Below are 56627 nucleotides of genomic sequence, written 5' to 3' on the forward strand. Positions count from 1 at the left end.
GTGTGGCCCAGACCTGGCCTCGCCGGTTGGAGAAGCCGGCGGTGCCGGCGGCGACCAGGAGTGAGGAATCGTGGCCGGTGCGGCCGTGCCGGCCGGTGCGGACCCAGGTGCCCTGCTGGACGGCGTGCCGCTGCGGGTGGTTTTCCCGGCACCAGCGCCCGGTGAGGTCAAGCAGTTCCGTGGCATTCCGCGGTACCGGCAGTACTGCGGCGAGTTCCTCGAGCTGGTAGGCGGCCGTGCCGCTGTTGCTCAGGGTGTGCGCCAGCTCCAGGAGGCCGCCGGGGTGCAGGGTGAGCTCGGTGCTGACCTCCAGTCCGGCGTCGGAATCCCGCTGAATGATGAGGACGCCGCGGCCGCCGTCGCGCACGTCGGTTGAAACCACCCGCAGGGCCGGCGAGAAGTCCCGGCCGGGGACCCCGTCGGCGCTCCGGTACCCGCGGAGGCCGGGCCGACCGGCCCAGCCGGAGGAGGCCTGCGGCAGCAGTCCGGCGGTGACGGTGATGTCGAGGGCGGAGTGGGGGACGGGCCCGCGGAGGATCGCCAGATCGGGGAGGTGCTCCCCGAGGTCGGCGCCCCAGTGGACGATCTCGGCCTCGCCGGAGTCGAAGGCCAGCAGGAGGCTGGTGCCGGCAGAACGCAGGTGCACGGGGTGCATGGGATTCGCTTTCAGTAGTGCGGAAGTCAGGTGCTGGTGCGCGGGATCCCGGACAGGGACCCCGCGAACCGGGCGCCGCCGTGGCGGGCGGCTGTGGCTTCAGAGGCTCACTTGTTGAACGGCTTACTTGTTGAACAGCGAGTTGACCTGGTCGTTGGCCTGCGAGAGGGAACTGGCTGGCTGCTTCCCGGAGACCACGGCGTCCATGGCCGGCTTCATGATGCCGTCCACCTTGGCCGCCTTGTCGGCGATCGGGAACAGGAAGGTGGTGCTCTCCTTGACCTGCTGGGTGAAGGGCGTCACGTCCACGCCCTTGGCCTTGAAGGCGGCTTCTGCCTTGTCCGAGGAGGACTTGATCGCGGGGAACACCACGGCCTTGGAGGCTACGACGTCCTGGCAGGCGGCGGAGCCCAGGTACTCGGCGAACTTCACGGCGGCAGCGGGCTTCTTCGTGCCGGCCCACACGGAGTCGGCCAGGCCGTTGAACATGGAGGACCGCTTGCCGTCGGGGCCGGTGGGGGTCGGGGCGATTCCGACGTCGACGCCCTTGTAGCCGGTGTACTGGCCGATCATCCACGACCCGTGGGCGTTGATGACAGACTTCCCGGCGGCGAAGGTGTCCGCCATGCTCGCACCGACGGTGGTTTCCAGTTTGGGCATGTAGCCCTTCTCCGCCAGCCCGGCGAACCAGGCGATGGATTCCTGGAACTTGGGGTCGTCGTAGTTGAAGTGGGTGCCCCACGGGTTCTTGTCCGTGTGGGTCCACCCGGTGGTGCCGGTAAGGTAGCTCCACTCGGTCTGGCCCTGGCCGGAGCCGGAGCTGTTCAGGCCGAGGCCGTAGACCTCAACCTTCGTCTTGTCGAAGCCGGGCTCGTCTCCGCGCTTGCCGTTCTTGTCCACGGTCAGGTGCGCGATCGCCTTTTCATAGGTGCCCCCGTCCTGCGGGTTCCAGGTCAGGGTTTTCATCTGTTCATCGCTGATTCCGGCGCCGGCGGCGAGCTTCTTGTTGTAGAAAAGCGAGATCGTGTCCCAGTCCTTGGGCAGGCCGTAGCGCTTGCCGTCCTCGCCGACCCAGAGATCGGCGAGACCCTTGTTGTACTGGGTGAGGTCGACGTGATCGTTCGCGACGGCGTCGTCCAGGGCCAGCAGCTGGCCGGTCTTGGCGAATTCGGGGTACTTGGCCAGGTGGTCGGTGAAGACGTCCGGGGCGGTGCCGGCGACAAAGCCGTTGGTCAGGGTGCTCCAGTAGTCGTCCCAGCCGCGCTGGGTGATCTTGACGGTGATGTCCGGGTTGGCCGTGTGGAAGTCATCGGCGCACTGCTGGTAGGCCGGGAGCTGGTTGGAGTCCCAGAGCCAGTAGCTGATCTCGCCCTTGGCTTGATCGCCGGAGGCACCTGAGGCCTCTCCGCCGCTTCCGCAGGCGGAGAGGGCGAGGACAGCGGCGGCCGCGGCGGCGAGGGCGCCGACTGCTTTCTTGTTCATGGGGGTCCTTTCGGGACGGTATTTTCGGGAAGGCGCTTTAGGGACGGGCTTTTGGGATGCGGGTGCGGATGGAACGTCCAGCACAGGTTGGGGCGGGTTACTTGATTCCGGAGAATCCGATGGAGTTGACGATCTTCTTGCCGAAGGCGATGAAGAGCAGCAGGACAGGCAGGGCAGAGATGAGGGTCGCGGCCATGAGACCGGACCAGTCCGGCGCACCCTGCGGTGACTGGGATTTGAAGACGCCCAGGCCGACCGTGAGAACGCGGACGTTTTCCTGGTTTCCGACCAGCAGCGGCCAGAAGTACTCGTTCCACTGCCCGATGAAGGTCAGCAGCGCCAGGGTGGCGATCGGGGCGGCGGCGTTGGGCAGCACAATCTGGAAGAAGATGCGCAGGTGCTTGGCGCCGTCGAGCATGGCGGCCTCCTCCACTTCACGGGACATGTTCAGGAAGAACTGCCGCAGGAAGAAGATCGCGAACGGGGTCATGAAGAGGTAGGGCAGCACCATGCCGAGCATCGTGTTCAGCAGGCCGAGGTTCTTGATCAGCAGGAAGTTGGGCAGTGCGGTGAAGATCGGCGGGACCATCATGGTGGCCAGGAAGAGGCTGAACACGGCGTTCCGGCCCCGCCAGCGCAGGCGGGAGAAGGCGTAGGCGGCCATGGCGCTGAAGAAGACGGCACCGGCGGTGGTGATCCCGGCGAAGAGGACGGTGTTGCGCAGGTAGATCCAGAAGTCGATCTTGGCTCCGGAGCCTCCCTCCGCCATGGCTTCCTGGGCGGTCTGGAGGCCGAAGACCCGCTTGTACGCGCCGAGGTTGAAGTCGGCCGGCAGCAAGTTGGACGCGTTGCTGGCCAGTGCGCTGTTGGAGGACAGTGATGTGCGCAGGACCCAGTAGAAGGGCAGTACCGAGACGGCGACGGCAAGGACCACAAGGGCCCAGGCTCCGGCGCGGCGCCAGTTGAAGCGGCGGCGGCCGTTGATGCGCCGTGACTTGGCGGGGATGGCTGACGTGGCAGTAGTCATGCTGGGACTCCTTAGTCCAGGTCCGACTCGTTGCCCTTGAGGAACTTCATCTGGATGAAGGCGACCAGGGCGAGGATGACGAAGAGGATGACAGCGAGGGCCGAGCCATAACCGAAGTCAGACTCCGTGAACGCCCGCTGGTAGATGTAGTACTGCAGGACGCGGCTGGCGTTGATCGGGCCGCCCTGCGTGGTGACGGCGACGGTGTCGAACACCTGGAACGAGCCGATGATGGTGACGACCAGGACCAGCACGACGACGGGCCGGAGCAGCGGCATGGTGATCTTCCAAAAGGTCTGGAAGGGGGAAGCGCCGTCCAGGTTGGCGACCTCATACAGGTGCTGGGGGATGGCCTGGAGACCGGCAAAGATCAGCAGGGCCGTGTAGCCCATGTGCCGCCAGGTGTTGATCAGGGCTTGGGTGGGGATGGCCCATTCCTCGCTGCCGAAGAAGGCGATGCGGGGCAGGCCGATGGCGTCGATGACGTTGTTCACGATGCCGATCTGGTAGTCCAGCAGCCAGAACCACAGGAGGGCGGCGATGACGTTCGCCATCAGGTAGGGCAGCAGCAGGCTGCCGCGGATAAAGGTCGACTTGGCGACCCGGTGCATCAGGAGGGCCAGGCCCAGGGCCAGGACGGTCTGCAGGACGATGTTGATCAGGACGTACTGGGTGGTGACGCCCAGCGCGTTCCAGAACAGCGGGTCCTTGGCGATTGCGGCGTAGTTGGCGCCGCCGATCCACTTCGGCGTTCCGAGGATGTTGTATTCGGTGAAGCTCAGGTAGAGGCCCCGGATGCTCGGCACAAGGTAGAACACCACGAAGCCGAGCATGGCCGGGGCGATGAAGAGAAGGGCGACCCTCAGGTCGCTCCGGGGTCGACGCCGGCGGCGGGGGGCGGCATCGCCTGTTCCCGTGCCGGTCGCCTTGCGGGCCGGGGCGGCTCCGCGGGCAGTTGTGGTGGTCATTTGAGGTTCCTCCGCTGTGAGGTGGATTACAACTGAGGCTTGAATCTACACGAGTAACTTTTGAATGCGCAACAGTTTCTTTCATGTTTCCGGGGTGAAACTTTCCGCTCATCATCAGGTATTGACTCGAGTAGAAACTGATGTGAAACTTGCGTGCATGACGTTCTCACTAGGCATCGTCGGCGCCGGGCAGTTCGCAGGTGCCTTCGCCAAACTCTTCGACGCCCACCCCGCAATTTCAGAAGTCCACGTCACCGACGTCCTGCCGGAACGGGCCGCGGCCCTCCGGGAGCGGCTCGGCCTCGCGGGCACTTATCCCAGTTTCGAGGCCATGCTCGACAGCGGCCTGGACGCCGTGGCGATCTTCACCCAGCGCTGGACGCACGGGCCGCTGGTCTTGCAGGCGCTTCGCGCCGGCAAGCACGTCTATTCGGCCGTGCCGATGGCTGTCAGCGAGGACGAGATCGCCCGGATCATCGAGGCCGTCCGCGAGACGGGCCTGACCTACATGATGGGCGAGACAAGCTACTACAACCCCGCAACGGTGTACGCCCGCAAGCGCCGGGCCGAGGGCGCGTTCGGCCGAATTTTCTATGCCGAGGGCGACTACGTGCACGACATGGACCTGGGCTTTTACGAGGCCTACCAGTACAGCGGCGGGGAGGACTGGAAGCGCACCGCCAGCTACCCGCCTATGCTGTACCCCACCCACTCCACCGGCGGGGTGCTGGGCGCGATCGGCGGCCACGCCGTCAGCGTCAGCTGCATTGGCGTCCCCGACGAGCGCGGCGACGGCGTCTTCGACAAAGACGTCAGCATGTTCGGCAACGATTTCTCCAACGCGACCGCACTGTTCGAACTCTCCAGCGGCGGGTCCATGCGCATCAACGAGATGCGCCGCGTCGGCTACCCCTCCCACCTGCGGGAAAGCCGCTTCCGCTACTTCGGCACCGAAGCCAGCTTCGAGCAGCTGGCCTTGGTCAGCGTGTGGCAGGACAAGGAATCCGTGACCGATGTCAGTGCGGAACTGGCCACACACGCCACGCTCGACGCCGACGATCCGGCGCTGGCCGGCGTCGCACCGGCCCTGCGGGACGCCTTCACCTCCGGGCTGGCCGCCGTGCACGACGCCGGCCGGCTGCCCGCCGAATTCCGCGGGCTGCACAACGGGCACGAGGGCAGCCACCACTTCCTGGTGGACGACTTCGCCACCGCCGTCGATACCGGGACGCTCCCGCCTGTCAACGCCTGGGAGGCAGCCCGTTACACCCTCCCGGGGATAGTGGCGCACGAGTCCGCCCTCCGCGGCGGGGAGCGGCTGCCCGTGCCGGACCACGGCGACGCCCCGGCCCGGCTGCCCACACACGGACCTGTTGGAGAGGCGTCTGACGGGGAAGGCATTGCCGGGGAAGCCCGGCGGTAGCATGGTCACTGTGCCACACTCGCCAGCTTCCGCCAGGCCCACGATCACCCGCAAAGACGTGGCCAGGCTGGCCGGCGTCAGCACCGCCGTCGTCAGCTATGTGGTGAACGGCGGTCCCAAGCGGGTCTCCCCGGTGACGGCCGCGAAGGTGCGCGAGGCCATCAGCGCCCTTGGATACCGGCCGAACGCCGCAGCGCGGGCACTCAAATTGGGCTCCAGCGAGATGCTCGGCATGGTGGTCCCGGACACCACCAACCCCTTCTTCGCCACCCTGGCCCGCGCCGTGGAGGAAGCCGCGGCGGCGCGCGGCTACGCCCTGCTGCTGGCCAACTCGGGCGGATCGGCGGCCAACGAGCGCCGCCAGGTCAGGAACCTCGCCAGCCGCCGCGTGGACGGGGTCTTCCTCTCCAGCGTGCTGTTCGAACCAGACCTGACCGAACTCGAGCATTCCGAGATCCCCGCCGTGCTGCTCAACCACAGCAGCGAGGTGCCGGGCTTCAACTCGGTGGGAGTGGAGCTGCTTGAAGGCTCCCGGCGTGCCGTCGAGCACCTGGTGGGCCACGGCCACCGCAACATCGCGCTGGTCATGGGTATGAACTCCGGCAACGATCTGGATGCCCGCGAGGTCGGGTGGCAGCAGGGCCTCGCGGAAGCCGGACTCCCGGAAGGGCCCATTCTGCGCTGCGACTTCGACCGGCAGGGCGGCTACCGGGCCGGGCAGCGGCTGCTCGCCTCCGCGGACCGGCCCACCGCCGTTTTTGTCAGCTCCGACCTCCAAGCGGTCGGGCTGCTGCGCGCCGTGTCCGAGGCCGGCCTGCGGGTCCCAGAGGATCTGGCGGTCTTCTCCTTCGACGGCTCGGCCGAGGCGGAGTACAGCTGGCCGCCGCTGAGCACGGTCGTGCAGCCAGTCCAGGCCATGGCCGAGGCCGCCGTCGAAGCGCTCATCGACTTCGACGGCGTGTCTCCAACCCGGAACAGGATCTTCCCCGTGGACCTGGTCCTCCGGGCCTCCTGCGGCTGCGTGCCCGTGCCCGCGGCGGCCGCTCCGGGTCTGCCTGCCAGGCCTGCCAGCTAAGGTTCCCGCCCGCACGTCCTCCCGTTCTCCGTACCGTTCCCCGTTCCATATGCCGGGCGCGTTGATGAGCCGCGCCCTGCCGGACCCCAGAGGTCCACATGAATGTCCCCGCATCTGCTGTTGTTTCTGCTGTGCCGGAAGCGGCCGCGTCCCTGCCGCTATCCTCCGACCCGTTCCGGCCCGAGTGGCACTACTCGGCCGGCAAGAACTGGCTCAACGACCCCAACGGGCTGATCCACCTGAACGGCACGTACCACCTCTTCTACCAGCACAACCCCTCCGGAGACGCCTGGGGGAATATGTCCTGGGGTCACTCGACGTCGGCGGATCTCCTGCACTGGGAGGAACAGCCGGTCGCCATTTCCTGCGACGGGAACGAGGCGATATTCTCGGGCTCCGTGGTGTTCGACCCGGACAACACCAGCGGCTTCGGCACCCCCGGGAAGCCGCCGCTGGTGGCGGTCTACACCAGCGCATACACCGACGCTTCGCCGCTGCGCGGGCGGCAGGCCCAGTCTTTGGCCTACAGCCTGGACCGGGGGCAGACTTGGACCAAGTACGTCGGCAACCCCGTCCTGGACCGCACTTCCGCCAACTTCCGCGACCCCAAGGTGTTCCGCTACGACGGCCCCGCGGGAAGCTACTGGGTGATGGCCGCGGTGGAGGCCACGGACTGTGTGGTGGTCCTCTACCGGTCGGCGAACCTGAAGGACTGGGAATACTTGAGCAGCTTTGGCCCCGCGAACGCCACCGGCGGCGACTGGGAATGCCCCGATCTCTTTCCCCTCGCGGTGGACGGCGACCCGGCCGACACCAAATGGGTCCTGGTGGTCAACCTCAATCCGGGCGGCATCGCCGGCGGCTCGGGCGCCCAGTACTTTGTGGGCACGTTCGACGGCGTGCACTTCCGTTCGGAGACCACGGTCACCGAGGGCCTCCAGCCGGACGGAAGCCGGATGCCGGACTATGCCTGGCTCGACCGGGGACGGGACTACTACGCGGCCGTTTCGTTCAATGACGCCCCCGGCGGCCGCCGGATCATGATCGGCTGGATGAACAACTGGGACTACGCGGGCAAGACACCAACCAAGGGCTGGCGCGGCGCCATGTCCCTGGCGCGGGAAGTCACCCTGACACGGCTGCCCTCCGGCGGTGTCGTCCTGCGGCAGGCGGCAGTCGGTCCCTTCGACGGACTGGACGGCGCCCCGGACGTCCGCCGGATCTCCCTGGGGTCCCGGGAACTGCACCCCGGAACCGTGGACCTATTGGCGCCGGATTCGGACGCCGCCGTCGGGGACGCTGTATCGACCGCCGCTTCAGCCGCCGCGCGCATCGACGTCGAGATTGAGCCCGGAACCGCCGCCAGGGTGGGTCTCCTGCTCCGGACGGGCGGCGCCGAGCGGACCGTACTGGCCTACGACACCGCCACGTCCAGGCTGTCCCTGGACCGTCGGGAGTCCGGCGCCGTGGAATTCCACGAGGACTTCGCGTCGGTAGAAGACGTTCACGTGCCTCTCGACGCCGGGCGGCTGCGCCTTCAGGTGCACCTGGACGCCTGCTCGGTGGAGGTCTTCGCCCAGGACGGCCTAGCCGTCCTCACGGACCTCGTCTTCCCGGCGGAATCCAGCACCGGAATGGCGCTGTTCGCGGAGGGCCACGGGGCGAGGGTACGGACGCTGGACATCCGGCGCCGCTAGGCTCGCGTGCCGTTGAACTCTCCGGGGACCGCCGCGGAGATTCCCCACCTTCAACGGCGCGACGCCGCCAAGTGCCGGCGGTTCGGCGCAACACGCCGGCCGGATCCCGCAAACATGGGGAAACCCCGACGCCGTTTGCCCGACACTAAGGCCACAGCCGCCACCGGCATTTTCTGGTAGCCGATTTTCCTCCTGCTCCGGGGTCCGCCGCGATTACGGAAAGGTCAACCGGAGGGAATCCCGCGGGCGTAACCTGTGCGAATCTGCAAGACCGTATTTAATGGAGGTGCGGCACAATGATGGACAAGCAGCCCTTGGAAAATCGGCCCTGGCACAAGGCTCCGGCGGTGGGGGTCGGCGTAGAAGACCGGCAAAGCGCGGTGGCCCGGGAAACTGAGCGCATCATGCGGGAGGCCAAAGGTGACCGGCTGGCGGCCACAAAATCATCCTCGACAAGCTCCTGGAAATGGGCCTGATTACGGAATCCGAACTGCCGGTCCTGGCCGGGATCTGTGACGAAGGATTCGCTGCCACATCCGGGAAGAAGGACGCGTCTGACGCGTACCACGAGGTCCGGAAAACCTACGACGAAATGCTCCTGAAGCCCGGCGCCAGCCCCGTAGCGCTGGCGTTCGCGTCGGCGTCGGCCGGCTCCTACGTGGCCACGGACGGCACCGACAGCGGCGGCGGAACCACCGTGGTCTACAAGAAGTCCGGGGGCAACTGGCAGGAGACGCTCGCGGGGGCCGGAGCCGCGATCGGCGGCATCCTCGGCGGGGCGGCGGGCGCCGGGCTGGGAACGGTCATTGGCGGTGTTGCCGGCAAGATCGTGGACGAGTGCCTGTCCTGACCGCGGGCGTGAGGCTAACCGGCGCCACCGACTGAATGCCCTGACCGGGTCCATGACGCGGAGATTTTCCGACGACACCCAAAGTTTCCACCGATGCCGGAATCCAGGTGTCGGTAGGAATATTGCGCGTCGCAGGGCCGACTGAGCGTCGCCGGGCTGTCCTGACCGGCCGCTCAGTCCCCGTGGACGGCGGCCTGGCGCTCCTCGGAACGGTCCAGGTAGGCCAGCAACAGGTCCCCGGCACGGTCCAGGTCGCCGGCTTCCAGGGCCGCGCAAATTTCCTCGTTGTCCGGTAGGTAACCCCGGTAGAAGTGCGCATCCAGAGTGGCCTTGTGGAAGAAGAGCCGCATCTCGGCCAGGACCTGGGCCATGATCGTGTCCAGCCGGCGGCTCTCTGCCAGGGCCACGATCGCGCCGTGGAAGTGCTGGTTGGCGTTGCCCAAGGCCTCTTCGTCGCCGGCAGCGGCCGCGGCTTTGCCCTCCTCGACGGCCGCGCGGATCGCTGCCACGCGCTCGGGGCTGCCCCCGCCGCGGATTGCGCTCACCTCGACGGCGCGGCGCACCGTGTAGACGTCGTGGATGTCCCCGGCCTCCAGGCTTGCCACGAAGACGCCCCGGTTCGGGTGGCGGACCACCAAGCGCTCGGCCGCCAGTTCAGCGAAAGCCTCGCGGACGGTGTTACGGGAGACGCCCAGATCCTCCGCGATGGTCGATTCCGTGAGCCGGGCTCCCGGCAGAAGCAGCCCCTCCGCCAGTTGCAGGCGCAGTTCAGCCGCTACGCGGTCCGCCACGGACGGCACCGCCACGCGCAGCCGTGCCGCCGCACCCAGGGCAGCCCCTGCCGCGGCCTCGCGCTTCTTATCCGCCGCGGCGCCGGCGCCCGCCCCGCTTCGAGGCGTGGCGGGAAGGACTCGGGATCCTGCTTCGGAGCTGGTCATACTCCAGAATTTACACGATCGTCACATCGTTGGATTGAAGAATCGTTGAACAATCCGAACTTTTGGTGCATCCTAGATAGGGGCCCAATCATGAGATGAGGATCACAATGGGAACGATCGACCTGAACAGCGACGTCGGCGAGTCGTACGGACGCTGGACGCTGGGCGATGATCTGGCGATGTTCCGCTCCGTCTCCAGCGCCAACGTGGCGTGCGGATTCCACGCCGGCGACCCCAGCGTGATCCGCCTGACCTGCCGCGAGGCCGTTGCTGCAGGCGTCATGATCGGAGCGCACGTCGGCTACCGCGACCTCGCAGGTTTCGGCCGCCGATTCCTGGACATCGATCCCGGCGAACTGGCGGACGACGTCGTCTACCAGATCGGCGCGCTGCAGGCCCTGGCAGCGGCAGAAGGCGGCAAGGTGGCCTACGTGAAGCCGCACGGCGGCCTCTACAACGCGATCGTGGCGCACACCGCGCAGGCGCGCGCCGTCGTCGAGGCCGTGAAATCGGTGGACCCGAACCTGCCGATCCTGGGCCTCCCGGGCTCGGAGGTGCTGCGCCTGGCCGAGGCCGCCGGTCTCCGGGCCGTCACCGAAGCCTTCGCCGACCGGGCCTACAACCCGGACGGCACGCTCGTCTCCCGCACGCTCCCCGGTGCGGTCCTGCACGACCACACGGAGGTCACGGAGCATGTCCTCCGGATGGCCACCGATTCCGCCGTCCGCACGATTGACGGCTCCATCCTGAAGATCCGTGCGGAGAGCATCTGCGTGCACGGAGACTCCCCGGGAGCCGTCACCATGGCCGCGGCCGTCCGCGAGGCGCTCAACGCCGCCGGAATCACCACCGCCGCGTTCGTCTAAGACAGCTCCCGGAAGGCAAGGCACCCGTCCGGGACGACGCTCACAGCATCGCAGCACCTCAGCATCACACCGGATCCACCCGGTTCCCCCCGACCCCACACCACGCAACAGGCAGCACCCCGCACACCTGGAGGAAAAATCATGACCACACCGCAGCAGGCCACCCCGGCCGCCAGCAAGAGGAAGCTGCCGCCCGGCGCCATCAAGGCCTACATCGCGAGCCTCACCGGCACGTCGCTGGAATACTACGACTTCGCGATCTACTCGGTGGCGTCGGCACTGATCTTCCCGAAGATCTTCTTTCCCGTGGGCGATGAGCTGGTCGGCCTGCTGCTGTCCTTCTCCACGTTCGCGGTCGGCTACCTCGCCCGCCCCATCGGCGGCGTGATCTTCGGCCGGCTCGGCGACAAGATCGGCCGCAAGCATGTCCTGGTGGTCACCCTCATGCTGATCGGCGTCGCCACCGTACTCATCGGCGTGCTGCCCGGCTACGCGGCCATCGGCGTCGCTGCCCCGGCGATCCTGGTCCTGTTGCGCCTGGCGCAGGGTATCGGCGTCGGCGGCGAATGGGGCGGGGCCGTCCTGCTCTCCAGCGAATTCGGCAATGCCCGGAAGCGCGGCTTCTGGTCCTCGGCCGCCCAGATCGGCCCGCCCGCCGGCAACCTGATGGCCAACGGCGTCCTGGCCCTCCTCGCGGCAACCCTCAGCACCGAGGCCTTCCTCTCCTGGGGCTGGCGCGTGGCCTTCCTCGCCTCCGCCCTCCTAGTGGTCTTCGGCCTCCTGATCCGGCTCAAGCTCGAGGAAACTCCCGTCTTCAAGGCCATCCAGGCCCACGGCGAGGCACCCAAGGCCCCCATCAAGGAGGTCTTCACCAAAGAACCCCGCGCCCTCGTGGCCGCCGCCCTGTCCCGGATCTGCCCCGACGTGCTCTACTCCCTGTTCACGGTGTTCGTGGCCCTCTACGCCACCAAACAGCTGGGCATGACCACCGGCAACGTCCTCGGCGCCATCCTGATCGGCTCCGCCTTCCAGCTGTTCCTGATCCCCGCCGCCGGTGCCCTCACGGACCGCTTCAACCGCCGCCTCGTCTACGGCATCGCGACGGTCGCAACCGCCCTGTACATCCCGCTGTTCTTCCTCATGATCCAGGGCAAGTCCGTGCTCATGCTGACCATCGGCGTCGTGATCGGGCTGGCGCTTCACGCCTTCATGTACGGCCCGCAGGCCGCCTTCATCACCGAGCAGTTCCCGGCCCGCCTGCGCTACGCCGGCAGCTCGCTGGCCTACACCCTTGCCGGTGTGATCGGCGGCGCCGTGGCGCCCCTGATCTTCACCGCACTCTTCGCCGCGACCGGCAACTGGTACCTGATCGCCGGCTACCTGGCCGTTGCCGCCGTTGTAACCGTGATCGGCCTGGCCATCGGCCGGAACCCGCAGACCCAGGAGGAAGAGCGGCTCCTGCAGGCAGCCCACGCCTGAGCGGCGCGGATCCTTTCAGGAAAACGGTGGCGATGATGGAGACAGCAATGGAAACCCTGGCAGTTCAGAACGACGCAGTTCAGCAGGGCACGGTTCACAAGGTCCGCTCCGTGCGGGCGGTGGGCACCCGTGCCGTCCTGGCCGAGCTCTCCGGCACCCAGGACGTCCTTGCCCTGCAGGCACTCCTCCTCGAGACGCCGCTGCCGGGCCAGCAGGACATCCTGGCCGCCGCCGAGACCGTCCTGGTCAAGGCCGATTCCCCGGCCTCGGCCCGGCGGATCGCCGCCCGGCTGCTGCAGCTCGACCTCACCGCCACCGCGCAGCGCGGCGGCGAGCTGGTGGTCATCGACACCGTGTACGACGGCGAGGACCTCGCCGAAGTCGGCCGGCTCACCGGTCTGGGAGCCGAGGGCGTGATCGCCGCCCATTCCGGCCAGGTCTGGACCGTGGCCTTCGCCGGCTTCGCACCCGGCTTCGGCTACATGGTGGGGGAGAACGGGCAGCTGGAAGTGCCCCGCCGCAGCTCGCCCCGCACCGCTGTCCCCGCGGGCTCCGTGGCGCTGGCCGGCAACTATTCGGCCGTGTACCCGCGCCGCTCCCCGGGCGGCTGGCAGCTGATCGGCCGCACCAACGCCCGGATGTGGGACCTGGACCGGGAGCAGCCCGCCCTGGCCGCCCCCGGCCACCGGGTGCAGTTCCGCCCCGTCCGGGATGCAGTCGCGCTTGCAGCAGAGCCGGACGCCGAGCCAGTCGCGGAGCCAGCCGCCGAGTCCGCCGCCGAGTCCGCCGCCGGGCCGGCCCCGGAGCCCGCCATGGAAATTTCCGGATCCGTGCCGGAACCCGCCGTTATGCAGGGCATCACCGCCGGACTCCGGATCGTGTCGCCGGGCCTGCAGAGCCTCGTCCAGGACCTCGGCCGGCACGGCCACTCGGGCCTCGGCGTCTCCGCCGCCGGAGCCCTGGACCGGGCCTCGCTGCGCCGGGCCAACCGCCTCGTCGGGAACGCGCCGTCGGCCGCCGCCATCGAGACCGTCGCCGGCGGCCTCAAAGTCCAGGCCGCCGGGGACCAGGTCCTCGCGGTTGCCGGGGCGCCGTCGGAACTGAGCATCGAGTCGGCGCCGGACGGCGCCGGGGAGACCTGGCACCGCACCGCGCCGATGGCCACCCCCTTCGCGCTGCTCGACGGCGAAACGCTCAGCCTCGGTGCCCCGCAGAGCGGATTCCGCAGCTACCTCGCTGTCCGGGGCGGAGTGGGCGTCTCCCCGGTGCTGGGCAGCCGCTCCACGGACACCATGTCCGGAATCGGCCCCGCACCCCTGACCGCGGGGCAGCTCCTTGCCGCCGGCGGCGAGGCCGAGTCCGGCGTCGTCGGGCACCCCGAGCTGCAGCCGGACTACCCGGGCACCGGGGTGACCGTCCTCGACGTCGTCCCCGGCCCGCGCGCCGACTGGTTCGGCCAGGCCGCTCTGGACTCTTTCACCGGCCAGGAGTGGGAGGTGAAGCCGCAGTCCAACCGCGTCGGCATGCGGCTGGACGGGACGCCGCTGCAGCGCACCCGTCAAGGCGAGCTGCCCAGCGAAGGCACCGTGGCGGGCGCCCTCCAGATCCCGCCGGAGGGGCTGCCCGTTCTGTTCCTCGCCGACCACCCGATCACTGGCGGCTACCCGGTGATCGCCGTGGTGGTCGACTCCCAGTTGGACCTCGCCGCGCAGGTCCCCATCGGCGGGAAGATCCGCTTCCGCTGGGCCGAATCCAGCACCCTCGAACACAACACCACCGAAAAAGAAGTGAGTAACTGATGCGCAAGGTCCTGATCGCCAACCGTGGAGAAATCGCGGTCCGCATAGCCCGGGCCTGCGATGACGCGCAGCTGGCGTCCGTCGCCGTGTACGCCGACATCGACGCCGATGCCCTGCACGTCTCCGCCGCGGATGAGGCCTTCAGCCTGAACGGCAACTCGCCCGCGGACACCTACCTGAACATCCCCAAGCTCCTCGCCGTGGCCGCCGAGTCCGGAGCGGACGCCGTCCACCCCGGCTACGGCTTCCTCTCCGAGAACGCCGACTTCGCCCAGGCCGTCCTGGACGCCGGGCTGACCTGGATCGGCCCCAGCCCGGAGGCGATCCGGCTGCTCGGCAACAAGATCACGGCCCGCGACGCCGCGGTCCGGGCCGGCGCGCCGCTGGTCGCCGGCAGCGACGGTCCCGTGGACACGGCCGCCGAGGCCCGCGCCTTCGCCGAACAGCACGGCCTGCCGATCGCCATCAAGGCCGCCTTCGGCGGCGGCGGACGCGGCATGAAGGTGGTCCGGGTCCTCGACGAGGTCGAGGAAGCCTTCGACTCCGCCGTCCGTGAGGCGATCGCCGCGTTCGGCCGCGGAGAGTGCTTCGTCGAGCGCTACTTGGACCGCCCCCGCCACGTCGAGGCGCAGGTCCTGGCGGACGCGCACGGCAACGTGGTCGTTGTCGGAACCCGCGACTGCTCCCTCCAGCGCCGGCACCAGAAGCTCCTCGAGGAGGCTCCCGCACCGTTCCTCAGCGCGGAGCAGACCACGCTGATCTACGACGCCGCCAAGGCCGTCTGCCGGGAGGCCGGCTACTCCGGCGCCGGCACGGTGGAATTCCTGGTCGCGGCCGACGGAACGGTGGCGTTCCTCGAGGTCAACACGCGCCTTCAGGTGGAGCACCCCATCACCGAGGAAACCACCGGAATCGACCTCGTCCAGGAACAGTTCCGGATCGCCGCGGGGGAGCCGCTGCGCCTGACCGAGGACCCGGCACCGCGCGGCCACGCCTTCGAATTCCGGCTCAACGCCGAGGACGTGGGCCGCGGCTTCCTGCCCTCGCCCGGCACCATCGGCGAGTTCGCCGGCCCCACCGGCCCGGGCATCCGGCTGGACACCGGGGTCCGCTCCGGCTCCTTCGTGGCGCCGCAGTTCGACTCCCTGCTCGCAAAGCTGATCGTCACGGGAGCGGACCGCCAGCAGGCTCTGCGCCGCGCCCGCCGCGCCCTCGCCGAGATGCGCATCACCGGCGTCGCCACCGTGCTGCCCTTTCACCGGGCCGTGCTCGCGTCCCCGGACTTCACCTCCGAGGACGAGCTGGGCATCCACACCCGCTGGATCGAAACCGACTTCGCGGACAGTGTCTCCATCTCGGCCGATCCCGATTACAACACCACCGCGCCCGACGGCGAACGCCGCACCATCACCGTCGAGGTGGACGGCCGCCGTCTGGCCGTCGGGCTTCCGGCCGACCTCTTGGACGGCTGGGCACGCTCCGGAGGCCCGGCACCTGCCGGTTTGGCGGTAGTGTCCGACGGCGGTAAGGCCGCCGCTGCCGACCCGGGGGAACTGCGTGCCGACATGGCCGGCACCGTGGTGAAGTGGCTGGTCGAACCGGGCGCCGAGGTTGCGACCGGGGACCCGGTGGTTGTTCTTGAAGCCATGAAGATGGAAACCCAGGTTTCCGCGCACCGGGACGGGACCGTCACCGACGTCCGCACCGAAGCCGGTGGAGTGGTCACGGCCGGAGCGGTCCTGGCGCTGATCGGGTAGTTCGTTTCTTGGATTACAGGGGCCGTTTCCGCCCAGCGGAAACGGCCCCTTGCCCTGCGTGCCGCGGGCGGGCACGCTGGCTGGATGACCAAACTGCAGCCTGCTGCCAACATGTCCGGCCTTGACGTCTCGGCGGGGATCGAGGCGCAGCCGGACGGCGTGATCGCCCTGGACCCGGAGTTGTCGGCCCTTTGGGAGCTAGCGGCGCCGTTCCTGACGGTGCGCGACAACGACGCCCATACGCTCTACGCGGTGGGGCTGGCCCGCGCGCTGCTGGATGGGCACCCGGAAGCGGATGCCGCCGTCGTCCTTCCCGCGATCATGCTGCACGATATCGGCTGGTCGCAGGTGCCGCCGGCGGAAGTCCTCCAGGCGATCGCGCCCGGAGGCGGGAGACCGGACCTGGTGCTGCTGCACGAAAAGGAGGGTGCCCGGCTCGCCGCCGGGATCCTCGCCGCGGCCGGGTACGATGCCGGTAAAGTGCCGGCCATCCTGGACATCATCGACGGCCACGACTCCCGGCGCGAGGCGCTCTCGATCGAGGACGCGATCGTCAAGGACGCGGACAAGACCTGGCGGCTCAGCCCGCACGGCATCGACACCGTGATGGACTGGTTCGGACTCGACCGCGGCCAGGCCATGCGCCTGTGCAGCCAGCGCGTCCACGGACACCTGTTCACGGCAGAGGCGCAGGGCATGGCCCGGGCGTTGTCGGCGCTGGAATCGGTGACGCTGTGGCCGCAGCGTCAGGCGCTGCTAACGGCGCAGCGCGGGCCGGAGGAGGCGAAGATCATCGAGGGTAATCCCGGTGAGGGTCTCCCGGGTTGACCGGAACGGGCCGTCGGGGACATGCGCAAGATGTGGGATGACCAGGACTGTCATGCCGGCGGCCACGGCGCTGGCCGCCCCGGTGTCCGTGTCCTCGATGGCGAGGCAGTCTCGGGGGCGGATTCCCAAGGATGCCGCGGCCGTGAGGTATGCCTCGGGGTGCGGTTTGCCGTGGGTGACGTCATCACCGGCCACGACCTTGAGGAAGGCGTCGGGACCGGCGCTTTGGGCGATGTATCCGGCGACCGGCCGGAACGCCTGGGTGACCAGTGCGCAGGGGATCCGGGCCTGAGCGAGGCGTGCGAGGAGCTCCTGCGCTCCGGGCCGCCAGGGGATCCGGTCGCGGATGGTGTCCAGGACCTGGTGGACGAGCCGGTCGATGAGCTCCGGTCCAGCCAGGGGGACTCCGCGGTTGCGCATCTCGGCCGCGGACACCGGCAGGGGTTTGCCCACGAAGAAGGCGGCATCGGCGTCCCTCCAGGGCACGTGGTATTCGGCGGCGAGATCGGCGCGGGCCTGGATCCAGAACGGCTCCGTGTCCACGAGCGTGCCGTCCATGTCCCAGAGCACCGCTGCGGGGTATCCGGTTCTGTTGTCCTGGATCTCAGGCACTGCTGTCCTTCCGTGGGTGGGTCGCGGTGGGGCTGGCTGGTGGCCCTGTCGGCGCCGGCGCGGTGGTCTAGGGACCGGTGCGCCGGCGCCGACCGGGCGGCGCGGCTAAACGCCTAGCCCGAGCGCCCGCCTGCCGATGGGGTTGAGGTCGTTCTCGGGGAACCGGTTATCCCAGTCGGTTTCGTAGTGCTCCTCGGGAAAGTCCCGCGGTGAGCGTCCGGCTTTGAAGTCCTCTGCCACGACGGCGGCGTACCGGGTGTTCTTCTCGCACTGGGGGGCTGCCGGGATGTACATGACGTTGCCCCATCCTTGTTGGTCCTGCACGGGGGCGACGGCGTGGATCACGTCGCAATGCCACCACACCGAGTCGCCGGCCTGTACGTCGGGGATGGACGAGAGCGCGCGCATCAGCAGAGGGTGCCACTGCTCGCTGATCGGCAGGACGCGCCGTGGGCTGACGCCGCACAACTCGTCCTCCGGCACATCATCCAGCAGCGGACGAAGCAGGATGTAGGCCATCGCTTCGGGGATAGGGACCGTCTGCAGCACGCCCTGATCGTTGTTCATGTCGGACAACGCCGTCCAGCCCTGGAAGGTGCGGAAGGCCGAGCACATCGTGGATCCGCCCTCGTACTCGTCGACTTCGGTGCGGTAGGCGGCATCCCAGGGGTCGTACTTCTCCGGTTCGCCGTCGAACACGAGCCGGAACACCCGCTGGTAGGCCGGCAGGAGCCACCGTTCCAGGGCGCCGGAGTCGGTATGCGGGCCCAGGCCGCTCGAATCGGCGCCCGGCGGGCGGCGGCGGATCCGGTCCGGGTACATCGAGTCCTGGTCAGGGTCGAACCAGGACCGCCCCTCCGATTCGAAAGTCCAGCGGCGGTTCAGGAATGACTGCACGGCCGCCATCCGCGGGTCCTGCCGCGCCTCCATCTGGGGGCGGGACCAATAGATCGGGTAGATCTCCGGGCGGGAGGCGGACAGGGTGCCGAAGAAGTCGTCGCCCGGGCCGCGGTACTTGGCATCGAAGTCATTGCTCTCCACGTAGTCCACGAGCTGCCGGTCCCATCCCAGCGCGGTCTCGCGCGGGAAGTGACCGCGCACGACGGCGCAGCCGCGCCGCTTCAGCGCGGCCAGCTGGGCCTCGCTGACCTGACCGGATTCGATGTCCCTAAAGCTGATAACCGGCCAGACCTCCTCGCCGCGGGCCCGGATGGCCTCGATTTCCTCGACCTGTACCCGGATGCGGTCCTCGAGCCGGCGGAAGACTCCTTCGACATCGCCGATCCGGTCGCGCAGTTCGCGTTTGAGGGCGCGGATCTGGCCCGGGACATCAGCGGGGACCTGAGGGGCTTGGTGGACTGTGTCCTGTTCGCTCATTTTCATCGTTCCTTCTGTCGTCATTCCTAGACTGCGGTTTCTTGCATCGGGCACTTCGATGTAAGGGGGAAGCCTGCCGTCCGAGGGCACTGTCCGTGACACATCCCTGGGAGCTCGTGACCCCGGACTTCGCGAAGGCCTAGCTCGCGGCGGCGGTCACCGGCGCCGGGGAGATCGGCCGGGATCTGAGGGGTGGCGGGCGTCGGTTCCACAGCAATTCCTCCTATAGTAAAGAATCCTAACTAATTCCTTTTTCCAGTGTAGGGCACTCCGTTACGATGGGGAAGACCCCTATCGGAGGACCCCTGCCTTGACCCGTTCCCCGCACTCCCTGGCCCCGGCTGCATCGACGCCGCAGGCATTGGCCACGGTCACTGACCGGCGATTCTTCGAACATCTCCGCCGCAACGGGCCCAGCTCCCGGGCGGCCATCGCAGCGGCCGCCGGATTGTCTAAGCCCACCGCCTCCGAGGCGGCCACCCGGCTGACGGAAGCCGGGCTGATAAGTGAGACGGGCCAGTCGGCCGGGCCGCGCGGCCGCACCGCGGCGATCTACGACATCGCCCCCGGCTACGGACATGCTCTCGCCGTCGCGGTGGCCACCGGCCGCGCCCAGCTCCGCGCCACTGATCTGCGCGGCAGCGTCGTGGGTGATTACCAGGTCTCGTCGGGAACGCCGCAGACCCGGGATCAGCTCGAGTTCGCCCTCTCCGGCCTGTTCGCCGAGTACCGGCGCGATGTTTCCACACCGTGCCTGGCCGCCGGCATCTCCCAGGCCAACCCCGTCGAGGCCGCCGGACAGGCCGTGCTGAGCCTGCCGAACGCGCCCTTCCCCGAAGGGCAGTGGAACCTGAGCGAACGTTTTCTCGGCGACTGCCGGGGGCCGGTCCGGGTTGACAACGACGTCAACTGGGCGGCCCTGGCGGAGCGCGAGTCCGGAGCGATGCGCGGCGTCGAGGACTTCCTGATGGTCTATGTCGGTGCCGGCATCGGTGCGTCCCTCGTCATGGGCGGCGAGGTGCGCCGCGGCTCACACGGCATCGCGGGAGAGATCGCCTATCTGCGGCAGAATGGACGGACGCTGATGGAGCGTCTGCTCGATCTCGGGATCACCACGGCCGGCGGCCTTTCCCTGGACATGGACCGTTACCGCGGCCTCTTCACGGAACACCCTGACGTCGCGGCGGCCGACGACTTCCTCGAACTGCTGGGCGAAGCCATCGGCAACACGGCCACCCTGAGCGACCCCGCGGCCGTCGTGTTGAGCGGGCCGCTGGTGGACTGCCCGGCGTTTGTGGACCGTTTGCGCGTCACCCTGGTGCCGCACCTGCTGGATCCCTCAACACTGGTGACCGTCAGCGATCTCGGCACAGAAGGGCCCCTGGCCGGCGCCTTATTGCACGCCCGTGACGCGGCCGTGGAAGGAATCTGGGCCGAATACCGCCGGTGATCCGTCGGTCCGCCCCGCCAAAAACGCCCGCCCCGGCTACCCTCGGACGGGCGCGGGAGCCGGACCGGCGAACGAGGGCCGGCCCGGACACGCCAACGCCCGAACCAGTTCCTTCAGAGCTGACCCGAGGACATGCAGGACCAGATCATGGGGTCCCTGTCCCTGCCCCTGCCCCTGCCCCGGACTGGATAGCGGCGAGCAGGGCCGTTCCGTCTGGGCTGCCGAAGCCGGTGCAGGGGTCCCAGCCTGGCGCGGCCTTATAGGAGCCGTTGTCGCCGACGACAATGTCGTGGAAGCCCGTGTTGGAGGATGCCATGTGGCTGTAAATGATGGCCTGCATAAGTCCAAACCGGCGGTTGCTCGCCTGCGCCAAACGCGCGACCAAGGCTGCCCAGAGCGGTGCCACGGCGCTGGTGCCTCCAATGACCATGTTTGTGCCGTTGACCCTTACCTTGTATCCGGTCTGCGGGTCCGCGACCCCACTGACATCCGGTACGCCACGGCCCAGAAATTTCTTGACGGGCTTGCCAGGCTTATGATGCTTGGCGTGGGCGACCTGTCCGTTCTGCCAGGTAGGAACAGGGAAAGCGTCGCTGAAGCCGCCGCCGGTTGCCGAGTTTGGTCCGTCATTCCAGACCGTTTCACGGACAATGTTTCCGGTAACCGGATCGGCCTCGAGCCGGGTGCCGCCGCAAGCGAGAACATACGGGCTTGAAGCGGGGAAATCGGCATGGTCCTTTCCGTCACTGGCTCCGTCGGCGCTGCCGTTGTCGCCGGCCGCGGCGGTGACGGTGACGCCGAGGGCTGAGGCATCGGCGAAGGCCTGGTCGAACGCCGTGCGCGCCTGCGCGGTCCAGCCGTCCTCGCTCTGGCCCCAGCTGATGCTGATCGCCGCAGGCGTCGGGTTCGCGTGCGAGGCGTTGATGATCGCATCGAGGAAGCCGGCGTCGTTGTTCGGAGCGAAATAGACCAAGATGTCCGCTTTCGGTGCGAGGGCGCCGACGACCTCGACGTCGAGCATCACTTCGCCGTCCGCCCCGTTCGGATCCATCCCTGGCTGGTTGGCCGCACCGTCGACCCCGACAGCCGTGACGTTTGGCGGCGTGATCCCAAGGCCGTTGAAGTAGACGTTCAGGTCCGACGTCGAGTAGCCCCCGCCGAGTTCGATGATGGCAATGTTCTCCCCGGCGCCATCGGTGCCGGCCGGGAACTTGTAGATCTTTCCCAGCTCCGGCGGGGTGTAGCTGGTGCCCGCCGTGGCCAAGGGGATCGCGCGGAACTGGGCCCGGGCCTGCGGCCGGTCGTCAAGGCCGAGGACAGCGGTGACGATGCCATCCAGCGCCGCTGGGATTCTTAGTCCTCCGGTGCGGTGGCGGTGGATGACCTCGGCGCCATGGGGTCCGGCGCTCGTCACTTCATTCAGACTGGTGCCGAAGATATCGCTGAGCGTCTCAACAGTTCCTGCCAGGCGCAGCCGGCGCGAGGCCGGATCAGCTTCCAGGACTTCCGCCCCGAGCCTCGTGAAAGTGTCCGTGGCGAGTTGCATGTCATCCTGGCCGGCGCCGTGGGTTGCTGCCAGATTTTCGACCGACATGGGTTCCTTGACCGTCTCCGGCATCGGGGCCTTCCGGCGCAGGATCACGGTGACCTCGATCCTGCGGGCCGGATCAACTGGTCCGTGTTCGGCCCGGACTTCGGGTACCCCGTGGCGCTCCGAACCGGGCAGCGGGACGCTGTCCTCAGCGAAAGATGGACGGGTAGCTGGCTTGTCGCTCATGGTGTTCTCCAATCACGTGGACATTCATTCGTAAGGGAGTAGGCAGGATGTTCCTGGACCCGGAGGATCCGAGGTCTTGATCGGCCATAGATACGATCATTCCTACGGCTGTCAGTCACTGGTGGGACAGCCTTCAGCTTTGTCGGGATATTCACTTAGTGGTGTAGCCGGTACTGCCTCAGACTTCAAGACCTCTCTGCTTGGCCGGCCGCTACTTGAGGCGGGCAGCCAGGGCGGACGCCAGCGCCGTGGCGGAAGCGGTGCTGCTGTCGATCCGCCAGTCTGTTTCTTTGTTGAAATCGAACCAGACCACCGCGGTGACGTCGGACTGGGACGCCAGATAGCTGATCAGTGCCGTGTTCCAGTCGGCTTTGGACCCGCCTTGTTCTGCCGACGACGTTTCTGCCACGAGCACTTGTTTTCCCGGCGCGAGGCGACGTAGTTCGGACAGGCCCGGGCCGAAGAGCTCCGAGGGCGAGATCCAGCTGCTCCAGGCCGCCGACGTGAACCAGTTGTATCCGTCGAGCGCCACCGCGTCCACGTACGCGGGGCCCGGATAGAGGCCGTCGAGCGCTGTCGACCCCCAGTACGGGACGTTGGGGTTCCACACCCAGGTGATGTTGGAGGCGCCGGTGGCGGAGACGACGTCGTGAACGTGCCGCCACGCGGCAACGTAATCACCGGGGCCGTTGCCGTTGATTCCCTCCGACCAGGGGTACCAGTTGCCGTTCATCTCGTGCCCGAAGCGCAGCATCACCGGGTGCCACCAGGACGCCAAGGCCACGCCCCACTGCCGCAGGTAGGGATCGAAGTTTCCGGCCGTTATGCGGTCCAGGGCATAGGCCGGCTGTTCGGTTCCGCCGCCCCAGGCCCATGGCTCCCAGGTCAGGAGGGTCACGGCGCCGCGGCTGCGGACGGCATCCAACTCCGCGATGGGCGGAGCCTGATTGAAGTCCTTATAGGACAAAATGACGGACGGTGCCTCGCCGGCGAGGGACGCGGCCTGGTCCAGTTCTGCCGAGGCCAGCGGCCCGCCCGGGGTGCCGACGCCGAAACGCAGCGGCGCGCTGCTGCTGGCCGGCGGCGATGGTTGTGTTACCGGCGTGGCGACGATGGTGAAGGCCGCGGAAGCCTTGACGGTGCCGGATACGGCCTGAATATCAAGGACCGGCTGGGACGTTGGCGGGATCACGACGTCGGCCGTGAAGTATCCCGAGGCACTGACCTTGAAGGCGGCGGAATTGACGCCTGCGCTGAGTGTTCCGGCGTTCTTCTTGGGGAAACCGGTGCCGGTGACGGTGACGATGGTTCCGGGCGGCCCCTTGGTCGGGCTGAGGCTAAGGGACGCGGATGCGGCCTGCGCGGGTACCTCCACGAGTGTCAGGCTAAGGCCAGCAGGGCAAGGATGCAGGCCAGGGTTCATCGGGACTCCTTGACCGGGCCCCGGTAGTGCGGGGCGTCGTGGCGGGACGAGGCTTGCCTACCGGAAGCCGTAACGTCCAGTGTCCGTCAGGAACGTACCGCACCGGGAGCCATCAGGAGCAGCAGATCCCAAGGATTGGCCAAGGATTCCTCTATCGGAGACCCGCCGGATCGAGGACAGTCTTTGGACGAGTTACGAACGCCCGTCCGGGTACCCCGGGCGGGCGTTGCCTCTCCTGCGTATGGAGACCGCCTATAGAAGGCTTGCTCCGATGTCTCGTCCGATCCTGCGGAGCAGGGTGGCGGACAGTCCGGGGTCCTTGGCGGAGTCCTGATTGGTGTAATCGGCCAGCGCGTAGACCCGTGTCACGGCCATTTCGGGCCACCGCGCCTTCGGGAGCAGGGAGCGGCCGGCGACCGCGATGATCGGACGGGCGCCCGACCGCCGGGCGACGGCGGCGGGAAGTTTGCCGGCCAGGGTTTGTTCGTCCAGGCTGCCTTCGCCGGTGATGACGACGTCGCAGCTGTCCTTGCGGGTGTTGAAGTCCAGCAGGTCCAGGAAGTAGTCGGCGCCTGAGACCTGCTTGGCACCGAGCAGCTGGCACGCGTAGCCGAGCCCTCCGGCGCTGCCGGCGCCTTCGTGCCCGACCAGGACGGTCGCATCCGCGAACCCGGCTTCGGCCAGCTTGGCCACGAAGTGCTCCAGACCCTGCTCGAGGATCGCGATGTCCTGTGGTGACGCGCCCTTTTGGGGTCCGAAGACGGCCGGTGCCCCCTGGGTGCCGAGCAGCGGGTTGTGCACGTCGCTGGCGACGATGAGTTCGGTGTCGGCCAGTTCGGGGAGCGCGGTCCGGTGGACGGTGTGGATCTGTGCCAGCGCCCGGCCGTTGCCGTAGAGCTGTCGGCCGTCGGCGTCGCGGAAGCTGTAGCCCAGGGCGGTGAGCATGCCCATGCCGCCGTCGGTGCTGGCGCTGCCGCCCAGGGCCAGGACGATCCTGGCCGGCTTCAGGCTGAGGGCGAACAGAACCGCCTCACCGAAGCCGCGGCTGGAGGCACCCAGCGGATCCAGTGTTCCGTCCGGCAGGAGTCCCAGGCCGCAGGTGTTGGCCACCTCGACAACGGCGGTGAAGCCGTCGAACGCGATGCTGGACCGAATGGGCTGGCCGGTGGGCCCCGCGACGGTGTAGCTGCGCCGGGTGAAGCCGGAGGCGACGGCGGCGTCCACGCTGCCGTCACCCCCGTCCGCCAGGGGAAGCAGTTCACAGTGGACGGATCCGGATCCGGATCCTGCGGACCGAAGGCCCGCTGCCAGGGCATCGGCCACCTCGGCGGCGGTGAGGCTGCCTTTGAATTTGTCCGGGGCGATGAGCGCCCGCACGGTTGTCGGAGCGGTTGGTGTGAGCATGTCAGATGCTTTTCGAGTAGGCGGGGCTGCGGCCGTTCCCGTAGGGCAGGTCGACGTCGTCGCCCGGTTCCGCGTGCGGGTCGGTTAGGTCTGCAGCGATGTCCGTGAACTCATCGGGTGTCGGGTCCTCGCTGGGCATTGGCTCAACGGTGTCCCCGTTGAAGACCCGGCGCACCCGGTCCGCGTCCAGTGTCCGGTCCCACCAGGCGATGAACAAGGTGGCGACGGCGTTGCCGGTGAAGTTCACCAGGGCCCGGCATTCTGACATGAACTTGTCGATGCCGAAGATGAGCATGATGCCGGCGGCCGGGATGGTTCCAAGGGTGGCGAGGGTGGCGGTCAGGGCGATGAACCCGCCCCCGGCGACCCCGGCTGCCCCCTTGGACGTGAGCAGCATGACCGCGATGAGGCCCAGTTGCTGGCCGATGGTCAGGTTCGTGTTGGTGGCCTGTGCGATGTACACGGCGGCCAGCGAAAGGTAGATGGCGGCGCCGTCGAGGTTGAAGCTGTACCCGGTGGGGACTACGAGCCCGACCGTTTCCTTCTTGACCCCGGCGTGCTCGAGTTTGCGCATCAGGCCCGGCAGCGCCGGTTCGGCGGTGGAGGTGCCGAGGATGAGCAGGTATTCCTCTTTGAGGTGGCGGATCATCTTGAAGATGTTCAGCTTCAGGAAGGCCATGACGGATCCGAGGACCACGACGACGAAGAGGATGGAGGTGGCGTAGAACAAGACGATCAGCCCGCCCATGCTGGAGAGGGAGGAGACGCCGTACTTGCCGACGGCGAAGGCCATCGCGCCGAATGCGCCCAAGGGAGCGGCCTTCATGATGAAGCCCAGGATCTTGAACATGACGCCGGTGAGGCGCTGGACCCCGTCCAGGACGGGGGTGCCGACTTTGCCCATGGCGTTCAGGGCGATGCCGAAGATCACGGCGATGAAGATGATCTGGAGGATGTCGCCCTCCACGAAGGGCGCGACGATGCTGGTGGGGATGATGTGGGTCAGGAACTGCCACCATTCCTGGTGGGCGCCGGTTTCGATGAGCTTGGCCGCGGACTCCGTGGTCTTGATGGTGCTGGCGTCGGCGTTGACGCCGTCGCCGAGGCGGAAGACGTTGATGGCGACCAGGCCGAAGAGCAGGGCGAAGATGGTGCCGATCTGGAAGTACGTCAGGGCCTTCAGGCCGGTCATGCCGACCTTTTTCAGGTCCGCGACGCTGGCGATGCCGCCGACGATGGTCAGGAACACGATCGGGCCGATCAGCATTCTCATAGCGTTGACGAACGTGGTGCCGATCGGTTCCAGGGCGATGCACGCGGCCGGGGCGAGCCAGCCGACCAGGATGCCGAGGACGATGCCGGTCAGTACCCAGAAGTACAGCTGCCTGTACCAGCGTGTCTTGGGGGCCGCTTTTTTGGATGCCGCGGCTCTGCCCGCGGTGGTGATGTGTCCCATGATTCCTACCTCATTGTGGAATGTGAGTGGCGTGGTGCTTGAAGAATGAAAAAAGTAGGTCGGGGCGGGCGTCGGCAGTGCGCGGCGCCGCCCGCCCCGGGTCAGGCAAGGCTAGACGGCAGCCAGGGTGTGGGTGAGGGTCTTGATGATGGCGTCGGTGACGTCATCGGTGTTCGCGTCGCCGCCGACGTCGCGCGTCAGGTAACCGGCGGCGGTGGCCTGCTCGATGGCGGCCTCGACCTGGCGGGCTTCCTCGTGCAGGCCGAAGTGGTCCAGCATCAGGGCGGCGCTGGCGATCGCGCCGATCGGGTTGCTGATGCCCTTGCCGGCGATGTCCGGGGCGGAGCCGTGGACGGGTTCGAACATGGACGGGAAGCGGCGTTCCGGGTTCAGGTTGGCGCTGGCTGCCAAGCCGAGGCTTCCGGCCAGGGCCGAGCCGAGGTCCGAGAGGATGTCCGCGTTCAGGTTCGAGGCGACGACGACGGACAGGTCTTCCGGGTGCAGGATGAACTTGGCGCTCATGGCGTCGACCAGGACGCTTTCGGTGGCCACCTCCGGGTAGTCCAGGGCCACGCGCTGGAAGGTTTCGTCCCAGAGGACCATGCCGTACTGCTGGGCGTTGGACTTGGTGACGGAGGAGACTTTTTTCACGGTGCGTGTGCGGGCGAGGTCGAAGGCGAAGCGCATGATCCGCTCGCAGCCCTTTTCGGTGAACAGAGCGGTCTGGAGGGCGACCTCGTTGCCGGGGCCGCGGCCGCTGAGGTTCCGTCCGCCGAGCCCGGCGTATTCGCCTTCGCTGTTTTCGCGAACCACGATCCAGTCGAGTTCGGTGTGGTCGGCCTTGCGCAGCGGGGACTGGATGCCGGGGAGGAACTTCACAGGGCGGATGTTGGCCCACTGGTCGAAGTTCTGTGTGATGTTCAGGCGCAGGCCCCAGAGGCTGATGTGGTCCGGGACGTTTTCCCACCCGACGGCGCCGAAGTAGATTGCGTCGAAGTTCTTCAGGGCCTCAAGGCCCTTCGGGTCCATCATCTGGCCGGTCTTTTCGTAGTAGCCGCAGCCCCACGGGAATTCCGTCCATTCGAAGGCGAACTTCCCGCCGGAATTCTGGGCCAGGGCGTCCAGGACACGGCGGCCGGCGGAGACAACTTCCTTGCCGACGCCATCGGCAGGGATGGAAGCGATGCTGAATTTCTGGGTGGCGCTCACGGGCCTACCTCCTTGTTGAGTGTGTTAGCAGCGTCACACTGCCTGTCCTCTTCAAGTAGACGGTCAGGCGACACTCGCCGTCCAAGACCAAGATCCGATCCGGTAGATAGGCGCAGCCTATTGGTCTGTTCCATCGGCTGCCGAGAGGTCGCCCTTTTGGACGCGCAAAAGGGCGTTATCGGAGAAATCGACGGGCGGGTTACTTGGTGTGGAGGGCTGCGACGTCCAGGAATGCCCTGGCGGCGGGCGTCAGGCCTTCTTTACGGCTCAGAATGGCCACGTCAAGATGGGACACGGGTTCAATCAGGAGGGTCCGCAACCCTGACTTGTGCGCCAGCGGGGCCCACGATGAGGGCATCACGGCGTGGCCCACGCCCGCCAGGACCAGCGGCAGGATCGAGGTCCGGTGGGCAACCTCGACGACGATTTCGGCGTCGACCCCGCGCGCCAGCGCATCGTCGACGAGCCAGCGCATGAGGGAACCGCGCTGGCTCGCGATCAGCCGGTGTCCGCCCAGGTCATCACGCTGGATGGCCGTCCCCGGGGCGAAAGTGTCGGCCTCCGGATTGACGATGAGAATCAGCGGCTGGCGTTCCAGTTCCAGGACTTGGACGCCCGGGACCCGGATGGGCGTGGGCGAGCCGGCAAGGCCGATCTCCGTACTGCCGCTGCGGACGGATTCGATGACTTCTTCCGGCGTAAACGCGGCACTGACGTTGAGCCGGACCGACGGATACGCGCGGGTGAACCCGGCGATCATGGACGTCAGCGGCTCGATGCCGGGCGACGGCATGGTGATAATGTCCAGCCGTCCGCTCCGCACGCCCCGCAGCGCCTGGACCGCGGACTGCGCCGCATCAAGGTCCCGCATCACCAGACGTGCCGGCCCGACGAGTTCCTTGCCCGCCTCACTCAGAACTGCCCGGCGGCCGATCCGGTGGAAGAGCGGCACGCCCAGTTCCTTCTCTAAGGCGGCGATGGTCTGGGAAAGAGACGGCTGGGCGATGAGCAGATGCTCTGCGGCGCGGTTGAATCCGTCGTGGTCAACGACGGCCAAGAAATACTTCAGCTTTCGTGTGTCCACGCCAGCTCCTTCACTCGGCCAGAGGTTTTGAGCAGGTTACACCCGAACCCTCATGGGGCCCTACGGCCCTGTAAGGCGGGACAAGGCCACAACGGCGTAGCGGTCAGTGTCGCCGTGTCCACTTTGGCCGCTGCTGGCGCAAACGGTGTACGGCCTGTACGTGCTGTCTGTGTGCAGGAGGCGCACTGTCGCGCGGGTGGCGGGCTGAGCCTTTTCAACGGTGTCCCTAAAGGCGCGGTAATCGTCCGGATGGATGACGTGGGGGAGGTAGCCGAATCTCGGTGACTGGATGCCGAACCGCTGCCAAGAGCCGGACGTCATGAAGGTCTGCCAGCAGGCGGTGTCGACGGCCATCAGCACCCGCTCCTCGGCGAGTTCGAAGACGGCGCGTAGCAGGCTGCTGGACTGGAAGTCCCCGAAACCAGGCGTGATCGGGGACGGGGTGGCCTCCTGAACCTCACGTGTGATAGCACGCAGCCACTTGCCCTGCCGTTGTTCGTCAGGGATGACCCGACCGGACACCTCGAGGTTCTTGATCCCGGGCAAAGCAGACGAGAATCTGGTGATGATCTTGTACGGCACCAGGTAGCGTTGTGCGTTCATCGAAGTGATGGCCGCGTCGATGGTCACCTTCATCCGGGTTCTGTCCTCAGGGGAGATCAGTTCGCTGACCCATTGGTTCATGTCCCCGGTGGGGCTCTCCCCGGAACGATCGATCTCGTAGATGGCGAAGAGGTCATCATTCCAGGACGTTTCAATGTGCCCGGTGGAGGAGATCGTCCACTCCAGGGCGCCGATCGGCGGGCGCGGTGGCGGGTTGTCTCCCACCGCAGTGTAGACGGCCAGAACTGCAAGAACCGTGTTCGTCATCGGAGAGCTAATCGGCACTGCGAGAACACGGTAATTGATGCCCCGATGCTGGACGGGGTCGTGGATTTGCCGTCCGGTCTCAGCGACGGCTTTGATCCGGTCCATCAGCAGTTCGCGGCCCAGCGGATCGAGGTTCTTGCGGACACTGGACCCTGAGTAGTTCACCGCACCGATGCTCAGGAGACCGGGCTGCTCCTTGTTGAGATAGTCCACCAGGACCCATCGGCCTCGCGTGTCGCCTAACGTGTTCATGACTCCTGCGCCCGTCGCTCATATAGGGTCGTTGCCGCCGCGCATTATGACGCAACCAATTGGCATGACCGGGGGGCCATCTTCCACCATTTGGGGCTTATGTCATATTTTTTGTCAAAACCGTGCCGCCAAGGGTCAAGGATCACGACTTGTGGATTTGAGTTTGCCTGAACCGATTGGCATCATATGTCTACCAAGCCCATCTGGCGGATGCCCGGCAGGCTGTACAAAGTGTCATCTGATCACCATCTTCAGGAGTACAGTCCTTTGCCCGACCCTTTTGCGCATTCCGGCCACACCGCATGGCAGCCCTCATCGCAGGTTTCCGAACCGGCTCCCGGCTTCTTCTTTGTCGAAGGCCCGGCATCCAACTGGATCATCGTCCGGGACGAGTCCGGTTTCATCCTCGTTGACAGCGGCTACCCCGGCGACACGGACTTCGTCCTGAAATCCATCGATTACGCCGGGCTGAAGCCGGCCAAGGCCCGCGCCATCCTCATCACGCATGGTCACGTCGACCACACCGGGTCGGCGGCCCTGTTTTCCCGAACGTTCGGGACCCCGATCCTGTGCAGTCCCGAAGAGCTGGCACACGTCCAGGGACACGAAAAGCACCAGGTCGGCCTGGGACAGGTTGTCCTCCGCGCCTGGCGTCCGCGCGTCCTGCGCTGGATGAGTCACGCGATCCGCGCCGGCGCGCTGAACGCCGATCCAGCCACCGAGGCCCGGGCCTGGACGGCGGAGCAGCTCCGGGAGCTCCCGGGCAGCCCTGAGGCGATTCTGGTTGCCGGCCACACGCCGGGCAACGCCTCCATCTATTTCCGCGGCGCCGGGGTGATCGCCACCGGCGACTCCTTGATCACTGGGCACCCCCTGACTCGGCAAAGAGGCCCGCAGATGCTCCATCCGATGTTCCATACCGAGCCGGGCACCGTGCTGTCCGCGACCCATGTCCTCGACGGCGTAGAAGCGTCGGTCATTCTTCCGGGCCACGGTCCCGCGTTAGCCATGCCCCTCTCCCACGCCTTGGCATCCCTCCGCGCCTGACGCGTCAGTCCGGGCTCGTCCCCGCTGTCGGCCGCGTTCGGCATCGGCTTCACTGCACCACGGCAATCGCGAAGCCACCCCAGGCGCGCTTCTTCGTGGTCTCACGACCGAGCACATGCTGTTCGAAGATCGCCAACCCGCAGGATCGGAGAAGTTCGGACAGGCGCTCCCGCGACGGCGGTGTGCTGTCCACACCGAACTTCAACGGCCCGCCCACTGCTTTGGCCGCCGCCCTCCCGTACCGCCAGTACAGCATGGTTGATTCGAGAGTCTCGGTCGTGAAGTAGTCGAAGGCGAGCAGGCTGCCCCGGGCGCAGCCCGCGACCTTGCTCAGCGTGTCCTCGATCGCTGCCTGCTCGAGGTACATTGATGCTCCTATACACGTCAATGTTCTCTGAGCCAGGTTTCGTAGCGCTGGTGGAAGACATCATCCCGGCTGAGTCCGCGTTCCAGGCGGGACAGGGCGGTGGGCCAGACGTGGAGGGCGTCGGCGGCTTGCTGAAGGGTCAGGTGCTTAGCTGTGCGTGTTGTCCGGAGGGTTCCGGCGTCGGGTGCGGGGCGCGGGTGGCGGAGTTGGTCGTAGATTTCCCGGGCGACGTAGCGTTTGAGGCAACGCATGATTTCTTTGGTGCTTTTGCCCTCCTGACGCCGTCTGGCTACGTAGGCCCTGGTTCTGCTGTCGTAGCGCATCCGCACAAGGACCACGTGGTGGATGGCTTTGTTGGCCTGCCGGTCGCCGGCGCGGCTGAGCCGGTGACGGGACGTCTTTCCCGATGATGCGGGGATCGGTGCGACGCCGACCAGGGCGGCGAACTTCGCCTCTGTGGTGATGCGTTCGGGGTTGTCGCCCGCGGTGACCAGCAGCTGGCTGGCGACGTCGGTGCCGACGCCCTGAAGGTCGCGCAGCATCGGTGCGTGGAAGGCGAGGATGGCGTCGAGTTCGGCATCGATCTGTGCCAGCTCGTGGTGCAGGTGCCGGTAGCGGACGGCGAGCCGTTTCAGCACGGTCGCGGTGCTGGCCAGCGGCTCGGAGACCGGTCCGGCGGGCCGTGTCCTCTCCAGCGCGGCCATCAGGGCCGGGCTCGTCATGGCCCGGTATTTGGCGCGGATGCTCTCCGGCGCGGTCACCAGGATCGCCCTGACCTGGGCCATCACGGCGACCCGGGCGCGCATGGCGGTGGCACGTTCCGCGCGCAGCACCCGCAACGATTCCACCGCCCCGTCGCGGGATTTCGGGGTGGTGGCGGCGCGGCCGGCGAGCACCGATTCGGCGGCCTGGTAGGCATCGAGCGGGTCGGATTTTCCCTGCAGCCGGCGCGCCTGCCGGTTCGGGCGCATCACCTCCACGACGTGAATGCCCTCGCGCACGAGCACGCGTGAGAGTTCGGCACCGTAGCTGCCGGTCCCTTCCACGCCCACGGCGAGGACGGGACCGAATCCGGTGATGAAGTCGATGATCCCCTGGTCGCCGGCACCCGCGGCCGGGAATTCCCTGTCGGCCATGTGCCGGCCGGTATCGGTGATGACGGCGACATGGTGGGTATCGGCGTGGGTGTCGATCCCGGCGATGACTTTCGTTTGTTCGTTTGCCATGATGAAACTGCCCTGACCTTCCGTTGCGTGCGGTGGAACACGAAGGGCACGCCGGCCGGGTGGACAGACAAGACAGTAATGGGACTCTTCGAACAGGCTCCTATGAGGTCATGTCCACCTGGCCGCCGCGTCAACTGCAGGCTGTGGTGCGGCGGACAGATCAATGTCAAGACAAACCCTCACACGGGCGTCAGTCACACTTCGAGCCACGCCGCAACACAGGCCAATTCCATCATTACTGTCACGCCTTCCCAGAGGAACAGCACCGGGCGCCCGGGGTCGAACCCAGCGTCGGCAAGTTTGGCGAGCCAGTCATCCTTCTCGAAGTCAGCAGGTACGAACGTGACCTTGCGTGCGTCGATCCCTGCCTTGTCCAGCATGGCGCGTTTGACCGCCTGTGTCTTCGGGGCATCGACCTCGAAGGAGCTGACGGGCGTGTCCTGCGGGAGTCTGTACGGACGCGTGTCGAAACCGGCGCCGAGGATGACCAGCTGGTCGATCGCGGGAAGGAAGCGGTCCACGGCGCTGTCGAAGAACGTGACCCTGGCCGACGCCTCGGCCTGGGGAGGGATCCTGCCCTCGAAGGGGTAACGGAAGGTCTTCGGGACGTATCCGGTGACGCGGTGCGCCAAGACCGTCGGCCAGAATGCCAGCCGCATGCCCAGCCAGGGCACGCCGGGCAGGACGGGCAACAGCCGGTTCGCGGCCTGGTCTTCGCGCACGCCGAAATTGTGCATCGCCCACCTGGCCGAGAGCGGGGCTTGCGCACTGGTCGACACACCGGACGGTTTCGCGGCCCGGAGCTTGACCACCCAGATCGCATAGCCGAGTAGCGAGACCGGTAGCAGCACAATACTGAGCGCATAGAAGGCGACGGCGGCACCTGTCTGGCGCATTTCCCGTTCCTTTCGACTCATGGTGCTACCGGAGATCATGGAGTCTGCGTAGTCGCTTCTGAGCAGGTCCCGGCGCTGGGCGGATTCATTCCCTCATACTGCTCCCACTCCACTGCGGGCGCCATGCCCGTCCGGCTCCTTTCCAGGGCGCGACCACGCCCGGAGACGCGTTCACGGGGCGGCGAAGATTTCCTTGGCCGCCGTGATGGCGGACATCGCCTTGGGCCAGCCGGCGTAGAAGGCCAGATGGATGATGGCCTCTTTGAGTTCGGTCTCGGTCAGGCCGTTGGACTTGGCCCGGACGAGGTGTCCGCGGAGCTGTTCGGTGCTGCCGCTGGTGATGAGGCTGGCGACCGTGACGAGGCTGCGGTCCCGCGGGGAGAGTTCGATTCGTTCCCAGATATCGCCGAAGAGCACACGGTCTGTGAGGTCAACGAGTTCGGGGGCGAAGTCGCCGATGAGTTGCTGGGCCCGGGTCTGGTTTGAATCGCTCATAATGGAGTCCTTTCGGGAGATGTGAAGAGCAGGTTGGTAGCCGCCGAGCGGAGATGAAGCTGGCGGGCTTGTCCGCTCTGAAGGAGCAGGGTCAGTCGATCCTGCGGCTTCCCAGCCAGCTCACCATGGCGGGGTCGCGGTGGTCGAAGAAGAGGCTGGCGCCGGTGTCCAGGGTGGCGATCTGGCTCATCTGCTCGTCGGTGAGGGTGAAGTCGAAGACATCAAGGTTCTGGGCCATCCGATCGGGACGCACGGACTTGGGGATGACGACGACCTCGCGCTGGATGAGCCAGCGGAGCACGACCTGGGCGACAGACTTGCCGTGGGCCTCGGCGATGGCGCTGAGGACCGGATCGGTGAACAGGTTGTTCTTTCCCTCGGCGAACGGCCCCCAGGATTCGATCTGGACGCCGCGTTCGCGCATCAGCGCCTGATCGGCGGCGCGTTGGTGGAAGGGGTGGGTCTCGATCTGGTTGACGGCCGGGACGATCTCGTTGTGGTCGATGAGATCAACCAGCCGGTCCGGGTGGAAGTTGGACACGCCGATGGCACGGGCCAGGCCTTCCTTGTTGATGTCCTGCATGGCCCGCCACTCGCTGTAGTAGTCCCCGAGCGGCTGGTGGATCAGGTACAGGTCGAGGTAGTCCAGGCCGAGCCGGCGGAGTGAGTTTCCGAAGGCCCGCTTCGTGTCCTCTTGAACGTTGCCGGTCGGGGCGTGCTGGATCCAGAGCTTGGTGGTGACGAAGAGTTCCTCGCGCGCGATTCCGCTCGCCTTGATCGCTGCGCCCACGGCTTCCTCGTTGCCGTAGGAGGCCGCCGTGTCCAGGTGGCGGTAACCGGCCGCGAGGGCGGCTTCGACGGCGGCCTGGGTTTCGCCGTCGGGGATCTGGAAGACTCCGAAGCCCAGGATCGGCATCTGGACGCCGTTGTTGAGGGTCACGGTTTTCATGGGGTTTCCTTTGTTGGGGTGTGGGCTGTTTCGTAGTCCTGGTCGGTGACGGGTTCAAGCCAGGTGGAGCTCTGCCCGTCGTGATGCTCGACCATGGCCAGGTGGCACATCATGTTGTCCCTGGTGGCGCCGTGCCAGTGTTCCTCGCCGGGCGGGGTGTGGACCGTGTCCCCGGGGCGCATGGCGATGACTGTGCCGTCGCGGGTGCCGACGAGCCCGGTCCCGTCGGTGCAGTGCAGGGTCTGGCCGAGGGGGTGGGAGTGCCAGTTTGTGCGGGCGCCCGGGGTAAACCGGACCATTGCAGCCACGAGTCTGGAGGGGGCCTCGCCGTTGTGCAGCGCGTTGACGAAGACGTCTCCGGTAAACCTCGACGTCGGGCCCTTGGCCGCGGGGGTGGGAGGTGTGAGCTTCATCCGGGATTCCTGTATTCCTGTGGTCATGTGTCGTTTGCTTGTGGATCTTCGCTGCCGCATTTGCTGTAGTTGCTCTGCCCGGCGAGAACGGCGCCGAAGACGGCGAGGCAGAAACGGAACTGATTCAAGGGAACCAGCCCTCGCGTGCACGCGGGAGTGTCTGTTGTGCGGTGTACTGTCAGTTCCTGTTAGAGCCACAAAGGGCCTCGTAACGTAGTAGCCATGGACAACAGCAAGGACGTCCGCGAGTTCCTGACGAGCCGGCGGTCACGCATCACGCCGGCCCAGGCCGGGATACCCGCGTACGGCGGGGCCAGAAGGGTGCCCGGGCTCAAACGCGAGGAAGTCGCGATGCTTGCCGGCGTCAGCACGGAGTACTACGCCCGCCTCGAACGGGGAAACCTTCGAGGCGTGTCCGACTCCGTCCTCGAATCCCTCGCACGCACCCTCCAGCTCGACGAGGCTGAGCGAACCCACCTGCTGGACCTGGCCAGGGCCTCCGCGCCATCGGAGGCCCCGGCCGCGCGCCGGCTGCGGACAGAAGTGCGCCCGAGTGTGGAACGGATCCTGGCTGGGATGACGGGGACGCCGGCCTACGTCCGCAACGCCAGGATGGATATCGTGGCCGCGAACAGCCTGTGCTTCACCCTGTACACGGACATCCTTAGCCCTGCGACGCTGCCGCTGAACCTCGCACGGTTCATGTTCCTCGACCCGCGGTCGCAGGACTTCTTCGTTGAATGGGCCACCCTTGCGGATGATCTTGCCGCCGCCCTCCGCACCGAATCCGGACGCAACCCACACGACAGAGCCTTGAGTAACCTCATCGGGGACCTCGCCACTGGAAGCACGGAATTCTCGACACGATGGGCACGGCACAACGTCCGCTTCCACCGCTCAGCCCGCAAGACCCTTCACAACCCGCTCGTTGGAGACATCGAACTTACCGGCGACGCACTCGAGCTCCCCGGCGAGGGCCTGACCCTCATCGCCTACACCGCCGAACCCGGAAGCCATGCCCAGGAGCAGCTCGACTTCCTCACCCGCTGGAGTGCAACCGGAAAACGCCCGATCGAACCGGCCCCAGCCAATCCGCACACCGCAATGACCAGGCCGTCCGAAGGGGACTCGCGGGACTGAGCAGGGTCGCCACGTATCGCGCGGACAAGGCCCAGTTGCTGGTCCTGGAGTCCTGACCGGCAATGCCCGGGCACTCAGGAGGGCCGATGTCTTGCCGCGGCAGGCCCGTCCCTTCGAGCGCGAAGGACGAGCAGCATGGCCAGTCCTGCCAGAGTGACGGCGCCGAATCCGATGATGGCGGACGAGATGCCGAAGGCTTCCGCGCCCAGCCCCAGCAGGGCCGAACCGAACGGGGTGGTGCCGGCCAGCAGCAGCACGAACAGGCTCATGACCCGGCCGCGGAGCCGGTCCGGCGTGAGTCCTTGGAGACGGGTGTTGACAGTGGTCGTGAACACCGTGCCGCTGAGGCCGGCCAGGGCCATGAGCCCCAGACTCACCGGGTAGGACTGTGAGATGCCCAGGAGGATCAAAATCACTGCAAGGACAGCGCCCGAGACGATCATCCGGCGATCGTTGCTGCCGCCTACAACGACCAGGCCGATGCCGGCTACCAGGGAACCGGCACCGAACGCCGACATGAGCGCGCCGAAGCCGACGGACGCCACGTTCAGCACGTCGCGGGCCAGCAACGGCGCTGCCACCGGCCAGTTGTAGCCGAATGTCCCCACCACGGCCAAAGCCCCAAGGACAAAGAGGACGGCGGGGGTGTGGAGGACATACTGCAGGCCCTCGCGCAGGGCGCCGTGACGGGCCGGTTTGCTCCGGGAGAGGCGAAGCTCGCCGGTGCGCAGGACCAGCAACGCGGTCAGTGCCGCGGCAAAGCTGGCCGCATTCATGAAAAAGACCGCCGCGGCCGAAAGCTGGGCCACCGCCAGCCCGCCAAGGGCGAAGCCGATCATCCGGCTGGAATTGAACTGCACACTGTTCATGGCCACGGCATCCGGCACCAGCGTGAGGCCCACCATCTCGGGGACAAACGCCTGCTGTGCGGGATTGTTGAACGCGTTGGAGACTCCAAGGATGAACGCCAGGAGGGCCAGTTGCCAGATTTGCGGGGACCCGGTCAGGGCGAGAAAGCCAAGGACAAGCGCCTGCACCGTGGCGAGGGCCTGGGCTGCCAGCATTATTGTGCGCTTCGGGAAGCGATCGGCCAGGACTCCCGCCGGCAGCACGAACAGCAGCAGCGGCAGGAACTGCAACGTGGTCACCAGACCCAGCACTGCCGGTGACCCGCTGATGTCCAGCACAAGCCAGGCCATCGCCACCATCTGCATCCAAGTGCCCGTGCCGGAGATGAGCTGCCCCGTCCAAAAGAGCGCAAAGTTCCGCACCCGCAGCGCCCGCAATAGGTCAACCGCACGCCGCGGAGGCGGAGCCCCGGGCGCCATTCCGGGCACCGGCGGGCCCGTGCTGTCAGGGCCCGCGCTGTCCGGACTCAGGCTCTCAGGCGGCATCGCCGATCTGCCTCTCCATGGGTTCCCCGCGGCATGAGCTCTTCGCGCCGGTTCCTCCCGACGAAGGCTCCGGAATGGGTCTAGTCGGCGAGGATGTGGTACAGCGCGCGGCGGGTTTCGTCGATTTTCTCCATCGCGGCATTGCGCTGTTCCTCGGTGGCCGAGAAGCGGAACTGGTGGATGACGCCCATGAGCTTTCCTACGCTCTGGTGAAATGCCGGTCCGGATCCCTGGGAATCGGTGCTCCACGCATTGTCCAGCTCCTCGGCGTGGTCGGCTACATAGGCCTTGCCCGCATCGGTGAGAGTGAATTCCGTGCGCCGGCCTTCACTGACGGGCGCGATGAGTTCTTCATCAACGAGCTGCTGCAGCGTCGGGTAGACGGAGCCCGGGCTTGGACGCCAGGCCCCGGACGTCCTCTCCGCGATTGTCTTGATCAGGCCGTAGCCGTTGGATGGTGATTCGGCCAGGAGGGAGAGAATCGCCGAACGAACATCGCCCTTGTTGGCCCGACGTGAACCGCCGGGGCCAAAGCCGGGTCCAAAGCCCGGCCCGGGACCGGGTCCGAATCCTGGCCCAAACCCGCGGCCCGGCCCGAAACCGCCGTGTCCGTGGGGTCCGCGGCGGCTTCTGCCGCGCCCGAAGCGTCCCTGGGCGGGTCCGCCGTCCGTGAATTTGTCGTCGTGAATGCCTTTCATACCGGCATCGTCCTTCCGTTTGAGGTGCGTTCCTCAGATGATCACCGATCCTTCGGCGATAGTTAACGATATATCGGAGACTGTCGCCGGTCAACGGCCAATTTAGCTGGATGATCGTCTGCTCAGCCCTTCCGCGGGCTCTCCTGTGTCCCCGACTTGTCGCCGGGGACCTGCCAGGTGGTGCCGAGGACGGCGGTCAAGGCCATGGCGACCAGCGCCGCCTTGAGTCCGGTGCCGCCGGCCGTCAGCGGCGGGATGGGGCGGTAGACGATCATCGGGGTCCTCCTTGGAGCGGTGTTCCTGTAACCACTTTCCTGCCGCGGAATTGTCGGGGGCTGAGGGGAACCTTTGCCCTGGCTGTGCAGCGGCCTGTCAGTCGTCGCCGGCGAAAAGGCTCACAGTCTGTTCACAGCGGCGCGACAGACGGTCGACAGTCCCGGGTTTGAGGATGGGGACACAGCTTGACCGGGACTCCGGGGGCGGACGCAGCATCGGGGGTGCGTCCGCCCCAAGCCCACGAATGCCAGCCGGCGTCCCCTGGCGGCCCCGGCCGGCAGTGGACGTTCACAGAAGACATGAGCACACGTTCGCCCGCAGGTCAGGCGGGAGGTCGACACAGGCAATAACGACGAGATCAGGATGACCCATGAGCGAGCACGACCATCTCACGCACAGCGACAACGCACGAGCCGGTGCAGACCCGGCACGGCCGGAGGCGCCCCGGGCAGGAGCAGTCGCGGCAACCGGCCGGAAACCCGGGAGGCGGGTTGGCACCGGCGTGTTCGTTGCCTGCCTGGTGGCCGCGGGTGCCTTGGGCGGGGGTGTGGCTGCAGCGGCGACGTCGATCTGGAACACCGCAGCCCCGGCCGCCGGCACCACCCAAACGACCCAATACACGCCGGTGATTGTCAACAATCCCGAGAGCGTCAACGCCGTGACAGCGGCCGCGCAGAAGGCCTCGCCCAGTGTGGTGACTATCAGCGCCAGCTCCGGCACTTCCGGCGGTACCGGATCGGGCATCATTCTGGACACGTCCGGCAATATTCTGACCAATACCCACGTGGTCACCCTGGACGGACAGGCCGCGAACGCGGCCATCGAGGTTCGGACGAACGACGGCAAGGTCTACCCCGGGACCATTGTCGGAACGGATCCGCTCTCGGACCTGGCCATCGTCCACATCACTGCCCCGGGGCTGGTGGCGGCGTCCCTGGGCGACTCCGGCAAGGTCAAGGTCGGTGACACCGCCATTGCTATCGGAGCACCCCTGGGGCTGAGCGGAACGGTGACGGACGGCGTCGTTTCGGCAGCAAACCGCACCATCGAGACCGCTTCCTCGGCCGCGCCCGGCTCGCAGAGCGGGTCCTCCGGTGCCGCGCAGGATTCCATCAGCATCAACGTCATCCAAACGGATGCGGCCATCAACCCGGGAAACTCCGGCGGCGCCTTGGTGAACACCAGCGGCGAGATCATCGGAGTCAACGTGGCCATCGCCTCGGCCGGATCCACGTCCTCCTCCTCAGCCCAGTCGGGGAACATCGGCGTCGGCTTCTCCATCCCGGTCAACGACGCGAAACGCGTCGCCCGGGAGATCATCGGCACGGGCACGGCCACGCACGGCCAACTCGGCCTCTCGGTGCAGGACAAGGCCGCGGGAACCTCGTCGGGATTCACGACCGGGGCAGAGGTGGCTGCCGTGACCACGGGCTCCGCGGCGGACAAGGCCGGCTTGAAAGCCGGCGACGTGATCACTGAGCTGGGCGGCCGGACTGTGACTGATGCTTCCGAGCTCACGGCGGCAGCGCGGGAACAGGCCGCCGGGGCCACCGTCAAGGCCACTTTCGACCGCGACGGCGGGCAGCACAGCACTGACGTCACCCTCGGCGCGGCCACCGCGGGCTGACGCCGCGGCCCGCCGGGCCCACATCGGAGTCCCGGCGTTAGGGTAGGGCATGATCGATAAGCGAAAGACTTGGCACGAAACCCATAAGGAATCCTTGACGCGGGGCCAACGGGCTGCGGATGTCATGCGGAACGGGATGGGCAGCTGGCCGTTCGTCGGCGGTTTCATCGGCTTCATGATCGTGTGGGCGGCAGTCAACAGCTGGGCGCTGGCGAACAACGCCTGGGATCCGTATCCGTATATTCTGTTGAATCTCTTTCTTTCGATGCTGGCGGGGCTGCAGGGAGCGATTCTTCTGATCGCGGCCAAGCGGCAGGACGCGATTGCCGCAGCGATGGCCCAGCACGACCGCGACACCAACGTGAAGTCCAAGGAGGAGATCGACCTGCTGATGGCCATCAACAGTCAACAGCTGGAGATCCTTCGCGAGCTGCGGGCCCTTGCGGGCGCCGGAATCGTCAGGATTGATGCCGGCGCCGGCGCCTAGGGTTTCTCGACCCTCAGAGTTTGGCCGGAGCTTCCGGCAGCGAGAGGCGCGCGGCCAGGCCTGAGAGCAGGATGGTGATTCCTTCATCCAGTTCAGCCATCCCGTCGTAGTCGGCGAGGACCGGGGCGAGGGCGCGGAGGTGAGGGAAGTCCTTCGGTGGCAGGCGGTGCAGGCCCAGGCGGAGAAGCGCTTCGTTTTCGTCGGGGTCAACGATGAATTCCTGCAGTTCGTTGAGGATGTGCCCGTAAAGGAATCCGTAGTAGGCGCGGTAGACGTGCAGTGCATCGGTGGGCGCGAATCCGGCGTCGATCAGCAGGGACAGGATCTGCTCCAGCGGCCGCAGTGTCCCAAGTGGCCTGAGGCCCAAGGGCGTTGATAGGGGCCGGGTCACGAGGAGGGGCACAACATTGGGGTGCCGGAGCGCCAGGAGCCGCAGGTCGTGGGCGATGCGGCGGAGCTGCGCCTGCCAGTCGGGATCATCGGGAAAGATGGCCAGTTCATTCAGGACGAGTTCTGAGACTCCGTCCAGCAGTGCTGCGCGGTTTTCGGCGTAGCGGTACAGGCCCATGGGATCCCGTCCCAGTTCCTGGCCGAGCCTGCGCATGGTGAGGGCGTCGAGTCCTTCAGCGTCCACCAGGGCCAGCGCCGCGGACAGAACAATCTCACGACTGAGCCGCTTCTTCTTGCCGGTTGCCGCTGGGGGCGCCGGGTTCGCTTCGGGCGACATCGTGTTCCGTTCGGGTCGGGGACAAGTCACACTGCCAGGACAATAGACAGGTTGCTTAATATGTAGTCTACGCCTACAGTCTACATTGTAGAAAAGTTGCTTGGCTGACCTCCGCGGCACGTGGATTTCCGGCCCGATAACCTTCTATCCCCGGATCTGCGGCTACGCAGCAGCCCGGGATCATGCTTCGACGCCGCGTGCACGGCCTTGAAGCCAGCTGCTGTAGCCACACGGCGGCACAGACTGCACCGCGAGGAATCGAGCCACACATGGCAACTTCTCACTATGACCAATTCCTGCAGGAAGCCACCACCCGTGACCCTGCATCCGATCGCGCCCTGGGCCGGGACCCGCTCTACGGGCTGTACACCAGCTGGTGCTTCCTGAGCCAGGCCGCGCCCCGCTCCGAAGACGCATTCTGGGCGGCCATGAAGAAGAAACAGGTCCACCCCAAGGGCACCGGCCTCCGCATGAAAGGCCCGGCCGCGGCGGACTACATCCTGGCCAGCTACCCGGTCCTGGTCTGAGCCGGATGTCAATCACATCCAGCACTTACCTGCCCCGGGACGCCCATCAGCCCCGGGGCCGCCGGCCCTGGTGCGCGAGCTGCGACACCGACCGGCACCTGACCGCGGACTCCGTCACCATGATGAATCCGCGGCAGGAGACCCTTGCCGCCGCCATCAGCTGCACCCAGTGCGGCAACTCGCATGTGGTGGCTACGACTGCGGCCTTCCTCGCAGCCATCCCGGGATGGGACGGGGACAGTGGCGGCTCCGTACGCCGCGACGACGCCTACCGCCACTGCCAGGAGCCGATGTCCGCGGTGGAGCCGGCCAGCGCCCTGCCCAAAATGCCATCCGCGACCTCTGGCGTGGCTTAGGCTTTACGGCATGGGACTAATAATCACACTACTTATCATTTGGCTCCTTCTTTCGATCCTTGGCTTCGCCGTGAAGGGCCTGCTTTGGCTGGCCATCATCGGCTTGGTGCTGCTCGTGGCCACGGCTGTTTGGGGCTGGGTGAAGCGGAAGGCCAAGGCCTGAGGCTCAACTGATCTCCTTCGGCGGCGGCCGGTCCAACACACACGGGACCGGCCGCCGCTTTCGTGTATGCCCTGACCTTGCGGGGCGCTGTCGGCGTCGCTGTTGCCCATGGCCGGAAGCCAGCGGCCGCCGGTGCGCACGGAGCGGGCCAGCATGGAATCCCACGTGTTGATGGCGTACTCGTCGTCGGCGGTCCACGGACCGGTCCACACTTCGACTGCGTCGGCCTCGTCGTATCCGAACTTCCAGCGGCAGGCGAGCCAGGCTACGGCTGGTGCTTCGTGTGGGCTTCCGGTGTCCAGGTAGCTGGGGTGATTCTGCCGCCATAGATGGGGAGCTCGATGGGAGGGTCATCGGTCCGGAACTGCGACCACATCCGGTTCAATCCTGCAGTACCTTCTGAACGGACCCGCCCCGGGTGCCCCATGTCCAGCGCTGCGGAGAGCACGCAGGGGGAGTCGTCCGGAGCTTCGGACAGGACGGCGCCCTCGGGGTCCACGATGATGCTGCGTCCCTGGCCGGTGGGCCCGGCGCAGTTGACGCTGATCATGAACACCTGGTTGACGATTGCGTTGGCGCGGGCGAGGATCAGCTCCTGGGCCCGGTCCGGGGTGGTGGTCTTGACGACATTGATGATGACGTCGGCTCCCATCCAGGCCAGCTGGCGGGTGACCTCGGGGAACCAGGCGTCGTAGCAGATGGACAGGCCGGCCCTGCCGAATCCGGGTAGATCGACCGTCACAAAAGTGTCTCCGGGGTCGTAGGGTTCGAACGGGCGCCAGGGGAAGATCTTCCGGTAGCTTGCCGCCAGGGCACCCTCGGGGGAGAGCACCAGGGACGTGTTGAACAGCTGTCCATGCGGCCCGCGTTCGCAGATGCTCCCGGGGACCAACCAGAGCTTGAGGTCTCCGGCGAGTTGCCTCAACTCATTGACGAGCGGCCCGTCGAGCGGCTGCGCGGCCTCCTGGAGCGCTTCGGTTCGTTGCCTGTCCGGGACTCCGTCGCTGAAGAGGTGGAGTTCGGGGAAAACCATCAGCTGCGTTTCGGGGTATTCCGCCAGAACGCGCGCGGCTTCATCGGCGAAGCCGCGGAAGGGCCCGCCAATCGGGCGCCCCGGGGCCTGGACGGCTGCAACAGCAAGGTTCGACATCGGCGGTTACCTTTGAACGGACGGCTATGGGGGACGGCCGACGGCGGGATCGGCTCGCATCGCCCGATCCGCTTCCGGCCGCCCGCCGGTCTGTGGGGCAAGAGACCCGACGATGCCTGCCGTTGAGCCCAATAGTGCCCTCCGACAGCTCTTGACATTCGCACGATATGGCGACCACGATTCTGTCATCCCTACCAGGGGAACGACACGATTCGAGTTTACTCTTGCCCGCGATCTGCACGTGATTCTCTTCATACCCTTAGGGCGGCCCCGCAGGTTCCGGCCGCAGCCTTCGATCCCGCACTGATGCTGACGGCATCGCACCATCCAGGAGACATGTCATGAGTACAGCCACAGGTCAGGCGGCGGGCGGAGGACTCGAGGTCCGGTCGATTGACTATGTTCCGCTCAACGAGAGGCATGGAAAGGTCTCGCACATTGGGCCGCTCTGGTTCATGAGCAACGCCCAGATCGCCACGCTCGCGGTGGGTCTGATCAGCATCACGACCGGAGGGAACCTGATCTGGTCATTGATCGCCATCGCCATCGGCGTGCTGGTGGGCACCTTGTTCATGGCGGCGCACTCCTCTCAGGGTCCGCAGCTCGGGTTGCCCCAGATGATCCAGTCCCGTCCACAGTTCGGGTACGTGGGGGCCCTGCTGGTGTGGCTCTTCGCCTACCTGCAGTACGCGGGATTCAATGTCTTCAACACCGTCCTGGCCGGCGAGGCCGTGACCGGGTCCCTTCACATCGGAAACGCAACCCTCTGGTTCTGGGTCATCACGATTATCGCCGCCGCCGTCGCACTGTTCGGCTATGACCTGATCCACGGCTTCGAACGCTATCTGACCTACCTGACCATCATCATGCTGGCGCTGCTGACGGTGGCTGTCCTCACCCACCTTGACCTGCCCGGCGGCGCGTTCAATCTGGCCGATTTCCATCTCGTCCCCTTCCTGGGACAACTGGGCGTGGCGGCCGGCTACCAAATTTCCTGGGCCATTTACGTCTCGGACTATTCCCGCTACCTGCCCCCGGAATCCGGGCGCGGGACGTTCCAGTGGACGTTCTGGGGGAGTGCCCTGGGCGGTATCTGGGTCATGTTCCTGGGATCATTCATTGCCGCGGCAGCCGGCACGGAGTTCGATACCATCACCTCGATCCAGGACACTGCCAACAAGTTGTTCCCGGGGTTCGGGGCGATCGCATTGTTCATCGCTTCCCTTGGGCTCCTGTCGGTCACGGCATTGAACATGTATGGCGGGTCCCTGACCCTGATCTCGTCCATCGACAGCCTGCGCCGCATCCGGCCCACCGTCAAAATCCGCGTCGTCACGATCGTGATCACCGCGGCCATCTCACTCGTCTTCGCCAACTTCGCATCCGCGGACTTCCTCGCCAACTTCAACGACTTCCTGCTGCTGGTGCTGTACTTCTTCATCCCGTGGACAGCGGTGAACCTTACGGACTACTTCGTCGTCCGCAAGGGCCACTATGCCATCGCGGAGATCTTCCATCCTCACGGCATTTACGGACGCTGGGGCTGGCCCGGAATCACGTCTTACCTCGTGGGCTTCTTGGTCATGATTCCCTTCTTCTCCGCCGGAAAACTCTTCGTCGGACCCGCGGCCGAGGCAATGGGTGGCGCTGACATCTCCCTGTTCATTGGCCTGCCGGTCTCGGCCGTCCTCTACTGGGCACTCACCCGCCGCATCGACACTGCTGCGGAATGGCGCCTGGCAAAGACCCAGGCAACCGAACTTGAGGAAGCCGCGAAGATGCACGTCGAGCCCTAATCCGGCGTCGAGCCCCAGTCCGGCGCAGGAACAGACGGGTGGGTGCGGCGGCCCACCCGGCGGCCATCAGCCGACGTGGATGCCCGGGCGGAGGGCCGGGTCGTGTTCGACCTCGCGGAGGATCTCACGCACCAGCGGGGCCGTGTCGCCCTGGCCCAGGAACAGGTACCGCATCAGGTGACTGATCGGGTTCCCTTCCGACCACTCGAAATAGCATTGGGGCTTGGTGGCGGTCGAGTCGCGCATGGCCAGAAGGACCGCTGCGATCGCGTTCGGCACCGCCGGCGACTTCACCCGCAATACCCGGTAGCCGCCCACTTCGATACCTTCGACCCGGAGCGTGTGGCTGAACGCCGACGGGTCGGAGATCTCCACCTCCAGGAAGATGACGTCCGCCGGACCCGGGACCGGGTTCAGGCCGCGCTGCTCGTACTCCTTGTCGGCGTACTCGGCCTTGTCGCCTGCCTGGCGCTTGTTGGCAATGACGTTCAGCTGGCCGTCGAAGGCGATCGAGTCGGTGATGAACTGCCGGGCTGCCTCGTCGAACTCGATGGTTTCCAGGCGCAGTTCGGTGGTGCGCTTCACCCGCGAGATCAGCGAGACGATGATGATGCCGGCGATGAAGAATGCCGAAATCGCAATGCCGTCGGGCTTTTCGATGACGTTGGCGACCAGTGCGTACAGCAGGACCAGGGTCAGCGCGCCGAATCCCAGGGTCCCGGCACGGCTGTGCCGGCGGACCGCTGAGACTGTCACGGCGACCGCACCGGAGACCATCATGGCCAGGATGCCGGTGGCGTAGGCGCCGGCCTGGGCGTTGACGTCGGCGTTGAAGGCGATGGTGATGCCGACGCTCAGCACGGTGTAGACGATCACGACCGGGCGGACGGCCCGGCCCCATTCCGGTGCCATGCCGTACGCGGGGAGGTAGCGGGGCACGATGTTGATGAGCCCGGCCATGGCGGAAGCGCCGGCGAACCAGAGAATCAGGGCGCTGGAAATATCGTAGACGGTGCCGAATCCGGCGCCGAACAGGTCGTGGGCGAGGAACGCCAAGGCGCGGCCGTTGGCCTGTCCGCCGTCCTGGAATTCCTTGGCCGGGATCATGACCGTGGTGAGGAAGCTGGTGGACATCAGATAGACGCTCATGATGGCCGCCGCCGTGGTGAGGAGTTTGCGGGTGTTCTTGACCCTGGAGGCCATGACGTCCTCCGGGGTGTTCCCGGTGGCTTTGATCAGCGGCATCATGGACACGCCGGTCTCGAAGCCGGAGAGCCCCAAAACCAGCAACGGGAAGGCGATGACTGCCGGACCAATGAGGCTCATCGGCCCGCCGCCGGCACTGGAGAGCAGCCGGTCCTGCCAGCCGGCGATCAGGGAGGGGTCCGAGAAGACGTGCGCGAACCCGGCGGCGACGACGGCGGCGTTCAGGAGGAGGTAGACAGCCACTAGCGGGATGGCGACGCCGACGGCCTCATTGAAGCCAAGAAGGAATACCCCGCCCAGGATCAGCAGCAGGATCACCGTGATGACGACGGCACTGCCCTTCAGGCCTTGCGGGATCATCGGATTCTCCAGCAGGTGCACTGTGGCGTCGGCGCCCGACAGGGTGATGGTGATGATCCACGAGGTCGCGACGAACCCGAGCAACAGCAGGACGAAGAACTTGCCGCGCCAGAACGGCAGTAGCTTCTCCAGCATGGCAACGGACCCCTGCCCGTGCGGGCTCTCCTGCGCGACGCGGCGGTACATGGGCAGCATGCCCAGCAGGGTCAGTGCCACGATCAGCAGGGTCGCCAGCGGGGACAGGGCGCCGGCGGCCAGGGCCGCGATGCCTGGTAGGTAGGACAGGGTGGAGAAGTAGTCGACGCCAGTCAGGCACATGACCTTCCACCAGGCGTTGGGCTTGTGATCTTCCTCTGCTTCGGGGCCGGCCGGTGCGACCTGGTTGGCGAGCAGCCAGCGGACCAGGGGTTTGCGGTCCGGGGCTGCGGCCTGCTTAAGGTCAACCTGGGCCGGTACGGCGTGGTCAGAAGTGGTCGTCATGGGGTCTTTCCGTCGGTGGCCGGGCGTCTGCAGGGCCGGAACAAAGCACAGGGACCGGCCAATTCTAGTGGCCGTCCCTCCGGCCGGCTGCCAGCTGGAGGAGGTACCGGAAACGCCACCCGGCTGCCGGCCGGATGGCGTTTCCTGGAGTGATGTTTTCCTGGCGGCCACGGACCGGTCCGCTGCGGGCAGTTACTCCCCGGAGTTGCTGCCGCGGTTGTTGCCGCCGTCGTCGTGGCCGGAGTTGTTGCCGTCCTCTGTCTTGGTGATGGAGGCGACGGCGCCGGTTTGTTCGTTGAGCAGGACTTTGTCGGTGCGCTGCCTGTCGAAGTTGAACATGGCGTTCACCGGGCCGGCTGTCGCGTCCGCGGAGGCGTCGCCGATTTGGCCGGTGTGCCAGTTGTCTTCGATGAAGCGAAGGATCGAGGCCTGGTCCGTCTGGGTGTGGTCCACATAGTTCTTCTTCGCATACGGTGAAATGACCACGAGCGGCTGGCGGGGGCCGGGGCCGCAGCGGTCAGCGTAACCGCTGGCCATCGGGATCCCGCTGGCCGCAGCGGTCTGGCACCAGGCGGCGTCGTCGGCGGAGTTTGAGGAGTTCTTCACCTTGGCGACGGCGTGGTCGTACCAGCCGTCCGAGTCGTCGTAGGCGAGTACAACGGCCGTGTTCTCCCAGTTCTTGGAGTTCTGGATCTGGTTCACGGTGTTGGTGATGAAGTTCTGCTCGTCGACCGGGTCGGAATAGGCGGCGTGGCCGTCCTGGTACATTCCCGCCTTCAGGAAGGACACGGCGGGCATGTTGTCGGTGTTGACCACCTTGTTGAAAGCGGTGAGGTCGTACTGGTGGTTCGCCTGGCCGTTGTGGCCGATTTCCGCGTCCGACGCCGGCGCCAGGTGGTGCGGGTTGGCGGTCGAGGCGTAGTACTGGAAGGGCTGGTGGTGCGGTGAGTAGTCAACGACGCTGGCTCCGGCGGCGTTCGTGTGGCTGGACAGGCACGACGCCGGCGTGGTCCCTGTAGCGGCAGTGGTCGGTGTGAAGCCGCCCTGGAACCAGCCCCAGGATGTGCCCTTGGCGCTGAGAAGGTCCCCGATGTTCCTGCCGGTCATGCCGGCCAGGTTGTTGGTTTTGGCGTGGCTATTGTTCGAGCAGTCGTCGTAGACCGGGTCCGGATCGTTGATGACAGTCCCGACGCCGTTCGCGTCAGGTTGGCGGACAGTGCTGCTTCCGGCTGCCGGTGTGGCCACGGGTTGCCCGGCGGCGGTGTATTCCGTGGCCCCGTGGGTCTGGCCCGAGACCAGGTTCAGCGCGCCCGGAGTGGATGGCCCGAAGACGGTGCTGAAGTGGTTGTCGCTCATGGCGTAGTTCTGGGCGTAGTTCCAAATGCCGGTGACGGTGTTGCCGTCGTAGTAGTCCATGGTCAGCCCGGGGCGGCCGTACTGGTTGGTGCCGCAGGAGTCCCGGCTGGTGAACTGGACAAACTGGTCCATCGCGCCGCCGTTGTACGCCTTCTGCTCGGCAGTGTACCCGTGGTCCTGGTCGCAGGTGACGGCCTGCATCGGCGAGAGCCGGGCCGGCTGCACCGCGTTGGGATTGTTCGGTGCCAGGAGGCCCGCTGTAGCCAAGGTGTTGATGTCCTTGGGCGTGTTCTTCGCGGCGGTGAAGGAAGCTGCTGCGGTGCCCGTGCCTTGCTGGGCTTCACCCGGGGTGTTGGCGGCTTGGGGGTAGGTGGCGAAGTAGTGGTCGAACGAGACGTTCTCCTGGAAGATCACCACCACGTGCTTGATCGGCGTCGCGGTGCCGCTGTGATTTTCGCCGGCAGAAGCCGGCCCTGCACCGAAGCCGATCGCTCCGGCTGTCAGCGCCGTGGCCGCCAGGGCTGCAGCGCCCGTGGCGGCGGCGACGCGCTTTCGGGTAAAACGTTGTGCTGGATGAGGCATGGGTTATCCAATCGTTCCGGTTCAGGGGTACCGGCCGTCAAAGGGCGGCTTCGCGTTCATCGCCGACGGTAGGGGCTCGTCATGAATCCGCGGTAAACGGCACGAGGCCAAAGAAAGCCTGCTTAGTGTCGGTCGCCACGGAGGGGCCGGGATCCACCGCGGCGCGGTCCGGCCGCCGCCGGATTGCCCTATTTGGCGGGGGTAACGGCGGCTTCGCAGGTGAGGTTTCGGCGCCGTCGCCTTCGTCGCCGTTATCGGGTGCCACCTTCATCGTGAGGTGATTCCCATTGGGCGTTGCCCTCGTGCTGGTCAGTGTTGCCTGCCGCCTGGGCGGCCGCGGTGGCGCAGATCGTCGATGCGGGCGGGGTGGTGAACGGCAGGTTGCGCCGCGGCCCGGGCGCCGGTGTCGAATCTCGGACATGATGCGGCCCGAAGCCACGCGAGGGTGGCGGCGGGATGTGAGCGGGCGGAGCAGTTGCGCAGGGCTTAGGCGGATCCACCGTCCGCTGGGCGAGGCCCCCGCTCGATCGTGACAGTGCCGGCATCGCCGTCGACCCGGATCCGCTGGCCGCTGGTCAGCCTCTGGGTGGCCACGCCGGTGCCGAGCACGGCCGGGATGCCGTACTCCCGGGCGACGATCGAACTGTGGCTCAACGGGCCGCCGACGTCGGTGACCACGGCGGAGGCCATCGCGAACAGCGAGGTCCACGCGGGAGTGGTGATGCGGGCGACCAGGACGTCGCCGGGAACCATCGTCGCGAAATCCTCGGGTCCTCGCAGGACGCGGGCGGGAGCACTGACCCGGCCCGAGCTGGCGCCGGTGCCTTTGATGACGTCGCCCGGCTGCTGTTGTGAGGCTGCCGGCATCATGGACCCGAAGGCCCGCTCCATCCACCGGCTCTCGGGCAGCAGTTGCGGGGCGGAGGCCTTGGCCTGGCCCCGCCAGAGCATCCTGCGCTCCTCGATGGCGGCCGCCCGGACGGGCCGGTCTGCCCCGGTAATGGCCACGGCCGCCGGTGCGCCCGGCGCGGCGAGGCCGAACTCGACGGCGCTTCGCAGCTCCCGGTGGCGGAGCCAGAAGACGTCGCCGGGCTCGGCGATGACGGTGGAGCCAACCAGCCGTTGGCCGAGTTCGAGCAGCATCCGCCGCAGCAGCGGCCAGGCCAGTCCGACGTCGGCCAGGGCGTCCTCGCGGATCGGGGCGGCATTCTGCGCCCACCGGAGCAGCCGGAGGAACGCGGCCCGGCGCCGCGGCCCAAGCCGGGCGGCCGTTCGGCCGGTTTCCTCTTCCCGGCGGGCGGCCAACAACCGCTGGCGCTCATGCGGGTCCGTGCCCTGTCCCCGCAGGTAGAACTTCACCGTCTCCAGCAGCGGCGAGGGATCATCTGCGGGCACCGGGCAGACGAAGTCCAGATTGTAGACTGCATGGCCGTACCGGCCGAGGTGGTCCTGGAAGCGGGGACGCCATAGCCCCCAGAGTGCCTGGTCCATGGCGGCCGGCGGCACCCCGGTGCGCTGCGACTCGACCAGGGCCGGCGTCGGTGCGTTGAGGATCGCCGGGGCGAGTCCCGGAACGCCCCGGACCCAGGCTGCGAGGTCGTACAGCGACTTCTCGGCCCGGATGGGTTCGCTGTCGTAGCCGAGGAGGAACGTCTGGGCCGGGGCGTCTCCGTTGCGCCGAACTAACTTGTCGTAGTAGGCCCGGAAGGAGATTTCGCTTGTCGCGGCGACCGGAATGATTGACTGCACCGCCGTGTAGTAGACGGTGCCGGCGTCCAGCAACGTCTGCACACCCTCCAACAATTCCTCCCCGGAGAGCCCCCCGAGGGGCTTCGCCGACCAGTCCTTGATCACCCGTTCGTAGCGGGGATGCGAATACTCCCGCCAGCCGGCCACTCCCATGTGCGCCGTGCCGCGGATCAGCGCGCGCATCGCAGCCAGCGACATGGCCGTCACGCGCAACATTGCCGAGGTGCGGTAGTAGTAATAGGCGTAGCCATTAATAGTGGGCAGTCCGACGTCGTCCTCCCCAATGACGTTCTTGCCGATGGCGCCGGCCATCAAGGCCCTCAGCGACCGGGACACCGAGCCGTCAATGAGATCGGCGAACAGCGGTGAGAGCGGGTCAGGCAGCTGTTCCACGATGCTCGCCCGGAAGTAGAGCCCCTTCGGATAGGGCACAGGCCACGTGTCCGGAGCATCAGCTGCCGGTTCCGGCAGTGCGGTGATCGGGCGGGATTGCAGGAGGAAGAACTCGCCACCGGCCCGTGCCCACTCGATGTCCTGCGGGGCCCCGAAATGATCCGCGATCCGGGTTCCGTAGCCGGCCAGCTCGGCCGCGGCCTGGTCGTCGAGTACGGGCTGACGACGGCGGCCCGCCGGCACAGGCTGCTCCCGGGTGCCGTGGTCCGCGACGACGGTCATGACTTCCTTGTCGGCGGTCCGGCGCGAGAGCACACGGCCAGAGCCCGCTTCGACGACGACGTCATCGGTGGTGACCGTGCCGCTGACCACGGATTCGCCCAGGCCCCACGCGGCGCTGATCAAGATCTGGTCGCGGCGCCCGTTGGCCGGATTGGCGGTGAACATCACCCCGGCGGCGTCGGCCTCGACCATCCGCTGGACCACGACGGCGAGGCGCACCGCGTCCGGTCCGATGCCTTCGCGGGCCCGGTAGGCCATGGCGCGCGCCGTCCACAGGGAGGCCCAACAATCGGTCACGGCCGCGGCCAGGGCTTCCGCCCCGACGACGTTGAGGTAGGTTTCCTGTTGCCCCGCGAAGCTGGCGGAGGGGAGGTCCTCGGCCGTGGCGGAGGAGCGCACCGCCACGGCTGCATCCCCGTCGCCGATCAGCCGGTAGGCGGCACCGAGCTCAGTTGCGATAGCGGCCGGCATGGTTCCGCCGGCGAACAGGGCGCGGATCCGGTTCGAGGCATCCTCGTAATCCTGTGGCGATGCCAGCGGTGACAGCGAGTCGAGCTCACGGATGCCGGCCTGAAGGCGATTGGCTTCCACAAAATCCGCGTAGGCTGCGGTGTTCAGCACGAACCCCGGGGGAACCGGCAGCCCGGCCTGAACGAGGCCGCCCAAGCCGACGCCTTTGCCGCCGGCCATGGCGACGTCGCCTTGTCCCACATCGCCGAGGTTGTTGATGTAGGTCATGACCGAGCACCTTTCTGCCGGGAGCCGGGGCGCCATCATTGAGCGTGACTCTCAACATACTGGCACTGCCGCAGGCCGGGGGCCATAGCTGCAGCCGTTGCCAAAGCCCCATGCTGCGCGGCCGGGGACCGCCTCACGCGGGCCGTTCGCATGGTCAGCGACCGGCGTCGCGCCCGTCGGTCCATACGTCAGCCCCGAATCCGGCGAGCCCGGGAGTTCCTGCATAGCCGAGGTAGGGCAGCGCGAACAGGTCTTCGATGCTTTTCAGGAGCGAGTAGTGGTTATACGGTGTGGAGCTCGTCGTCCCGGGACGGACGAAGGGCGAGAGCACCAGCGCGCCGATGCGTCCGCCGCCCTTGCCGTTGCCGGGCCCGGCCGCAAACGTGCCATCCTTCGCGGCCGACGGCGGCAGGCCGGGCGCGGCAACGTTGGGGCCGGAGGGCTCGTTACAGCAGGCGCTGGTGTCGCCGTCGGCCTCATCGTTGACGATGATGATGGCACCGCTTTCCTGAAAGGCGGGAGATGCCGAGATCAGGGACACCCAGGTGCGCAGCCAGGCATCCTCCGCCGCGGGACCGGCAGGCTGGCCGTCGCAGTTCTGGTTATGTCCGTCATTGCACAGGCTGGGGGAGATGAACGACAGGTTGGGGGTGGTTGAGACGGCCGTCAGATCCTGGGGCAGCCGGGCCAGGGACCCGACATTCGCGGCGCACGCCGCGGTTCCTGCCACTGACGCGAAATACAGGAACGGGTTGTGACGGGCCGTGTAGGCATCCCCGGCCGTGGCTTCCTGCGTCAGGTCCGTGGATCCGGGACCCAGGGAGGGCTTCCCGCAGACGGCTTCTTCCCGCCCCGGGACGTTGCCCATGTCCTCCATGTAGCCCTTCCAGGTCAGGTTCCGTGCCGCGAGCTGGCCCGCCAGGGTGGGCACCGACGCCGGAAAGATGCAGCCGGCGTCGGACTTGACCTGCCCGAAGCGTTCCGCGGACGGGTGCACCATGTCCGTGTAGGCCGTGCAGTCCATCTGGATGTCGGGGCTCGGAGCGACACCGCCCAGCATGGCCAGGTAATTTCCCAGGCTGTAGTGCGCGGTCCCGTAGTACTGGTCCAGCAAAACGCCCTGGCCGCGAAGCGTTTGGGCCAGATACGGAAGGCGCGAATTCGGCCCGAACGACTGCGCGTAGGAAGCGTTCTCAAGCACAATCACAAACACGTGGCGGACAGGCGAAAGACGGCCGGCCGGCCCGTCCGGTTGGCTGACGCCGGCCCCAAGGATCACAAGCAGGACCACGGCGATGCAAAGGAACGCTCGTCTTCGGTTCATCAGACCCGGATTCCCTTCCCGGCGAACACATACTCCCGCGCCGGATCCGGCGTGCCTCCGGTGCCCGTTCCTGCGGACGGTATGTCACGCCGGTCCATAAACAGAATAGACACGGGCCCCACTCCCCGGACAGGCCCGGGCGCGCTGAGCCGGCGTGTTTACGACGTTGAGGATGTTCGGAGGCAGCTCCCGTAGCATGACGCGGATGGTATTCATACGGCTGTACCGCGAAGGAAAACTTGAACGCGACGACGTCAGCGCCCACGAGATCGAGGCCCTGGCGCACCAGGACGACGTGGTGCTGTGGATCGATTTCACGGACCCGACGGCGGATGACCTTCTGGGTGTCGAGACGGTGTACGGGTTTCACCGCCTCGCCGTTGAGGATGCCGTCCATGATTTCCAGCGGCCCAAGCTGGATCGCTACGCCAACCACCTGTTCCTGTCGGCCTATCAGGCGGGGCTGCGGCCCGGCAGCGGGGAAGTGGACATTGCCGAGGTCTCGGCATTCGTGACCCGGAACGCCCTCGTGACCGTGCACGGGCCAGGGTTTGATACGGACAAACTGATGGCGCACTGGGATGCCGAGACGGACCTGGCCGCACACGGGGTGCCTTTCCTGTTCTGGGGCCTCCTGGACATGATCGTGGACGGGCACTTCGACGCCGTGCAGGAACTGGACGGCTACATCGACGCCCTTGAAGAATCGCTCTTCGATGACCACTCACCCGACCACGACCTGCAGCGAAAGACCTTCGAGCTGCGCAAGACCCTGGTCCGGCTCCGCCGGGTGGTCCTGCCCATGCGCGAAGTCCTCAACACCCTCCTCCGGCGGGACGACCTCGTCGGCTGCAGCCCCGCCATGCAGCCGTTCCTGCAGGACGTCTACGACCACGTACTGCGGGCCACGGAATGGACGGAGTCGCTCCGTGACTTGGTCACGACCATTCTGGAGACCCACATCAGTATTCAGGGGAACCAGATGAACCTGGTCATGAAAAAGGTCACCAGTTGGGCTGCGATCATCGCCGTACCCACCGCGGTCACGGGGTTCTTCGGGCAGAACGTGCCGTTTTTCGGCTTCCAGAGCGATTACGGTCTCTGGTTGTCCACCGCATTGATGGTCGCCGGATCAGTGTTCCTGTATCTGGGGTTCAAGAGGCGGGACTGGATCTAGATCAGCCAGTGTTATGCCTGGCGCGCAGCGTTGCCGGCGGGGGTGTTCGCGTTGCGGGTGCGGTGGGCCCTGTATTCGCGCCAGGTGAGCCAGACGATGAAGATATCGAAGGCTGTCAGGAGGGCTAGCCCCCAGGAGAAGGCAACCAGGAGTTCATAACTTTGGTAGAGGATGAAGGCCATCAGGAAGGCAATCATCCACGGGTAAGCCCACATTTTATCCTTGAGCACCGCCCAGACCAGGACCACCTTCACCGCTCCGTGCAACAGCAGGTAGATGGCGCCGAAGAGGGTCGCCGAGACGGTCATGGTCCCGGCCCAGTGCACCAAGGTGGTGGCAACCAGATCATGCGGATCTTCGGAGAGTTCGTGCTGTGTCAGTAACCGGACCCAGGCGCCGATCTGCGCGGGGGAGACCAGCAGCAGAAGAATTCCTCCCACGAGTTCCAAGAGTCCGTCAAGGCCTTTGAGAATCAGGCTGACCCTGAAGGTCTTGTCCAGCAACGTCCTGTCGGTACTGCCTTTAGCCAACGTCACCTCAAACCCCCGGCACGCACTTCCGGCACGGCTAGGAGCTGGCGCTGGATGCCAGCACGCCCAGGCCGAGCGCGGCGATGATGCCGCTGCTGCCGCGTTCGAGCCAACTGCTCACCCGGGGGCGCTGCAGCCAGGCCATGGCCTTCGCCGCCGCGATGGATACGGCCGCCAGATAGAGGAACCCGATGGCGCTTTCGATGGCACCCAACACCATGGCGGTGTCCAGCGTGTTGCCGCCGTGCGGAATGAACTGCGGCACGACGGCGAGGTAGAACAGGCCCACCTTGGGGTTGAGCAGCGTGGAGAGGCCGCCGGCGCCGAACCCTGCCCGCCGGCTGTAGCTTCGGCGGGGAGTGCGGCCGGCCGTCGGGGAGGACTTTGTGCGGCGGGCCCGGATCAGCGAAGAAATTCCCAAGTACAGCAGGTACAGCCCGCCCGCGATCTTCAGCCAGCGGAACACTTCCGCGGATTCCTCCAGGACGGCGGCGAGCCCCACGCCCACCAGCGCGGCCCAGACCATGGATGCCACGGCCGAGCCGAGCGCGGCGGCAAGGCCGGCCCCGGCACTCTGCAGCGAGATCCGCAGCACCAGGAACGTATCCGGGCCGGGGGTGACGGAGAGCAGGAGGCACAGCCCGGCAAAGGCCAGCAGGGTCACGAGGGTCATGAGCACCATTGTCCGGGTGCCGGCCGTCCGGGCGCAACGGCGGCAACGCCCGGCCCGGATGAGAGGCCCGGGAAGGCAGTATGCGTTCCGGCGTTCCGAATATGTGTGGGGCGGGTGACGCTCACTGCGTCATATTCGGCGCCTGCGGCGCGGGTCCCGGGTAGGTGACTGCATCGGCGGCGTCCAAGACCTCCAGTGCCGTGAGGTGTGCGGCGGCGGCCACGTCCCTTATGGACTTGCCGTGTGTGACTGCCGCGGCGACGGCGGACTGCAGGTTGGCCGCGT

52 protein-coding genes (2 of these 52 cut by a window edge) are annotated in these 56627 nt (G+C 66.8%); 20 read left to right on the forward strand and 32 right to left on the reverse strand.

Translation table 11 applies throughout. The annotated features are described in order from the left end of the window. The 4 genes from ABD243_RS10350 to ABD243_RS10365 all read right to left on the reverse strand — a co-directional run. Positions 1–655: the 5' end (the start) of an alpha-galactosidase gene (locus tag ABD243_RS10350; RefSeq protein ID WP_344365048.1), read on the reverse strand. The gene continues 1511 nt to the left of window position 1, outside the view; only the first 655 of its 2166 coding nucleotides appear in the window; the start codon lies at positions 653–655; its stop codon lies off the left edge, out of view. Between the two features lie 123 nt (positions 656–778). Then, positions 779–2137 carry an ABC transporter substrate-binding protein gene (locus ABD243_RS10355; RefSeq protein WP_116766370.1) on the reverse strand — a complete coding sequence of 453 codons (1359 nt, stop codon included), beginning with the start codon at positions 2135–2137 and terminating at the stop codon, positions 779–781. A gap of 97 nt (positions 2138–2234) precedes the next feature. Then, positions 2235–3164: a carbohydrate ABC transporter permease gene (locus tag ABD243_RS10360; protein WP_116766371.1), complete on the reverse strand. Its 930-nt coding sequence runs from the start codon at positions 3162–3164 to the stop codon at positions 2235–2237. 11 nt (positions 3165–3175) lie between these two features. Further along, positions 3176–4132, reverse strand: coding sequence for a carbohydrate ABC transporter permease (locus ABD243_RS10365; protein ID WP_425547170.1), 957 nt, complete (start codon positions 4130–4132; stop codon positions 3176–3178). A 157-nt stretch (positions 4133–4289) separates the two neighbouring features. Between ABD243_RS10365 and ABD243_RS10370 the strand changes: the two genes are divergently transcribed. From ABD243_RS10370 to ABD243_RS10390, 5 genes are all read left to right on the forward strand, one after another. Continuing rightward, entirely contained in the window at positions 4290–5555 is a 1266-nt protein-coding gene (locus tag ABD243_RS10370) for a Gfo/Idh/MocA family protein (RefSeq protein ID WP_344365054.1), read from the forward strand. Between the two features lies 1 nt (position 5556). Continuing rightward, complete coding sequence (locus tag ABD243_RS10375; RefSeq protein ID WP_344365057.1) at positions 5557–6630, forward strand: LacI family DNA-binding transcriptional regulator; 1074 nt, start codon at positions 5557–5559, stop codon at positions 6628–6630. A gap of 98 nt (positions 6631–6728) precedes the next feature. Further along, entirely contained in the window at positions 6729–8327 is a 1599-nt protein-coding gene (locus ABD243_RS10380; protein WP_344365060.1) for a glycoside hydrolase family 32 protein, read from the forward strand. A 296-nt stretch (positions 8328–8623) separates the two neighbouring features. Beyond that, positions 8624–8803, forward strand: coding sequence for a hypothetical protein (locus ABD243_RS10385; protein ID WP_344365062.1), 180 nt, complete (start codon positions 8624–8626; stop codon positions 8801–8803). Then, positions 8794–9177, forward strand: coding sequence for a hypothetical protein (locus tag ABD243_RS10390; protein WP_344365064.1), 384 nt, complete (start codon positions 8794–8796; stop codon positions 9175–9177). Before ABD243_RS10385 ends, ABD243_RS10390 begins: the two co-directional genes overlap by 10 nt. A 173-nt stretch (positions 9178–9350) precedes the next feature. Here the strand turns inward: ABD243_RS10390 and ABD243_RS10395 are convergent, their stop codons facing one another. Next, positions 9351–10115: a GntR family transcriptional regulator gene (locus tag ABD243_RS10395; RefSeq protein WP_344365067.1), complete on the reverse strand. Its 765-nt coding sequence runs from the start codon at positions 10113–10115 to the stop codon at positions 9351–9353. A 107-nt stretch (positions 10116–10222) separates the two neighbouring features. Here ABD243_RS10395 and ABD243_RS10400 point away from each other — a divergent pair, with 107 nt between their 5' ends. The 5 genes from ABD243_RS10400 to ABD243_RS10420 all read left to right on the forward strand — a co-directional run bounded on the left by ABD243_RS10400 (position 10223) and on the right by ABD243_RS10420 (position 16844). After that, positions 10223–10981, forward strand: a complete 759-nt coding sequence (locus ABD243_RS10400; RefSeq protein WP_344365069.1) for a LamB/YcsF family protein — start codon at positions 10223–10225, stop codon at positions 10979–10981. A gap of 141 nt (positions 10982–11122) precedes the next feature. After that, on the forward strand, positions 11123–12460 hold the full coding sequence (locus tag ABD243_RS10405) for an MFS transporter (RefSeq protein WP_344365072.1): 1338 nt from the start codon (positions 11123–11125) through the stop codon (positions 12458–12460). Between the two features lie 47 nt (positions 12461–12507). Then, positions 12508–14259: a 5-oxoprolinase subunit B/C family protein gene (locus ABD243_RS10410; protein ID WP_344365075.1), complete on the forward strand. Its 1752-nt coding sequence runs from the start codon at positions 12508–12510 to the stop codon at positions 14257–14259. Further along, the gene (locus ABD243_RS10415) at positions 14259–16016 is read left to right on the forward strand and encodes an acetyl/propionyl/methylcrotonyl-CoA carboxylase subunit alpha (RefSeq protein ID WP_344365077.1); all 1758 of its coding nucleotides are present in this window, start codon (positions 14259–14261) and stop codon (positions 16014–16016) included. Before ABD243_RS10410 ends, ABD243_RS10415 begins: the two co-directional genes overlap by 1 nt. Before the next feature lie 84 nt (positions 16017–16100). Continuing rightward, complete coding sequence (locus ABD243_RS10420; protein ID WP_344365079.1) at positions 16101–16844, forward strand: HD domain-containing protein; 744 nt, start codon at positions 16101–16103, stop codon at positions 16842–16844. Here ABD243_RS10420 and ABD243_RS10425 read toward each other — a convergent pair. After that, positions 16773–17456 (reverse strand): HAD family hydrolase, encoded by a 684-nt coding sequence (locus ABD243_RS10425; protein ID WP_344365082.1) that lies wholly within the window; start codon positions 17454–17456, stop codon positions 16773–16775. The two genes, ABD243_RS10420 and ABD243_RS10425, sit on opposite strands and share 72 nt — an antisense overlap. A 105-nt stretch (positions 17457–17561) precedes the next feature. Next, positions 17562–18833, reverse strand: a complete 1272-nt coding sequence (locus ABD243_RS10430; RefSeq protein WP_344365085.1) for a DUF1479 domain-containing protein — start codon at positions 18831–18833, stop codon at positions 17562–17564. A gap of 310 nt (positions 18834–19143) precedes the next feature. Here ABD243_RS10430 and ABD243_RS10435 point away from each other — a divergent pair, with 310 nt between their 5' ends. Further along, the gene (locus tag ABD243_RS10435) at positions 19144–20283 is read left to right on the forward strand and encodes an ROK family protein (RefSeq protein ID WP_344365088.1); all 1140 of its coding nucleotides are present in this window, start codon (positions 19144–19146) and stop codon (positions 20281–20283) included. A gap of 145 nt (positions 20284–20428) precedes the next feature. Here ABD243_RS10435 and ABD243_RS10440 read toward each other — a convergent pair whose 3' ends face one another. The 7 genes from ABD243_RS10440 to ABD243_RS10470 all read right to left on the reverse strand — a co-directional run bounded on the left by ABD243_RS10440 (position 20429) and on the right by ABD243_RS10470 (position 29758). After that, positions 20429–22060, reverse strand: coding sequence for a S53 family peptidase (locus ABD243_RS10440; RefSeq protein ID WP_344365090.1), 1632 nt, complete (start codon positions 22058–22060; stop codon positions 20429–20431). 211 nt (positions 22061–22271) lie between these two features. Then, positions 22272–23435 carry a glycoside hydrolase family 26 protein gene (locus ABD243_RS10445; RefSeq protein WP_425547171.1) on the reverse strand — a complete coding sequence of 388 codons (1164 nt, stop codon included), beginning with the start codon at positions 23433–23435 and terminating at the stop codon, positions 22272–22274. A gap of 300 nt (positions 23436–23735) precedes the next feature. After that, positions 23736–24887 (reverse strand): glycerate kinase, encoded by a 1152-nt coding sequence (locus tag ABD243_RS10450; RefSeq protein ID WP_344365095.1) that lies wholly within the window; start codon positions 24885–24887, stop codon positions 23736–23738. 1 nt (position 24888) lies between these two features. Further along, positions 24889–26343, reverse strand: a complete 1455-nt coding sequence (dctA, locus tag ABD243_RS10455; protein WP_344365098.1) for a C4-dicarboxylate transporter DctA — start codon at positions 26341–26343, stop codon at positions 24889–24891. Positions 26344–26454: 111 nt separating this feature from the next. Next, on the reverse strand, positions 26455–27552 hold the full coding sequence (locus ABD243_RS10460; RefSeq protein ID WP_344365100.1) for a tartrate dehydrogenase: 1098 nt from the start codon (positions 27550–27552) through the stop codon (positions 26455–26457). A gap of 199 nt (positions 27553–27751) precedes the next feature. After that, the gene (locus tag ABD243_RS10465) at positions 27752–28636 is read right to left on the reverse strand and encodes a LysR family transcriptional regulator (protein ID WP_116766395.1); all 885 of its coding nucleotides are present in this window, start codon (positions 28634–28636) and stop codon (positions 27752–27754) included. A 60-nt stretch (positions 28637–28696) separates the two neighbouring features. Then, positions 28697–29758 (reverse strand): hypothetical protein, encoded by a 1062-nt coding sequence (locus ABD243_RS10470; protein ID WP_344365103.1) that lies wholly within the window; start codon positions 29756–29758, stop codon positions 28697–28699. A gap of 267 nt (positions 29759–30025) precedes the next feature. Between ABD243_RS10470 and ABD243_RS10475 the strand changes: the two genes are divergently transcribed. Next, complete coding sequence (locus ABD243_RS10475; protein ID WP_237563360.1) at positions 30026–30805, forward strand: MBL fold metallo-hydrolase; 780 nt, start codon at positions 30026–30028, stop codon at positions 30803–30805. A 49-nt stretch (positions 30806–30854) separates the two neighbouring features. Here the strand turns inward: ABD243_RS10475 and ABD243_RS10480 are convergent, their stop codons facing one another. The 6 genes from ABD243_RS10480 to ABD243_RS10505 form a co-directional block, all read right to left on the reverse strand. Then, positions 30855–31172, reverse strand: a complete 318-nt coding sequence (locus ABD243_RS10480; protein ID WP_344365106.1) for a hypothetical protein — start codon at positions 31170–31172, stop codon at positions 30855–30857. 17 nt (positions 31173–31189) lie between these two features. Further along, positions 31190–32398, reverse strand: a complete 1209-nt coding sequence (locus tag ABD243_RS10485; protein ID WP_344365108.1) for an IS110 family RNA-guided transposase — start codon at positions 32396–32398, stop codon at positions 31190–31192. Positions 32399–32592: 194 nt separating this feature from the next. Beyond that, positions 32593–33294 carry a class I SAM-dependent methyltransferase gene (locus ABD243_RS10490; protein ID WP_344365110.1) on the reverse strand — a complete coding sequence of 234 codons (702 nt, stop codon included), beginning with the start codon at positions 33292–33294 and terminating at the stop codon, positions 32593–32595. Between the two features lie 171 nt (positions 33295–33465). Then, complete coding sequence (locus ABD243_RS10495; RefSeq protein WP_344365112.1) at positions 33466–33789, reverse strand: carboxymuconolactone decarboxylase family protein; 324 nt, start codon at positions 33787–33789, stop codon at positions 33466–33468. Between the two features lie 91 nt (positions 33790–33880). Next, positions 33881–34738 carry an aldo/keto reductase gene (locus ABD243_RS10500; protein ID WP_344365115.1) on the reverse strand — a complete coding sequence of 286 codons (858 nt, stop codon included), beginning with the start codon at positions 34736–34738 and terminating at the stop codon, positions 33881–33883. Continuing rightward, a complete protein-coding gene (locus ABD243_RS10505) occupies positions 34735–35178 on the reverse strand; it encodes a (R)-mandelonitrile lyase (protein WP_344365117.1) in 444 nt (147 codons plus the stop codon). The genes ABD243_RS10500 and ABD243_RS10505 overlap by 4 nt, the downstream gene beginning before the upstream one ends. A 195-nt stretch (positions 35179–35373) precedes the next feature. Between ABD243_RS10505 and ABD243_RS10510 the strand changes: the two genes are divergently transcribed. Next, a complete protein-coding gene (locus ABD243_RS10510; RefSeq protein ID WP_344365120.1) occupies positions 35374–36291 on the forward strand; it encodes a helix-turn-helix transcriptional regulator in 918 nt (305 codons plus the stop codon). A gap of 74 nt (positions 36292–36365) precedes the next feature. On the opposite strand, the gene ABD243_RS10515 is transcribed toward ABD243_RS10510, so the two are convergent. The 3 genes from ABD243_RS10515 to ABD243_RS10525 all read right to left on the reverse strand — a co-directional run bounded on the left by ABD243_RS10515 (position 36366) and on the right by ABD243_RS10525 (position 38658). After that, a complete protein-coding gene (locus ABD243_RS10515; protein WP_344365122.1) occupies positions 36366–37562 on the reverse strand; it encodes an MFS transporter in 1197 nt (398 codons plus the stop codon). Positions 37563–37765: 203 nt separating this feature from the next. Then, entirely contained in the window at positions 37766–38383 is a 618-nt protein-coding gene (locus ABD243_RS10520; RefSeq protein WP_344365125.1) for a PadR family transcriptional regulator, read from the reverse strand. A 122-nt stretch (positions 38384–38505) separates the two neighbouring features. Continuing rightward, positions 38506–38658 (reverse strand): hypothetical protein, encoded by a 153-nt coding sequence (locus tag ABD243_RS10525; RefSeq protein WP_344365128.1) that lies wholly within the window; start codon positions 38656–38658, stop codon positions 38506–38508. 371 nt (positions 38659–39029) lie between these two features. Between ABD243_RS10525 and ABD243_RS10530 the strand changes: the two genes are divergently transcribed. Both ABD243_RS10530 and ABD243_RS10535 read left to right on the forward strand, forming a co-directional pair. Continuing rightward, complete coding sequence (locus ABD243_RS10530; protein WP_344365130.1) at positions 39030–40286, forward strand: S1C family serine protease; 1257 nt, start codon at positions 39030–39032, stop codon at positions 40284–40286. Between the two features lie 136 nt (positions 40287–40422). Next, the gene (locus ABD243_RS10535; RefSeq protein WP_425547174.1) at positions 40423–40773 is read left to right on the forward strand and encodes a DUF1003 domain-containing protein; all 351 of its coding nucleotides are present in this window, start codon (positions 40423–40425) and stop codon (positions 40771–40773) included. Between the two features lie 13 nt (positions 40774–40786). Here ABD243_RS10535 and ABD243_RS10540 read toward each other — a convergent pair whose 3' ends face one another. Next, the gene (locus tag ABD243_RS10540; protein WP_344365135.1) at positions 40787–41500 is read right to left on the reverse strand and encodes a TetR/AcrR family transcriptional regulator C-terminal domain-containing protein; all 714 of its coding nucleotides are present in this window, start codon (positions 41498–41500) and stop codon (positions 40787–40789) included. A 269-nt stretch (positions 41501–41769) separates the two neighbouring features. Here ABD243_RS10540 and ABD243_RS10545 point away from each other — a divergent pair, with 269 nt between their 5' ends. From ABD243_RS10545 to ABD243_RS10555, 3 genes are read left to right on the forward strand one after another with little or no spacing between them, the layout of a single operon-like run. Further along, positions 41770–42027: a hypothetical protein gene (locus ABD243_RS10545; RefSeq protein WP_091248726.1), complete on the forward strand. Its 258-nt coding sequence runs from the start codon at positions 41770–41772 to the stop codon at positions 42025–42027. 5 nt (positions 42028–42032) lie between these two features. Continuing rightward, positions 42033–42383 carry a hypothetical protein gene (locus tag ABD243_RS10550; RefSeq protein ID WP_344365137.1) on the forward strand — a complete coding sequence of 117 codons (351 nt, stop codon included), beginning with the start codon at positions 42033–42035 and terminating at the stop codon, positions 42381–42383. Between the two features lie 10 nt (positions 42384–42393). Further along, positions 42394–42546 carry an LPXTG cell wall anchor domain-containing protein gene (locus ABD243_RS10555; protein WP_116766408.1) on the forward strand — a complete coding sequence of 51 codons (153 nt, stop codon included), beginning with the start codon at positions 42394–42396 and terminating at the stop codon, positions 42544–42546. Between the two features lie 265 nt (positions 42547–42811). Here the strand turns inward: ABD243_RS10555 and ABD243_RS10560 are convergent, their stop codons facing one another. After that, the gene (locus ABD243_RS10560; RefSeq protein WP_344365140.1) at positions 42812–43696 is read right to left on the reverse strand and encodes a carbon-nitrogen hydrolase family protein; all 885 of its coding nucleotides are present in this window, start codon (positions 43694–43696) and stop codon (positions 42812–42814) included. A 341-nt stretch (positions 43697–44037) separates the two neighbouring features. On the opposite strand from ABD243_RS10560, the gene ABD243_RS10565 reads away from it, so the two are divergent. Continuing rightward, positions 44038–45492, forward strand: coding sequence for a purine-cytosine permease family protein (locus ABD243_RS10565; RefSeq protein ID WP_344365143.1), 1455 nt, complete (start codon positions 44038–44040; stop codon positions 45490–45492). 66 nt (positions 45493–45558) lie between these two features. On the opposite strand, the gene ABD243_RS10570 is transcribed toward ABD243_RS10565, so the two are convergent. From ABD243_RS10570 to ABD243_RS10585, 4 genes are all read right to left on the reverse strand, one after another. Continuing rightward, positions 45559–47538: an APC family permease gene (locus ABD243_RS10570; RefSeq protein WP_344365145.1), complete on the reverse strand. Its 1980-nt coding sequence runs from the start codon at positions 47536–47538 to the stop codon at positions 45559–45561. A gap of 192 nt (positions 47539–47730) precedes the next feature. Continuing rightward, a complete protein-coding gene (locus ABD243_RS10575) occupies positions 47731–49476 on the reverse strand; it encodes a phospholipase C (protein WP_344365148.1) in 1746 nt (581 codons plus the stop codon). A gap of 486 nt (positions 49477–49962) precedes the next feature. After that, on the reverse strand, positions 49963–52638 hold the full coding sequence (locus ABD243_RS10580; RefSeq protein ID WP_344365151.1) for a PEP/pyruvate-binding domain-containing protein: 2676 nt from the start codon (positions 52636–52638) through the stop codon (positions 49963–49965). 154 nt (positions 52639–52792) lie between these two features. Beyond that, positions 52793–53962 carry an alkaline phosphatase family protein gene (locus tag ABD243_RS10585; protein ID WP_344365154.1) on the reverse strand — a complete coding sequence of 390 codons (1170 nt, stop codon included), beginning with the start codon at positions 53960–53962 and terminating at the stop codon, positions 52793–52795. Positions 53963–54167: 205 nt separating this feature from the next. Here ABD243_RS10585 and ABD243_RS10590 point away from each other — a divergent pair, with 205 nt between their 5' ends. After that, a complete protein-coding gene (locus tag ABD243_RS10590) occupies positions 54168–55139 on the forward strand; it encodes a magnesium transporter CorA family protein (protein ID WP_344365157.1) in 972 nt (323 codons plus the stop codon). An 11-nt stretch (positions 55140–55150) separates the two neighbouring features. On the opposite strand, the gene ABD243_RS10595 is transcribed toward ABD243_RS10590, so the two are convergent. The 3 genes from ABD243_RS10595 to ABD243_RS10605 form a co-directional block, all read right to left on the reverse strand. After that, the gene (locus tag ABD243_RS10595; RefSeq protein WP_344365159.1) at positions 55151–55675 is read right to left on the reverse strand and encodes a DUF2127 domain-containing protein; all 525 of its coding nucleotides are present in this window, start codon (positions 55673–55675) and stop codon (positions 55151–55153) included. 31 nt (positions 55676–55706) lie between these two features. Beyond that, on the reverse strand, positions 55707–56342 hold the full coding sequence (locus tag ABD243_RS10600) for a LysE family translocator (RefSeq protein ID WP_344365161.1): 636 nt from the start codon (positions 56340–56342) through the stop codon (positions 55707–55709). Between the two features lie 121 nt (positions 56343–56463). Continuing rightward, positions 56464–56627 carry the 3' portion of a hypothetical protein gene (locus tag ABD243_RS10605; protein WP_344365164.1) on the reverse strand. Its footprint extends 73 nt past the window's final position, so only the last 164 of its 237 coding nucleotides appear in the window; its start codon lies beyond the right edge, outside the window — the gene reads right to left on this strand; its stop codon occupies positions 56464–56466.

The sequence above is a fragment of the Arthrobacter humicola genome (genome assembly GCF_039531445.1).
In the GTDB taxonomy this organism is placed as follows: domain Bacteria; phylum Actinomycetota; class Actinomycetes; order Actinomycetales; family Micrococcaceae; genus Arthrobacter; species Arthrobacter humicola.

Bases quoted from the DNA above. Each gene is read 5' to 3' on its own strand.
- ABD243_RS10505 (WP_344365117.1), bottom strand. From the start codon at position 35,178: ATGACCACAGGAATACAGGAATCCCGGATGAAGCTCACACCTCCCACC.
- ABD243_RS10480 (WP_344365106.1), bottom strand. From the start codon at position 31,172: ATGTACCTCGAGCAGGCAGCGATCGAGGACACGCTGAGCAAGGTCGCG.
- ABD243_RS10440 (WP_344365090.1), bottom strand. From the start codon at position 22,060: ATGAGCGACAAGCCAGCTACCCGTCCATCTTTCGCTGAGGACAGCGTC.
- ABD243_RS10385 (WP_344365062.1), top strand. From the start codon at position 8,624: ATGATGGACAAGCAGCCCTTGGAAAATCGGCCCTGGCACAAGGCTCCG.
- ABD243_RS10495 (WP_344365112.1), bottom strand. From the start codon at position 33,789: ATGAGCGATTCAAACCAGACCCGGGCCCAGCAACTCATCGGCGACTTC.
- ABD243_RS10380 (WP_344365060.1), top strand. From the start codon at position 6,729: ATGAATGTCCCCGCATCTGCTGTTGTTTCTGCTGTGCCGGAAGCGGCC.
- ABD243_RS10395 (WP_344365067.1), bottom strand. From the start codon at position 10,115: ATGACCAGCTCCGAAGCAGGATCCCGAGTCCTTCCCGCCACGCCTCGA.
- ABD243_RS10365 (WP_425547170.1), bottom strand. From the start codon at position 4,132: ATGACCACCACAACTGCCCGCGGAGCCGCCCCGGCCCGCAAGGCGACC.
- ABD243_RS10575 (WP_344365148.1), bottom strand. From the start codon at position 49,476: ATGCCTCATCCAGCACAACGTTTTACCCGAAAGCGCGTCGCCGCCGCC.
- ABD243_RS10535 (WP_425547174.1), top strand. From the start codon at position 40,423: ATGGGCAGCTGGCCGTTCGTCGGCGGTTTCATCGGCTTCATGATCGTG.
- ABD243_RS10580 (WP_344365151.1), bottom strand. From the start codon at position 52,638: ATGACCTACATCAACAACCTCGGCGATGTGGGACAAGGCGACGTCGCC.
- ABD243_RS10585 (WP_344365154.1), bottom strand. From the start codon at position 53,962: ATGAACCGAAGACGAGCGTTCCTTTGCATCGCCGTGGTCCTGCTTGTG.
- ABD243_RS10360 (WP_116766371.1), bottom strand. From the start codon at position 3,164: ATGACTACTGCCACGTCAGCCATCCCCGCCAAGTCACGGCGCATCAAC.
- ABD243_RS10545 (WP_091248726.1), top strand. From the start codon at position 41,770: ATGGCAACTTCTCACTATGACCAATTCCTGCAGGAAGCCACCACCCGT.
- ABD243_RS10600 (WP_344365161.1), bottom strand. From the start codon at position 56,342: ATGACCCTCGTGACCCTGCTGGCCTTTGCCGGGCTGTGCCTCCTGCTC.
- ABD243_RS10405 (WP_344365072.1), top strand. From the start codon at position 11,123: ATGACCACACCGCAGCAGGCCACCCCGGCCGCCAGCAAGAGGAAGCTG.
- ABD243_RS10520 (WP_344365125.1), bottom strand. From the start codon at position 38,383: ATGAAAGGCATTCACGACGACAAATTCACGGACGGCGGACCCGCCCAG.
- ABD243_RS10375 (WP_344365057.1), top strand. From the start codon at position 5,557: ATGGTCACTGTGCCACACTCGCCAGCTTCCGCCAGGCCCACGATCACC.
- ABD243_RS10490 (WP_344365110.1), bottom strand. From the start codon at position 33,294: ATGCGCCAGACAGGTGCCGCCGTCGCCTTCTATGCGCTCAGTATTGTG.
- ABD243_RS10525 (WP_344365128.1), bottom strand. From the start codon at position 38,658: ATGATCGTCTACCGCCCCATCCCGCCGCTGACGGCCGGCGGCACCGGA.
- ABD243_RS10400 (WP_344365069.1), top strand. From the start codon at position 10,223: ATGGGAACGATCGACCTGAACAGCGACGTCGGCGAGTCGTACGGACGC.
- ABD243_RS10370 (WP_344365054.1), top strand. From the start codon at position 4,290: ATGACGTTCTCACTAGGCATCGTCGGCGCCGGGCAGTTCGCAGGTGCC.
- dctA (WP_344365098.1), bottom strand. From the start codon at position 26,343: ATGGGACACATCACCACCGCGGGCAGAGCCGCGGCATCCAAAAAAGCG.
- ABD243_RS10420 (WP_344365079.1), top strand. From the start codon at position 16,101: ATGACCAAACTGCAGCCTGCTGCCAACATGTCCGGCCTTGACGTCTCG.
- ABD243_RS10470 (WP_344365103.1), bottom strand. From the start codon at position 29,758: ATGAACACGTTAGGCGACACGCGAGGCCGATGGGTCCTGGTGGACTAT.
- ABD243_RS10590 (WP_344365157.1), top strand. From the start codon at position 54,168: ATGGTATTCATACGGCTGTACCGCGAAGGAAAACTTGAACGCGACGAC.
- ABD243_RS10540 (WP_344365135.1), bottom strand. From the start codon at position 41,500: ATGTCGCCCGAAGCGAACCCGGCGCCCCCAGCGGCAACCGGCAAGAAG.
- ABD243_RS10430 (WP_344365085.1), bottom strand. From the start codon at position 18,833: ATGAGCGAACAGGACACAGTCCACCAAGCCCCTCAGGTCCCCGCTGAT.
- ABD243_RS10560 (WP_344365140.1), bottom strand. From the start codon at position 43,696: ATGTCGAACCTTGCTGTTGCAGCCGTCCAGGCCCCGGGGCGCCCGATT.
- ABD243_RS10555 (WP_116766408.1), top strand. From the start codon at position 42,394: ATGGGACTAATAATCACACTACTTATCATTTGGCTCCTTCTTTCGATC.
- ABD243_RS10565 (WP_344365143.1), top strand. From the start codon at position 44,038: ATGAGTACAGCCACAGGTCAGGCGGCGGGCGGAGGACTCGAGGTCCGG.
- ABD243_RS10450 (WP_344365095.1), bottom strand. From the start codon at position 24,887: ATGCTCACACCAACCGCTCCGACAACCGTGCGGGCGCTCATCGCCCCG.
- ABD243_RS10550 (WP_344365137.1), top strand. From the start codon at position 42,033: ATGTCAATCACATCCAGCACTTACCTGCCCCGGGACGCCCATCAGCCC.
- ABD243_RS10410 (WP_344365075.1), top strand. From the start codon at position 12,508: ATGGAAACCCTGGCAGTTCAGAACGACGCAGTTCAGCAGGGCACGGTT.
- ABD243_RS10570 (WP_344365145.1), bottom strand. From the start codon at position 47,538: ATGACGACCACTTCTGACCACGCCGTACCGGCCCAGGTTGACCTTAAG.
- ABD243_RS10390 (WP_344365064.1), top strand. From the start codon at position 8,794: ATGGGCCTGATTACGGAATCCGAACTGCCGGTCCTGGCCGGGATCTGT.
- ABD243_RS10500 (WP_344365115.1), bottom strand. From the start codon at position 34,738: ATGAAAACCGTGACCCTCAACAACGGCGTCCAGATGCCGATCCTGGGC.
- ABD243_RS10415 (WP_344365077.1), top strand. From the start codon at position 14,259: ATGCGCAAGGTCCTGATCGCCAACCGTGGAGAAATCGCGGTCCGCATA.
- ABD243_RS10530 (WP_344365130.1), top strand. From the start codon at position 39,030: ATGAGCGAGCACGACCATCTCACGCACAGCGACAACGCACGAGCCGGT.
- ABD243_RS10510 (WP_344365120.1), top strand. From the start codon at position 35,374: ATGGACAACAGCAAGGACGTCCGCGAGTTCCTGACGAGCCGGCGGTCA.
- ABD243_RS10485 (WP_344365108.1), bottom strand. From the start codon at position 32,398: ATGGCAAACGAACAAACGAAAGTCATCGCCGGGATCGACACCCACGCC.
- ABD243_RS10355 (WP_116766370.1), bottom strand. From the start codon at position 2,137: ATGAACAAGAAAGCAGTCGGCGCCCTCGCCGCCGCGGCCGCCGCTGTC.